This window comes from Bacillus sp. PSXD-155 (assembly GCF_049310765.1).
GTDB classification, from domain to species: domain Bacteria; phylum Bacillota; class Bacilli; order Bacillales; family Bacillaceae_G; genus Bacillus_A; species Bacillus_A cereus.
Genome location: NZ_JBMOWC010000019.1, coordinates 57,239 through 102,393 on the forward strand (window position 1 = coordinate 57,239; position 45,155 = coordinate 102,393).

Here is a 45,155-nt window from a genome sequence, read left to right on the forward strand (position 1 = left end):
AACCATATTTACGTACGACAAATGTGGGGTTACCAGCTTTAGTAGCATCCAGCACTAGTTCAAATGAAAATCTAGAACAATTAAATACAACTTCAAATCAAAATATTTTAGGAGGCGAATTACCACAAAATCAGTGGATAGAGCAAAGTATTTCTGTTGATAAAAAGGCTGAAGGAATAGTTTCTGTACTAACTGCTTCTTCTGATGTAGAAGTACAAATGGTATCTCCAAAAGGAAAAATCTATGCAAACAAAGATAGCGCTATAACTACTGGTGAAGGCGAATCTTTCTTTAATGGGGCGACAATTAGAACATTCAAGTTTGATAAATTGGAAGTAGGCGAATGGAAAATCAAAATGATGGCGAAGCAGTCGAAAGATGCATATTTAGTTGTAAGCGATTACAAGAATGACGCGCCATTTGTTCTTCAAATGCCTACAAAGGTTAAAGTAAATAAACCTGAGTATAAACTGAAAAAATCACCAGTGGCACCTGAAATGAAAGGGGATCTTTCCATAACAGTAAGAGTCGTTAATAAAGAAGGTAAGTTAGTCTCTGAATTTAATGAATTACAAAATGTTAATACGAATACATTTACAGGTGCTTTGAAAGATATAAAACAACCGGGAGTATATAACGTTACGATGGATATAAAAGGGATGAATAAAGAAGGAAAACCATATAATCGTACGATTGTTAAGTCGGTTTATGTAGAGAAATAAGGAAGAATAAATAAGCATAATATAAAAGTGCAGAAATCTTGAGTTAGAAAGAATTCTGCACTTTTTTTGCGTGATGAGAGATAATAAAAGTCGAAGAAAACTGTTATTCAATAAAAAAAGATGCTGAAATAGCATCTGAATGTGAAGAAATAATATTAACTTAGTTTTGTAACTGTTAATTCGACTGAATTTATACCATTGTCACAAGTTACAATACTTTGACGATTAAAGCCACTATTATTTCTAAGTTGAAGAGTTGAATTAGCTGGCACTGTAACAATCGTTTCGCCAACGAGTTGAAGACATTCGTTATTTGATGAAGTATTCATTTGAATAGCGAAGTCACCTTGACTATTAGCAAGTGGATTGTTATTTAAAAATATAGTTATGACTGGGATATGTGGAAATACAGGATTTAAAGTAGTATTAATACTGGAAATGAACGAAACTCTATAATCACCAGCTTGTCTAAATTGTATAGTAGTAGGGTTTAGTAAGGAAACGCCTCCTGATAAAGGTCCAACGTGATTAAATGGAAAAGGGTTGCCAAAAGGAACAGTTATAAATTCAGTTTGCCAAAAAGTTCCGTATGCAGGACAGCTTCGTTTATGTGAATGGTCACATGAACATTTTTTATTTGAACTGGAAGAAGATTTGCATGAGCATTTTTTATACGAGTTTGAAGAATGATAGTATGAACCCAATATATTACCTCCTATTCTTAATAAATGTAAAACACATAATAGTTTATGAAAATGAATCACAATTGGCGTGTATGCTTGTACTATAAAAGGAGATAGATTTGGAATATAAAGTGCTCAAATGATGAAATATAGTATTGGGGTATTACCTGTAACACTTTTTGAAGATGATAAGGTTCATAATTTGATAGAAAAATGAATGGGATTTCTAAATGGATTAAAGTAACGAGGAAACGTTTATCCCGCTATTTTCCGAGCAGTAAGACCCCACCTCAAAATTCAGTGAAAGCAAAGAAGTTAGTTGGGGGATGAACAAAACCCCCACTGAGTAAAGTTTCACTTTACTATATTAATTTCGTCTGACAAACAGCAATATTATCTTTTGCTGTATGGATGTTATCGTTTGGTGAAGTTATGATATTTAATCGTATGTATATTAGATTATTTAGTTTATTTTTTTATTTGTGTAGCTGGGCAGGAAGAAGTCAGAAAATATAGAATAAATGTACATATGAAGCATCGTTTGTTTTTGGTGTGAATAGTAATTAAAGATACGCTAAAATATTTAAAATTGTAACGAAAGAGAGATTAAATAATAGAAGGAGCAACTTACATGGAAAATATATTAAAGGTATCTTCAAAATCAAGCCCAAATTCAGTCGCGGGTGCAATAGCGGGTGTACTAAGAACAAGTGGTAATGTGGAAATTCAAGCGATTGGGGCTGGAGCTATAAATCAAGCGATTAAAGCAATTGCGATTGCAAGAGGGTTCGTCGCTCCAAGTGGTATTGACTTAGCTTTTGTTCCAGCGTTTCAAGAGATTTCTATCAATAATGAAGAAAGAACAGCGATTAAATTAATTGTAGGCCCTAGAAAGAAAAGGTCTTAGTAGAAGAGAGTGTTACTATAAGGGGAAAAGACCAATAGACTTCCCAGGTTAGATACGTTATTTTATGTAATCGATCCTTGGGTATGGACGCGGCATTATACCGGACGCATGTCTGTTAATTTCTCCTTAAATTTAGCAGGTGTTCTAAATACTTAAAAATGCCAAATCCTTTGTGATATAAGGGATTTGGCATTTTGATGTTTTAAAAATAAACACCCTTAAAACTGCTCATTCTTTTCCCAAGATTCAACGAGATAGTATGAGAAACCTTATTGTATCAAGGTTTGTAAGTGGTAGTTTTCCATGATGCTCACATTTTGCTCACATTAAATCTTTTCATTTGTTATCAGGTGTTTTCATTAGATTTTATTATGCTCTCGAAGTTTTCCGCTGCTTGTTGCTGCATGTTCTGTGTGATATGACTATACTTATCTAAAGTCATTTGAATAGAAGAATGCCCTAAGCGATCTTGTACGATTTTAGGATGTTCCCCAGCCTGAAGCATGAGTGTAGCGTGAGTATGTCGTAAGTCGTGTATACGAATTCGAGGAACACCAGCTTTTTTATAGTGATCATTCAAAAAGCGATGAGGAGCATCTATATGTAAGGGCGAATGTATCGTATTGCCGGTGAAAATAAAAGCTTCTTCATTTAAGTGTATACCCCAGCGGAAAAATACTTCTACTTATACTTAATGACTAATAGTAAAACTTCTCAGAGTGGTATCTATGAGCTTCCATTACGAGTGATAGAAATGGATACAGGGTATAACCGTGAAACGGTTGAGAAGCTGCTAGAGCGGTTTGCTGATTATGGGAAAATTTATTACAACAAAAAGACGAAAGAAATTATGTTGATTAATTGGCTTAAATTCAATGCTATTACAAATATGAATATTGAAAAGTGTGTGTTAAAAGAAATCCAGAATATTAAGTGTGAAGATTTTTTAATTGATTTTTATGAAACATGTTTAGATTTAGAACAGCAGCAAGATTTTAAAATTCCTCGTATTAAGGAATACTTCCAAGCTCGTTTTGAGTGGCTTATAAGGGGATTCGAAGACCCTATGAAGGAAAAAGAAGAAACAAAAACAAAAGAAGAAGCAGCAAGCTGCTCAAGAGATAAAAAAGTTGCAGAAGAAAATCCAATAGCATTTTATGAGGAAAACTTTGGAGTTCTTAAACCATTTGTGGCTGAAGGGATTAATGCGTGGATTGAAGATTTGAATGCACAGCTTGTTATCAAAGCAATGAAAATAGCTCTAGAAAAGAATGCACCTAATATGTCTTATGTACAAGGTATTTTAAGAGATTGGCATGCTAAGGGGTATAAGAGTATTACTGATGTTGAAGCTGCACAAGCTCAATTCCGTAAGAAATACCAGTCTCGTGGTGGGAGAAGTAATGCTCGAAAAGAAATTGTTCCTGATTGGTTACATACTCAAGATACGGAAACACATCCTCAGTCAGTAGAGCATAGTGAAATCGAATTAGAAGCTGAACGGAAACGTTTAGAACAAGTGTTATCTAAATATAAAAAAGAGGCTTAGGAGGATTGTAATGCCAAAGCAGTTAACAATATTTGATGTTGAGCCTGTAGTAGCATTCGATACTGAGAAAGCACACATTCATCGATTAAATTCTAAAGTTCGTTTTACGGATGTAGTTGTTCAAGTACCAAAGCAAGTAAGAGCTACTGATGAATTAAAACCAACAACAGCGCCAAATGATCAGTATGAATTATTTGAGGAATATACAATTGGAATTTGGAGATTTAAGCGAGTGGAAGATAAGCAGTTCGATTGGGAAGAAGCGGAGGAGCTTTGCAAGTCTGCGAGAGATAATAAAGAACCGATTTCAATACGACTTTATTTATCATTAGAACAATCATTTATTCCCGATAATGTTGTGGAATATCTATAACAAAATAAAAAAGTCGAGATTGCTCCCGACTTGCTTCGACAAAATAATCATAACATACGGGAGTGGTCTTAATGGGAATTATTAAAGAAAATCTTGTAGAAATGAAAGCTGAAATAGATTTGAAAATAAACGGAATATATGTTGTTAAAAATGGTCAGGTTCAACTAATAGAACCACCCCAAGGTGGATTTGGTGAACAATCATTTGTATATCAAAGTGGGAAAGTAATTCGTATGGAAGAACGAAAAACACAGTTACTTTAATCAAATTTGAATTTTGTTAAGAGATGAAATGTTGAACAAATGTGAATGATTAGATGATACTAAGGTAAAAGAAAAAGAACCCTTTATAAGGATTCTTTTGGGGAGTCAATCTAACATTCACATTCGTAATCATGGTAATATTCATCGCACGAATCATTCCTATCATTGCAGCAGATACAAAATGTCTTTTTAATCAATATTTCAATGAAATTAAGGAAATCGGTATTATTTGTGAGAGTAAGGCTTTGAAAATCTTCTACTTGAAATACTCTTGTTTCATTTGTAGCAAGAGTCACGATAATTGGTGTAGTAGATTTTCTTGTTTGAATAGTGACTTCGATGGGGGAGACATCTTCGGGAACAGATATTTGAAGTAATGTTTTGTTGTGATTATTAGTGAAATCTTCAAAAACTCTTCTTGAAGTGTTAGGGGGTACGATAATAGTTAAAGGTGCATTTTCGGTTGGGGTAGTTTCTGAACCAGCTACAGTATGAGTTTCGATGAAACAGTTATCTTTTTGATAGTGAGAATTTGATTGTTCTTTATAATACTTGTTGCGAGAATCATTTTGATTATTGCAACAGATACAAAATGTTTTTTGAATGAATATACCAATATTGCTATTGATATTAGTATTATTTGTGAGAGTGAGGCTATGGAAATCCTCTACTTGGAATACCCTGGTTTCACCTGCAACTATTGTTACATTAATCGGCAGACGAGAACTTCTTGTTCGGATAGTTACTTCAATTGGTTGGGAAGTACCGGGAATGCGAAGATCAAGTAATGTTTTATTGTGGTTATTGGTGGAATCTTCAAAAGCAGTTCTTGTAGTGTTAGCTGGTACGTTGAAATTTAAAGCTGTATTCGAACCAGTTATTGTATGGGTTTCGATAAAACAGTTATCTTTTTGATGGTGAGTGTACAATTGTTTTTTATAATACTTTTTACCATCTTTATAAAAATAATCAGCCATACTTATGTCGCTCTCCTTTCTTTGAGATATCTATATATTTTATTAAAAAAAGAATAGAGTGCTTGTACACAATAAGAAAATCCGCTCTTGTAATTAATTAATTAAAAACATTATTTGATATGTAAATGTAAGAGCACTTCGGGAAAGTGCTCTGTAAAGACTATTCATTCTAAAAAGAAAAGGATATAAAATATTCTATAAATTTATTTTTGATTTTTGGTGTATTCTTTGTATAAAAATTTCATTGGAAACTTAAAACTAGATGCCATAATAGCACCTAGTTTTAAAGGAGTACTGATACTAGTTTAATTTGATAATGTTTAATTCTAAAGCATTTATTCCATTATCGCATGTACGAATGTCTTTTTCGCCTACAAAGCTATTATTGATAAGTTGAAGTGTTGAGTTGGCTGGGACTGATAAAATAGTGTCCCCAATGAGTTGAGCACAATCTACATCCTCTGGATCTAGTATTGAAAGGCCGAAAGTAGCTTTGAAATTTGGAATCAGACTGTTATTTAATAGTATAGAAATGGTAGGCGAATAAGGGAATGTAAGGGCTACAGTCAAGTTAATCGAGGAAATGAAAGTAATTCGATAATCCCCAGCTTGTGTGATATTAATTGTGGTTGGATTTAACAGAGAAATCCCCCCTACCATAGGGTCAGCCTGATCAAAAGAAAAAGGGGATTCGAAAGGGACTGTAATGATTTCTGTTTGCCAAAAAGTTCCGTAAGCTACTGATAGTAATCCAGTGGGTCCAGTGGGTCCAGTCGGCCCAGTCGGTCCAGTGGGTCCAGTCGGCCCAGTCGGCCCAGTTGGTGCAGTAGGTCCAGTGGGTCCAGTCGGCCCAGTCGGCCCAGTCGGTGCAGTAGGTCCAGTGGGTCCAGTCGGCCCAGTCGGTCCAGTCGGTCCAGTCGGTCCTGTAGGTAGTGTGAATGGTGGAACAGGTGGTAAAGTGGGTCCAACTAAATTAGGGTTTATTGCAGCAGAAGATAAAAACTCGTCCATTATATTTTCACCTCTGAATAGTTAGTATTACTAATAGTAAATGCAGGGATAGAGAAAAGCGAAATGGACAAGTGAGGAATTAGACAATGGAATTTTCATAAAAGCGTTATTTTATTATAGGAAAATAGGTGACTCAGCAAGTGTGCCAGCCGAGTCACCCAGTACTATCGATCCAAATAATGTTCTTTTTCTATATGTATTTATGTTGAGTTCCTAGAGGCTAGCTCAAAAACCACAGTTAAAGGACAAAGAAAATCATTTTAGAGAGTATTAGATTTTATTATGTTAATGCTACAACAGCAAGAGTTAAGCCCAACGTATTTAATGTATTAGAATATGGTCCTACATTAACAGTAAGAGTACTTGTTATACCTGAAGGTGTAGTGAAAATTGCGGGTGCTGATACAGAAGTGAATCCTGCAGTATATCCTAGAGAAGTACCTGAGCCAATGATTGGATTATTATTCAGATACATAGTGATACCTGCCGAATTACCTCCTGGTTGAATAATAACTTGCACTTCATAGATTGCCAAATAGGTTCTTCCACCTTCAAGTAAAACAGTTGTTGGTGGTGCGAATGAGATTGCTGTACCATTAGAATTTACCACGGTATCTAGTGGGATCGCAGAATTTACAGAAACTATTGTTGGGGTAGTTTGAACAACATTTAAACTGTTAGCCGTGGGGGATGGACAAGTGCAAGGTTTGTGAATTTTAGAGTTGTTATCATTTTGGTAATTCACAAATAATCAAACCCCTTTGTGTAAGATAATTTTTTATCTCATATAAAACGTAGCTTTTTTGTGTATCTATGTTATTTTTAATAAGTTTATAAAATTTAGCCGAATAGTATTGGTCAGTCAATTCTTAAAAGTATTTGATACTGTAGGGATTTCAAAGTGCATTCGATAAATATATATGAATGTTTTTCAAGGACATTACTGTAAGTTAGGAAACATAATAAAATAGTTATTGTATAATGACAAAAATTAAAGAACCTGTTAGTAATAACAGGTTCTGTGTACAAGGAGTTCAAGGAATACAAGGAAACCACTCCAGGGAAACCTGTGTATTTCTTGGCTTAATAGTAATGTATTCAAAATAAGCAAAAAAATGAATGAAAGTTAAGTAAAAGTTTTTTATGACCAAAAATAAAATAACCCGCTATTTAAAACGGGTTATTTCAATGAGGTGTACAAGGAATTCAAGGAAACTGGACCAGAGAAACCTATGAAATTCCTTGTGATAATAATGTATGCAAAGGAATCAATAAGGTTGATGAAATTTAAACAGAATTCTTATTTAATAAAAAAACGTGTACAAAAAATGTACACGATTATATAAAAATTATGTCTTGCGTGCTCATTGCATTCTATGTTTATTGTATGTAAAACGTGATACATTGCAATACATTAAAAGAGCACTCTTAAAAGTGCTCTCTGACCAAAACTAATATTGAAAAAGGATTCCCAAGATATTATATGTATGTTTTTTAGCTATGTGTAACTTTAAAACAAAATCTTTCTTTTACACAACAAAGCAGCTAGTTAATAAAACTAACTGCTTGTTGTACAAAAGAAACGCTGCGCTTACAGAAATAGTTTGTAACCTTAAGTTACAAAAATAGTATGAACAGGGTTAAAAATGTTATTCAGAAATGAAAGAAAACAAAATAAAAAAGAGCACCATGCATAAGTGCTCTTTAAGATAGGAGGTAACACTTTGAGCTGAATGTTTAGGTTAAAATTATATGGCGCAGAAAAGAAATAAGACCTAAAACTTATTTTCAACTCAATACAAAAGAGCAGCTAGCAAAAGCTAACTGCTTGTTGAAAAAAGAAATCTACACCAGGTTATTTACTGCCAGAGTTTCAAGAAATAAATGATTAAATTAATTTAATTTTTCAATTACAATCGAAGCATTTATATTTGTTTGTGTTCCACCTGCCAAAGTCTGTAAAGTAACTGCAGCAGCGGAAGTATGATTATTAAGGGTAATAATATCACCTGCAGCTAAAGAGAGAATTGTTTGCCCATTGTTTTGCTGAGTTCCTGCACCTGATCCATAAACTGCGTTGGTAACTGGAGCACCATTTAAAAAGAGCGTAAATTGATTAGGTTCAACTCCTGATACAGAAAAAGAAATCTTATAATCTCCTGCATTAATAACCATAATCTGAGAAGTTCCAGGAGTATGAGTAAAACCAGGTGTCATTAAACCATTCGAATTAAAAAGAATAGGTGCTTCTAAGGCAACAACTTGAGCTGCTGTATTGAAAATATAAGCGTATTGAGATAATCCAGATACTGTAAGACCGGTAGGCCCAGTAGGTCCGGTAGCTCCAGCGGTTCCTGGTAATCCAGTAGGCCCAGGAATGCCTTGGATACCTTGGATACCTTGGATACCTTGAAGCCCAGTTGGGCCAGTCGGGCCGATAGGTCCAATAAGTCCTGGATCACCTTGAATACCTTGGATACCCTGAATTCCAGTCGCCCCAGTTATTCCAGTGGGTCCAATAGGACCAATAGGCCCCGGATTACCTTGAATCCCCTGAATCCCTTGACTTCCTTGAGGTCCAGTGGGGCCAGGAATGCCTTGGATACCTTGGATACCTTGAAGTCCGGTTGGTCCTGGTGATCCAGTAGGTCCAGTGGGGCCAGTCACTCCGGTTGGTCCTGGTGGTCCCCCGGAAGGTCCAGTCGGGCCCGTTGGTCCTGGTGGTCCCCCGGAAGGGCCGGTCGGGCCAACAGCTCCAGAAGGTCCAGTTGGACCTACAGAACCAGGAATGCCAGGAATCCCTTGAGGGCCGGTCGGGCCAGGAATCCCTTGAATGCCTTGAATCCCAGGAATCCCTTGAATGCCTTGAATCCCTTGAATTCCAGTGACCCCCGTTATTCCAGTCGGTCCAATAGGACCTTGAATGCCAGGCTCGCCTTGGATACCTTGGATACCTTGAATTCCAGAAGGTCCAGTTGGACCAATAGATCCAGAAATCCCAGGAATCCCTTGAGGTCCAGAAATCCCTTGAGGACCAGTAGGTCCCAGGTTACCTTGAATTCCAGTAGGTCCGGTAGGTCCGGTAGGCCCGGTAGGTCCCCGAGGTCCACCTGAAGGTCCGGTAGCTCCAGTAGGTCCCGAAGGCCCAGTAGCACCTGTTAATCCAGTAGCCCCGATTTGAGGCAACGGAAGGGCACATGGAAATGGGATGTGACATTTCTTTTTAAATTCACTCATTTTTACACCTCCGTTATAAACTAACTAGCCAATTTATATTTATACTTTAACAACTTATGAGCAAGCAGACATATGGGTGTAAGGAAAAACTATAAAAATTACATGAAAGGTTTTAAGAGCAAGCCTCTATTTTACATTCCATACCAAAAAGAGCACCATATATAAGTGCTCTTCTGACTAAAACTCTTAATGTAAAAGAGTATGTGATACCAAATGTAATTTTTTTATGGACGTGAAGTATTTGAACGAAAACGCTATTTGGCACAACAAAGCAGCTAGCTGAAGTAGCTAACTGCCTGCTGTAAATACTATTCCACATGGATACGCAAATTGTAACTACAAGTTACAGTTATAGTATAAACAGATTTGAAAATGTTATGCATGAAAGAAAACTAAACAAAAATTTCATTTTATAGAAATAAGGAAACTAAAAAGAGCACCATGCATCAGTGCTCTTTAAGATAGGAGGTAACACTTTGAGCTGGATGGTTAGGTTAAAAGTATATGATGTAGAAAAGGAATAAGACCTAAATTTTATTATTAACTCAATATAAAAGAGCAATTAGCTTTTGCTAATTGCTCGGCTCAAGGTAATAGACATAGAGTGGGTATTAGTAAAATTGGCTATTCACGAGCCTGTTTACAGTGTAACCAAGATTTTTAAATGTATTCCCTCTTTAAAAACCTTATTCAAACAGTGTTATTTAAAGAGGGAGTGGAGTAATGAAAAAGAATACTTTCCCTTTATACATGAGATGATTTTTTAATTCTCAATATTATATGAGTGTTAAGACAAAAATGTGTAATTAAAAGAGCAGCTAGCAAAAACTAACTGCTCGCTTCTCCAAGGGGGAAAGGAGAAAAGATTACCGTGTCATCTACATTATTGACGGAATATTGAGTTTTATTCAGGGGAGAAAAATTTATACATTTAAAATTAACATATGCATGTTTGAAATATGTCAGAGTTACTTATAAATAATCATAGCTTTAACGATTTCATAATAGTACTTTTTCCATGTTATTGTTTGTTTGTTTTCAGTAGTTAAAGTTAAAAGAAATTTAATCATTATATCATCACCCTTTCTTAACTTTAATTTTATAAGGAAATATACAAATTTAACATTTTATATGTAATTAATATGAATATTTGTATTTTCATATGAAACTAATAATATCTATTTAGTTATCGAATGGAAATATCCAAAAAAGTTTGTTAACATGGAAATTTTTTCAGATTATTTAACAAAATAATCCTTTTAAAGTGAAAGCAAACAGAATAAAGTCCGGCTAGAAAACTAGAGGACACCAATTCATTAAAGTAGCCATTAAAGCTGTTTTAGGAATAGGTGTCCTTTTTATTTTGAAAAGGGAGATGGGGAAATATGAAGGTACTAAAGGACCAATTACGTGAGTGGAAAAAGCAATCGAATCAAACAAAAAAGAAAACTAAGAAAAAACAGAAAGAGAAATTTAGTATTCGTGAAATTGAAAATTTAATGGGGATGCATAGACCTTGTTATGAACGTAGACGTGGAGCGTTAAGACAAAAGTAATAAAAAATAAAAAGGAGTGGTCTTGAATGACTAAACAATTATCTTTCTTACCAAAAATTGATAGAACATCAACACAGGAAGAATTAGAAGGTGTGCTGGAAAGCGTACGTATACATAGGCAATTTGGAATGATACGCAAAGAAATGAAAGTCACTCCTTCTTATGAAATGCGTGAGCACGGTCCTACACATGCAGTCGGTAAGCCGTTAGAAGATGTTGCTATAGCAAATATCCAACAAAGTAAGCGAGAAGAGTGGCTTGAAGGTATGTCGTTACGTATTGATCAGTTTCTAAATCGATTAGGAAATGGACGTGCAGGAAGTATTCAAAGGGATATTATTTGTAAACGTTATTTAGAAGAAGAGGATATGTGTGATTACATGGTTTATAACGAAATCGGAATGTCAGAGCGTACATATCGCCGTTGGAAGTCTAAAGCGTTTTATAAACTTGCTTTTGCACTTGGATTAGAAGTTTACGAGACAGAAGAAACTGGAGGTAATGAATAATGAATTTTGTTCAACCGATACGTGATCCAGAGCAAATACAACAGCTAAAAGAGTACTTTAAGGAAAAAAGTTTACGTAATTACATTCTCTTCATTATGGGTATTAATACAGGTCTTAGAATCTCAGATATTTTGAAACTAAAAATAGGGGATGTCAAAGGCAGTCATATATCTATGAGGGAAAAGAAAACAGGGAAACAAAAAAGAATACAAATTACTGCAGCACTGAAAAGAGAACTTAAATGGTTTATTGAAGAAAGAGAAGGCAGTGAGTATCTATTGCAAAGTAGACAAGGAAAGAATCGTCCTATTGGTCGTAGCATGGCATATAAGATATTAAGTGGAGCGGCGGCAGAATTCGGATTAGATGAAATAGGCACACATACCTTGAGAAAGACGTATGGATATCACATGTACATGCAAACAAAAAATATAGCATTACTTATGGAGATATTCAATCACTCGTCAGAGAAGGTCACGTTACGTTATATAGGTGTAAACCAAGATGCAATGTATAAAGCAATGACTAGGTTTAAAATCTAAGTATTGCTTATATCTTTTAAATCTAAAGGTATCGTAGTATTTTGAAAAAAAACACGTTAAAAGTATGCAAGATTTTATACAGTTTTTCGGCTAATCCAGTAACAAACAAGAACCCTAAATCCACTTAAGGATAGGAATGTATAAAAAGATTCATAGGGGTATAGAAAAAGGCGGATTTCTTTTGAAAGTAGGGATTCGCCTTTTTCTTGCTACCGATAATGAGACGTTATGTTAACTTTACATGTATATGTTTATACATCAAAACTCCTCAGACAGCGTTTTCCCCACATGGTACAATTAGGAAAAGGAGGAGGACTTCAAAATGATTTTAGAAGCAGTCATGTTGCAAGTAAAAGACGGTATGGAGACGGAGTATGAATGGGCATTTAAGCAAGCATCTTCAATCATCTCTTCCATGCAAGGATACAAAAATCATGAATTACAACGCTGTATAGAGCAGAAAGGAAAATATTTGCTCCTTGTGCAATGGGAAACTTTAGAAGACCACACGATAGGATTTCGTCAATCTGAACAATATCAAGAGTGGAAAGCATTATTGCATCACTTTTATGATCCATTTCCAACAGTTGAACACTTTGAGCGTGTAGAGTTATCACGAAACTGAACTTGACCGTCTATTAATACTTGAAGAGTAACTTCCAATAACGAAAATTATGTAAATAAGCTGTCCATATGGGCGGCTTATTGGATTTTTTACTTAAAGTGTTTTTCTTCAAAAATGCTGGTGGCACCCCTATACAGTTACTCATAAATTTCGTACTGTGTAACTCAAAAGAGAAAGTTTAATTCAGTCAATGATAGCAAGGGATTCAGCGATAGGGTCAGTTACACACAATATAAGATATGGGTAACTGACAAGCATAAAATGATACGGTTTTGTATATTAGTTAATTATACTTGATAAGAGGTGATGATGGATTGGCCTGCGAAGAGCTACTGTGTGAATTGGTTGAGTATAAAATGTTACAGGGCGAAAAGCCGAACCTATTAAGAATAAATCCAAATTATTATAGAATGATATTAGAGGAATTGGCTTATCCAGAGTGGCTAATTAGAAAAAAGAAAAAGGTGAAAAATCATGGTTTACTTGGGATTAGAATAGAAATTACAGATCAAATTGAAAAATTTGAAATGAGAATAGTGAAAGAAGTGGCAGAGTCGTGACCGTTTTTTGGCAGGAAATGTACCGGTTATTTTGGAATTTCCGTGTTATATTTGTATTGTGAGAAGTGGCGGAAAACATAAATCACAAGAATGCCTTTATAATTCGATATCTAAACGACCCATATTGACGGCATACTAAAATCCGAAACCAGCAGATGGTACTGATTGAATGTAACGTTAATATAGAGGAGAGCTTTTGCTCTTCTTCCAGTTACTTAATAGTGTATTAATAGATTGATACTTAATATTAGGTGATTGGAAGAAGGATAAAACTTCATTTACCGTAATTGAAGTACAAATTAATAATTTATATCAAAGCGTCCATTCGTGCGCTTTTTATTATTTGTGTGGGAGGTAGAATTTATATGACGGAAACACATTTAAGTGATGAAATTCCAGGGAAACATTATAGAAGAAGCTAACAAGCTGCATAAGTAACTCGGATTCAATGTAGATTTAGAGTTGCTTATATTAGTGCAGAAAAGATTATTGATCGTCTTGAAGAGAATAGAGTTATTGGTCCGTATGAAGGAAATAAACCAAGAGTAGTATTAATTAAAGAGTAGCATCCAAAACGGGTGCTTTTTTCTTTGTTATATAGAAATTACACATTAAACGTATTTAAATACTGTCTTAGGTATAATGTGAATTGACTCATGGTACAGATAACAGATATTTTTCTATTTAGATTAGATGTTAAATGTACCGTGAAACTCTTGGAAATACAATGCCGGAAAAAGATAATGATATTGGTATATTACGGGAGAAGGCGGAATTGTAGGAGTAAAGGGAATGTGCCCAGGTTGCATAACATATTGACCATATGAAGGATATTGAGGTAAATGTTGCCAAGCAGAAGCTGGAGCTACAACAATCCTCATCGGTAAAGGATTCATAATATAATCACTCCTAAAGTAGTATTCGTGTAATAGGGTATGCGCTCACTGAATATAGATGTGCACAATCTAGGCCTATAAACATAATAATTAACGAACAGAAAATACGGTTACTAATCTTATGATGTGTCCATTATGGATGTTTTATTTTTAGAACAAACATGTGTATAGCAATTAGAGCAGGCGCTGCCGTGATCTGGGTGGCGTCTTGTTTGTTGTTAAGGAAAGATAAGCGCAAACGTGTTGCATTTATTATGAGGTGATACATATGGAATTAGAATTATTAAATGATTTAACAGCAGAGTTAAAGACAAGAGTTTTATCTGATGCAGTTACATGGGAATTAATTAATGTTATTGTATTGGATCATTTAGAGAGAATGACAGATAAAACAAAAATGAATGAAATGGGTATAGGGATGTATGGTGTTAAATGGGAAGATGTTAATTTGAAGCCATATGCAGCGTTAGATAATGTTATTGGTGTTAATGATGCTCATCTTATTAGCGGCCTTTCTCCTGGTCATATAAAGAATCTATGTGCAGCAGGTGCTATTGAATCTAAAAAGATCGGTGGAACCTGGGTGATAAATAGAGAGCGGTTTGAAGAGTGGTTCAAGTGTTCCTGTAAAAACGAAACAAACTCAACACAACCCAAATATTGTAAGAGGTGATAATAGTGCCAAATGTACATTATACTGCTCATGCAAATAACGAAAGTAAAGATGCTACAGAATACGTAAATGCACTAGCTTATATATCTACTTTTTTACTAGCTTATTCAGATCAGAAGGTAATCGGTAAATTATTAGCCCAATCTAACGAAAAGGAATCTGAACTAATTAAAGGGATGACGAGTGGATTGCAACTTATTTTGTCCGAAAACTAGTGTCTCAAAAACAAAACATTATGAGACACTTAATATATGGGCCTTAAAACCTATAAAAATGGTATAACAAATGTCTCAAAACTATGTCTCAATTAATAATTGATTTTGATACAGGAATTTGATACACTTTTTATATCAAATAACAAGGGATGATGGTGCATGATATTCGGATATGCTAGGGTTTCTACTAAAAAACAAAATTTAGATATGCAATTGGATGAATTAAACCGTTATGGTTGTGAGGAAATAGTTACAGAAAAAGAAAGTGGAGCGAAAAAGGATAGAAAAGAGCTTCAATTATTACTTGGAAAACTTCGCAAAGGTGATACATTGGTTGTTTACAAGTTAGATCGTTTAGGAAGAACCATGCACCAGTTAGTTAATTTATTGCAAGAATTTAATGATAAGGAAATTCACTTTGTTTCTATTAAAGATGGTATTGATACATCTACAACAATGGGAAGGTTTTTATTTCATATATTTGGTGCAATGGCTGAAATGGAACGCGAGGTTATTAATGAACGTGTTGTTAGTGGTGTGGCTGCTGCAAAAGAACGAGGAAAACAAGGTGGTCGCAAACGTGCTCATACTCCGGAACGGATAGAGGGTATGCTAAAAATGGTTGAACAAGGATTACCTAAAGTTGATGTCTGTAAGATGTTCAATGTTTCAAGGGCCACTTTATATAGATACATAAATGAAAAAGAAAAAAATACGAAAAATTTAAAGTAGCGAATTCGCTGCTTTTTTATTTTGTAAAGCGTGAGGTGGTGTAAATGGAAGAAGAAACTATAAACGTTCCTACATGCTCTGTTTGTAATGAGCCGTGCATGTGGACATTAAAAATGCCATTAACTATTACTCATTTTGATAAAACATATCTCCGTGAAGCAAATACGGATAATGCTCATATATGCATTGAGTGTTTAGAGAAGGAAGTGCAAACAATTGGATAAGGGGGCAGGTGTTATGTAATTATGGCCAGACAACGAAGTCCAGACCGTAACAAAGCGTATGAAATATTTAAAGAACATAATGGTGATATTACGAATCGTAAAATTGCCGAATTGTTGTCTACATCCGAAAAAACTGTAAGTGAAAAAACGGTTGGCGGATGGAAATCCAAAGATGGATGGATAGACAAATTAAATGGAGTACTCCATAAAAATGAACGGAGTACTCCAAAGAAAGATACGGAGTACTCCAAAAAGAAACCAGGAGCACCCAAGGGTAATAAGAATGCTGTAAACAATCGTGGCGGAGCCAAAAAGGGTAATAAAAATGCTGTTGGTAATTCCGGTGGCGCTGCTCCACTTCGTAATGGTAATGCTGTTAGTCATGGATTGTATAGAAAGTATTTGCCGCAAGAAATATATGATTTAAAAGAAGAATTAAAAGAAGCGGTTAACAACGATTCCTTAACAATCATTTGGGACAGTATTATGCTGCAGTACACTCAAATCATTCATGCTCAACGTATTATGTTTGTTAAAGACAACGAAGACATGACCAAAGAACTGCGGAAAAACAAACTTACGGAAAGTGGCTATGAGGAAGAGTGGGAAATTCAATTTGCTTGGGATAAACAAGCTAGTTTCTTAAATGCTCAATCGAAAGCAATGTCAACGCTAGTAAATCTAATTGAAAAATACGATAGATTAGCTAATACAGAAGAACAAAAACTACGCATTGAGAAACTCAAGAAAGAGATCGCTGCTATTAAAGTTGATGGTGATACGAATCAGAATACAGAAGACTGGAAAGAGTCTCTTATGAAGATAGCAGAGCGCAGACGTAAGCAAAAGGAAGCTGAACAAAATGAGTAACACAGCTTTTAGCGAATTTATGGAGATTATCGATATTTATTGGGATGATCCTGTAGCGTTTGCTGAGGATATGCTAGGTTTTTATCCGGATGAATGGCAGAGAAAAGTTCTTATGGATTTGGCACAAAGTCCAAAGGTTTCTGTGCGTTCTGGCCAAGGTGTTGGTAAAACAGGTCTTGAGTCAGTCGTTGTTATCTGGTTCCTCTGCTGTAGGCCGAATCCAAAAGTTATTTGTACAGCTCCTACAAAGGAACAGTTATTTACTGTGCTCTGGGCTGAAATAGCGAAGTGGTTAGAAGGCAGTGCGGTTAAAAATCTACTTAAATGGACTAAAACACGAGTATATATGATTGGCAGTGAGGAACGTTGGTTTGCTACTGCTAGAACGGCAACAAAGCCGGAGAATATGCAGGGTTTCCACGAAGATTATATGCTATTTGTATGTGATGAAGCTTCTGGTATAGCAGATCCTATTATGGAAGCTATACTTGGTACTTTATCTGGCGCAGAAAATAAATTGTTTTTATGCGGAAACCCAACAAGAACAAGCGGTGTATTTTATGATTCTCATAATCGTGACAGAGATTTATATAAAATACATAAAGTCTCTAGCTTAGATAGCCCTCGAACCAGTAAAGACAATATAGAAGTATTGAAAAAGAAATATGGTGAGGGTTCAGATGTTTGGCGTGTACGTGTACTTGGTGAATTTCCTAAAGCAGAAGCAGATGCATTTATCCCGTTAGAAATTGTAGAGCAAGCAGCATCTTGTAAAGTAGAGCCGACTGGTGAAACACTTGACTTAGGTGTTGACGTTGCGCGATTTGGTGATGATGAAACTGTAATTGCTCCAAGGATAGGAAATAAAGTCTTTAAATTATTAAACCACTATAAACAAGATACTATGGAAACTGCTGGTCATGTATTGAAATTAGCTAAGGAATACATGGCAAATTACAAGCAGTTAAAAAGAGTTGATATAAAAGTCGATGATAGTGGTGTTGGTGGTGGTGTTACGGACAGATTGAAAGAAGTTACTAAATCTGAACGATTACCATTCAAAGTATATCCGGTTGTGAATAACGGGAAACCGCTTGATGATGAGCATTATGATAATGCAGGTGCAGAAGGTTGGGCCGTAGTAAGAGATTTACTTGAAGAGAATATGAAAGCATTTATACAGGGTGAAGAACCTACAATGGAGATTCCAAATGATGAAAAAATGATTTCTCAATTCTCTAGCCGTAAATACAGAATAACAAGTAGAGGTAAGATTGCATTAGAGCGAAAAGAAGAAATGAAGAAACGCGGATTGCAATCACCCGATAGAGCAGATGCTATAGTTCTAGCCTTCTATAAACCGAAAGTAGTTATGGGTGGGAAGGTTAAAAGAGTGTAGTCGAACATTTATTGTTCGGCTATTTCTTTTGCTCTCTATTAATAGAAGAAAGGAGGACACAAACGATATGAGCAATAAGAAAACCATTAAGAATGTAAAAGTATTTGGTATTAATAAAGCAGCAGATGACCCCAAAAATAGGGAAGACAACAGTAAGCAAATGACTGTAGATCCATTCGCGCAAATATATGGCGATAAAGGGTTGGTTAAACCACCTTATGATATGTCAGTGCTGTTGGAAATAAAGGAAAGTAATCCAATCCATTCTGCTTGTATTAGCGCAAAAGTCGATGATATTGCAGGTGTTGGTTTTGACTTTGCTCCTTTTGAAGAAGTGAAAGAAGCGAACCAGGAGCAATATAAAAGGTTAAAAGAATTTATGCGGAATTGTAATCCAGAAATGACGAGTTCAGAAATTCTTAGAGCTGTATGGGATGATTATGAAACTGTTGGCTGGGGGATTATCGAAGTTGTTCGGAATCAAAAAAACGAACCATCGGAACTGTACCATATTCCGGCGCATACGGTTCGTGCTCATAAGGATAAAGTCCGATTTGCTCAAATTGTAAATAACAAAGAACGATGGTTTAAAAAGTTCAATTATCCCGATGATTTCCGTCTTGCTGATGGTAGGGCGATAAATGCAGAGGATGTTGCAGAAAGCGGAACAGAAAAAGCTGGAGAAGTAATTGTTATTCGTAAATTCGGTTCTCGTTCTTCTTATTATGGGATACCTAATTATGTTAGTTCTATCGGCTCGATAGTTGGATCTCAAGCAGTAAGAGATTACAATATTAACTTCTTTACAGGAAAGACAATTCCAGATGCTCTGCTATTTCTTGAGGGCGTTGATGAAATAGATGATGGAACGGAAAATGAACTAAAAGCATTCTTCTCTGCAGAAACAAAAGGAGAACATCATAAATTGGCCGTTGTCCCCGTACCGCCAGGGGCAAAAGCTAGATTAGAAAAAGTTAGTCCAGATGTAAAAGAAGGCAGTTTTCGTTTATATAAGCAGGATAGCGCAATGGAGATATGTGTGGCTCATCGTGTGCCGCCTTATCGTATCGGCTGGGCTATGACAGGCTCATTAGGACAAACAACCGCTAAAGAAATGAACGAGATGTACAAGCGTTCTATTATTGAGCCTGGACAAGGAATATTAGAACATCGATTAAACTATCAATTGTTCCGTGTATTTGCTGAAATACTCGGTGGATTAGATTGGCATTTCAAATTAAACGAAATTGATACAGATGATCGTGAAGCTGATATGCAATATGCGGCAGATGGTTATGAGAAACGTATATTAACACGGAATGAATCTCGTAAAGTAGTAGGTTATGAACCTGTAGCAGATGGAGATACATTCTTTGAAGGTGGTCCATCCGTTTCTCAAATAGAACCAATTGCAAAAGCTGCAGATAATGAGCAAGATAACTTAATTGCTATTAATGCATTTAGGGAAAAGCATGAAGAAGTAGAGAAAGCTATGCAAAAGAAGGTAGCGGATTTTTTTCCGAGCAGGGAAAACGGCTCTTAAACCTGCTTCCCGTAATTCGTATTAATAAAGCAGAGGAAGAGATTGATCTTGTAATTGCAGAAGCAGAAGTTGATGAATTTCTGGATAGTGTTGATTGGGATGAGGAACGACAAATGTTTGTCGATGAAGTCACGGACACACTACAGGATGATGTAACAGAGTTTGTACAGAGTACTATAGCTTCTAACGGTTTAACCTGGATGGTATTAGATCCAATTGGTGACGTTGCTGCAAAATGGGTAGCTACTTACGCTTTTGAATTAGCAAAGGGAATCCATGAAACTACTAAAGATAGATTAAGAGAAGCAATGTTAAAGAATCTTAGTGAGGGAATGGGTGTCGATGCATTAAGTGTTTCTATTGCAGATGTAATGTCAGAAGCAAGTAACTACAGAGCAATGATGATTGCACGTACAGAAACAACATATGCGATGAATTACGGCAATTTAATTGCTTATAAAGGTGCAAATAGAAACAAGAAAACATGGCTTACAGGAAACGATGAGCGTGTTTGTAAAGAATGTGGTGGTTTACATGGCGAAACGGTAGATATTGATGATTTATTTAGCAACGGAAAGATGTGCCCGCCAGCTCATCCACATTGTCGCTGCACTATGATTTCAGAAGAGTAATAAAATACACCTATTTGATTGGGGTTTCATCGTCAAAACGTATGCGGCTTTAAATTGGCTATTATGCGTTTTGACAGTGGAACCCCAATATTTATAGGGAAGGAGGTAAAACGATGGGATACGAACTAAAAAACGCCAATATCAGCTATGTTTCATTAGTTACAAAGGGAGCTAATGGTCGTCAATTCGCCATTATGAAAAGCGAATCTGCTAGACAACCAAATATATCAAAACAAGTTCCAATCCTTAAAACAGAGGAAGAGAAGCAGCTTGTTACAGGTGTGGTATATGAACCAGATGTAGAAGATTCACACGGGGATAAAATGACCGCAGAAGAAATTGAAAAGGCTGCTTATACCTTTATGGAAAATTACCAGCACATCGACAAACAGCATGATGAAATCGCTGGTAAAGGGACAGTTGTTGAAAACTGGATTGCTAAAAGTGATATGACAGTAGGCGAACAGGAAGTAAAAGCAGGAACATGGCTTATGACAGTTCGCGTTGATGATGCAGATACCTGGGAAGAAATTAAAAAAGGTGAAGTTACCGGTTTTTCTATGGGTGGCTTTGGTGAACGTGTGGAAATCGCGAAGGCAGAAGATTTTACTCATGAAGATAAAGGTCTTATTCGAAAAATGCTAGATTTCGTTAAAGGTGAAACTCACAAAATCGCAAAAGGCGAAGTAAAAGACCGCTTTATTGATGAAAAACAAAAGCGTGATTTACGGGCTGTTTTTAATTTGTTTGAAGATGTGTTCTATTGGGAGATTTGGGAAAGTAATCCCGATATCGACCGTATGGCAGCTGCTCTTGACGATATGAAGGACATACTTTCTTCTATTAAAGGTGGTTATACCATTGTGAAATCAGAAAACAGTGTACAAGCAGAAAGCATTGTTTTAGAAAGTATTAAAAAAGCGGGGAAAGTATTATCCCAAAAGAATCATACAAAATTAGATGAAGCATTAGCTTTAATTACTGAAATAAAAGAAGCTGCTTCGCCACAGGAGGAAGAGGAAATGAAAGCAGAAGATATTGCAGAGATTGTTAAACAAGCAGTAGAGCCACTAGCTACTAAGTTAGATAAGATTGAAAAACAAGTGAATGGTGAGGAAGTAGAACCGACACCAGAAGAGCAAACAGAGGAAGAAAAAGCTACAGCAGTTATTCAAAAAGCACTAGAACCAATTACAAAGCGACTTGAAAATATCGAAAATGCCGCTTCTATCCGTAAAGGTTTAGATCCAGATGAAGAAGTTACACCAGGACAACAACAAATTAAAAAATCTAAATGGACAGGATTGAACCTGTAAGGGGAGGATTTATCATTATGACAATGACTAACGCACAATTATTAAAACGTTTAGATCGTATTGAAAAGGCAGCAATGACAACAAGTGGAATGAATGCAGGATTATTAAATCCAGAACAAAGTAAAGAGTTCTTCCGTATGGCATTTGATACAACGCCATTCTCACAATTACACCGTAAAGAAATGCGTAAAGCAAAACAAGGTGAATTAGATAAAATTGCAATTGGTGGCCGTATCTTACGCAAGAAAACAGAAAATAGCGATGATAATTACCGCGCAGGTGTTCAAACTTCTAAAATTGAGTACAATACAAAGGCTATTCGTTTACCTTGGGAAATTACAGAAGAATTACTCCGCGAAAATATTGAAGGTGAAGGGTATGAAGATACTGTAATGGCTCTTATGTCTACACAATTAGGTATCGATTTAGAGGATTTACATTGGAATGGTGATACAGAATCTTCCGACGGAATGTTATCTATCAATGATGGATGGTTGAAAAAAATCAAGAAATCAAAAGAGTCTCATATTGTCGATCATGCTAAATTGGTAACTGGTACAGGTGAAGCTGCTGCGGCAAATGGATTTGGGAAAGGTTCTATCTTTGCTTTATCCGGTGCAATGCCAAATAAATATAAAAACAGCAACCTACGTTGGATTATGTCTCCAAGCCGTAGAGAGAAATGGATTGAGTATTTAACAAATCGTCCTACTGGTGCTGGTGATGCTGCGTTACTTGGAGCAGGAGATCAAGTTAATAAACCAATGGGATACGGAATTGTTACGGTTCCATCTTTAGAAGACGATGTTATTATTCTTGCAGACCCTAAAAACTTTATTGCAGTTAATACATAAGACACTCGTGTTCGTAAAACTACAGAAGGTAAAACTGCAGTAATGGAAGATAAACGATTCTATGTAATTCACTTTGATGATGATGCTGTAATTCAAGAAATGGATGCAGTAGCAATCCTAACAAATATTCCGGATGCGTTTGGAGCTTAATATCCAGGCGTATTTTTTATGGGAATAAACCCTTTGTTATTAGGGTTTTGAATGTATACTTTTTTAATATTTTCTTGTTTTTAATGGAATACGAGATGGAACCAATAAAACCAATAATACGAATGTAAACTTTCATTGATTAGTTTACATTCGTATTTTCAATGAGAAAAAACACAGCAATGACCTAGGCTATATTGTGAATGCTCATAGTACTATATGTTGGATATCAAAAACGTGTTAAAAAGTAAACTTTTAATAATTAGTTTACATTCGTGAAAGGGGTGTTAATTATGAAAGTAGTTACGCTGCGATTAGGTGGTACTTATACCGCTTATGGACAAAAGTTTAAGAATGGCCAAGAAGAAACAATAGCAAATGATAAAGCTGATTATCTTGTAAGTACTGGACATTTTGAACTTGTAAAAGAAGTCGATAAGAAGGAGAAAGAAACATAATGGATATTACCGTGCAGGACATTAAAGACCGTGTAAATGTGCAGAAAATGCCCAATACGGTTATTCAAGAACTAATAGATTACTATGCAGTTATTACTAAGAAGTATTTAAGAGTTAAGCCGGAGAATCCAATGAAAGAAATCATCCAAACAAGTAAATTAGCTTGGCTTTCTTTTCCTGCTGAATCTATAGCAAAAGTAACTCATGTTAGTTCTAAACAAGATATGACCGATTCTATTACTGTAAATGGGCGTATTGTTTACGGTTTATCTGAAAATCAGTTATATGAATTCGAATATAAGATACAAGATTATGATGATCTGCAGGTACTTATGAAGAAATGTATTATTGATTTGGTTGTTTCTGCAGTAGTTCGTGCTAACTTACTACGAAAAGGTATGAAGACATCGGAGAGTATTGGCGATTATTCGTACCAGATTAGCCCAGAAACACTAGATGAACCAGCTACAAACAATAAGATACTCAATGGTTTAAAAGGCTTTAGAGCAAGAGTTAAGCCGGTGATGGCCACATGAACGAAATGTATTTCGATGATGGTGGAATGGATGATTTATATATTCATGAGGTAGTTGTAAAACGAAAAATGAAAAAGAAACAATCCTCTGGTAATTATGCAGAAACAGAAGAAGACATTTATGAGAATATGACTTGTCGTGTAACTACTAATTCTGCTGCTGATAATGAGAGATTTAAGCGCGATAAACAAAATTTTGATACAACCTTTAAGATATATGCACCTGCTTCTTACATAATTAAACCCAATGATCTTATTCATTTCAAAAATGAAGATGTGGGCGTTGATTATACATTTGAAGTAAAAGGAGAGCCGCGTAATCCTGCATTTATGAATCATCACATTGAAATTTATTGCGAAAAGGTATGATTCTATATGGCGAATTCAGTAGAAATTGAGTACTCAAGTAATATGGAGCAAGTAAAGACACATATTAACGCTATGTGTGTTGAAAAGGTCACAACAGCATCTATTCATTTACAAAATCAAGTTAAGAAGAACCTCACAGGCAGCCGTAGCGGTAAGCAATACAAAATACCTCATACGAGTCGTAAATATACTGCTTCTAAACCAGGTGAAGCTCCTGCCGTTCGTACCGGTGATTTATTAAATTCGATTAAGTATAATGTCAAACGATCACAATCGGAAGTGTTAGGCGCAGTAGGAAGTGATTTAAAAAAAGCAATTTGGCTTGAAACTGGTACAAGTCATATGGAAGCCCGTCCATTCCTATTAAAAGCGTTTGAAAAAGAACGTAGAGAACTTAAAAGAATGATGGGAGGGTAATAGATGTCTAACGCTATTGCAGCTATTAGAATACTTGTAGAGAACGATGAAATAATAAAAGCTAATCTATCAGAATATGGTGAAGGCGAGGATAAAGGGCCTGCCCTTTCATTCCAAACTGCACAAGATGATATGGAAATGCCTTATGTAGTTATGAGAATTGAAGCAGATAATCCGGATGATGTTGAAATTATAGATCGTATGATTCTAAATTTCGATGTGTATTGTGATAATGGGGATTATGATAAGGCAAAGTTAATTGCTACGCGTATTGAGAAGTTACTAGATAGAGAAGTTGGTTTAAAAGATGATGGGATACTTTCTATACATCGTGCAGGGAAACTGCCGGTACCGGATGAAGACCCATCTATCATTCATATAAATGCGAAATTTCTTGTCCGAACCATGCGAACGGACTTGTATTAGGGGGTAGGACAAATGAGCTGGAAATTAATTAATGGTGTCCGTGAAGGGACTACAGATAATTTTGTTATCGGTCCTGGTGTCATGTACAAAGGATTTAAAAGTGTAAAAGAATTAGGTGAGCTTGTAGGAGCGACTACAGGCGGAACTAAAGTGGGTTTTGATCGTGAGTATTATGATGCAGATATTGATGGTGTGCTAGGTAAAATGGTGCGTGGTAAGTGGTTATTAAAAGATGAACCGCATGTAGAACTTACATTAGTAGAGTTCACAAAAGAAAACCTGCAGTTAGCTTTACCTGGTATGACGGTAGATAGTACAACTGAAGAAGATTACGATATTATGAAACCTTCAAATGATATTCCAGATTCAAACTATCATGATATTGCACTCATTGGTATGATTTCGGGTAGTGAGCTACCAGTCATTTTTGTAATTCGTAATGCAATGGTAGTTTCATCTATTGAAGTAGATCTAAAAGACGGTAAAGGAACGGTTGGTTTAAAATGTAAATTTATCGGTCATTACAGTGAATCTGCACCAACTACACCACCATACGACATCTACTTACCAAAGAAAAAGAAAACAACAGTACAAAAAGCACCGGCTACCACATAAATGGTAGTCGGTTTTCTATTACATAAAACGAGCTAAATGCTAAAAGGAGAGAACAAAATGAAATCTATTTTAGAAAAAATGATGAATACCGGTACAGAAATCACGATTTTAGGGGAGAAAATATTGATGCGTCGCTTAAATGTAACGGATGTTTGGCGGTTCGCTAAGATTATTTCTAAAGTTGGCCGACATGCAATAGCTGATTTTGCAGATTTCGGTAAAGCTAAAAATGAAATGGATGAACTAACAAAAGCTGCAGAGTCTCTTCCGGAAGAAGAAAAAAACGTTCAGTTAGCTGCACTTAAAGAACAACAAAAACAAAAAGGTTTAGAGTTTGCTTTACGTGTACTAACAATGATCCCGGCTTGTGAGGATGATTTCACAGAGTTCTTTGCAAGTTTACTAAAAGCTAAGAAAGAGGAATTTTGCCAACTCCCTCCCGAAGCAATGGTTTCTGTTATTCAAGGATTACTGGAAAGTGAAGACTTAATGACTTTTTTCAACCAAGTGCAGGGGCTAGTGAAAGTTCAGAGCGAGAAATGGAACCAATCAGCAGCAGCGCCAATCCTAGCGTAAATGAAGACTCAGATGAATATTTAGAAGAAGCAGAACAAAATATGTTACGTGCTTTCGACAAGATACAAAAACGGTATGGATGGACAGATGATTATGTCTTATCAATACCGTATTCGCGTTTAATGGACCTGTTTTCTCTAATTGCACGAGAAGAGCAGCAAGAAGAACTAAATGAGTGGAAAAAGATGGCGTTCATTGGCTTTCAAACTCGTCAACTTGAAGAAGGTACTACTTTTAATGATTATCTTCAAGCTTTTGGACTAACTGACAACCAGGACGATAAAGAATCATCTTATGAAATGGGTGAAGTATGGACGAAAGAAGAGTGTGAAGCGCATGTTGAGCAGATTATGGCTCAATTCCAGGAAGACGACGATGAAGAATAAAATGGTTATCGGCCCCAGAAGGGGGTGCGTAAATGTTAGCTGAAATGTTCCAACTGTTCGGAACGATTGGTATTAAAGCAGAAGGCGCTTATAAAGATTTACAACAGTTTGAAGATCGAGTACAAAAGACTGCAAATGGAATGCATGATAAATTCCAAAAAGCAGGGGAATCAATTAGTCATGTAGGTAACAAAATGAAAGATGTTGGTACAAACATGACAACGGGCGTTTCCTTACCTTTAGCTGGTATCGGTGCTGCCGCTGTAAAAGTGGCTTCTGATTTCGATACTTCTCAAAGAAACATCCAATCTTCTTTAGGTCTTACTGAAAAAGGTGCTGAAAACCTTGGTAAAATCGCAAAAGAAACTTGGAAAGATGGATTTGGCCAAAGTATTGAAGAAGTAGATCAGTCTCTTATAAAAGTGTATCAGAATATGAAAGACGTTCCTCACGAAGAATTAGATGAAGCTACAAAAAGCGCTATGACATTGGGTAAAACATTTGATTCTGATATCAATGAAGTAACTCGTGGTGCAGGGCAGTTAATGAATCAGTTTGGTATTTCTTCAAAGGAAGCATTCGATTTATTTGCTGCTGGTGGACAAGAAGGTTTGAACTATTCAAATGAAATGTTTGATAATGTGGCCGAATATGCGCCATTGTACAAACAAGCCGGCTTCTCTGCTAACGAGATGTTTACCATTATGGCAAACGGAACTCGTGACGGCAGTTATAATCTCGATTACATTAACGATCTCGTAAAAGAGTTCGGTATTCGTGTGCAAGATGGTTCTAAAGGCGTAGCTGATGCCTTTGCAGAAATGAGTCCAGCAACTCAAAAGGTTTGGGACAATTTCAATAAAGGTAAAGGAACTTCTGCGGATGTATTTAATGCCGTTTTAGGTGATTTAGGTAAGATGGACGATAAAGTAAAAGCAAACCAACTTGGTGTTGCTGTATTCGGTAGATGATAAATTGTGCCGAAATAAAATCGCGGTATAAAGCAAAGAGGGTGCGAATCCTAATTTGAACCGAAGGATATACAAAGTATAGCCAGGGGCAGAGCATAGAAGGTGAAAAGATATAATCCTTCCACGAGACCGCGACACTTATTAGTGAAAACGTATGCCGAACTTACAGGAAATGAACTGTAAGAAGTAGAGGATAAAAAGCCTTTACGATAACACAATTGACAAAGTGGGAAGACATGGGTGCTCAAGCTGTCTTAGGTCTTAATAATGCAAATGGTGCGTTAGGCGATGTCGAGGGCACAATGGGAAAAATGCAGAAGACGCAGCAAGAAGCTTTTGGTGTTCGTTGGCAAAAGTTAATGCGTACTACAATGGCATCTTTAGAACCATTAGGACAAGCTATTTTAGATATTGCAGAAGTAGCACTTCCTCCAATTATTAAAACAGTAGAAGTTGTTGCAAAGGCATTTAGTTCTATGCCTAAGCCAATTCAAATTGGTATTGTAGCAATTTTAGGTATGGTCGCTGTATTAGGTCCATTAGTCGCCATGATGGGCTTTATGACAAGTGGAGTTGGAGCATTTGTTGGTTCATTAAGATTCCTAGTACCAATACTTACTAAAGTACCAATGCTATTTACAGGCATTCTTAAAGTCGGCCCTAAACTTATCGGTATGTTTGGTGGAATTGGGAAAGCTCTAGCGCTGTTGGGCAGATCCATGATGACCTTACTGATGAATCCCTGGACGATTGCCATACTAGCAATTGTAGGATTAGTATATCTAATTTATAAAAACTGGGATGACATCGTAAAATACACCAAGAAAGCAGTTAAATGGATTGGCGATGTCTGTTCTAAAGCTTGGGATGGTTATGTAAAAATAGTTAAATGGTATTTTAACTTGTTGAAAAATATAATCGAATTCGGTTGGAATGCTATTAAATTCATCTTCAAATTTGCATTAGATGGATTGAAAAAAATTGTAGATGGCACATGGAAATTCATTAAGAATAGTGCCCAAAAGGCAGTTAACACCTGGAAGAAAATTTTCACTACTGGATGGAATGCTGTTAAAAGAATTTTCTCTATGGCTTTAGCAATAATAAAGCAGTACGTAAAAACCGAATTCGAAAAAATGAAAAATACAATATCCAGTGTTTTTAACACGATTAAGGAAATTGTAAAAAAAGCCTGGGACGCAATTAAATCAACCTTTACTACAGTATTAAAATTCTTAAAAGATTTTGTGAAATCTTCTTGGGAATCTATTAAAGATACAATTTCTAGCGTTATGAACACAATTAAAAATGTGATTCAAACAGCTTGGAATTTTATAAAGTTTACAATCATTAATGCAGTTCGTGAATTTGTTGGGTTTGTAATTACTAATTTCAACAAATTATATAACACAATAACCGATGTTGTTGGCGGTATAAAAGAATTTATTGTTAGTAATTTTAAAACTATAAAGAAAGCAATCACTGGTGCATTTACAGGGGTTGTAGATACAGTAAAAGATGTATTCAGTAAAGTTGGTTCTATAGTAAAAAATGTAGCAAAAGATGCAGTTAGCTGGGGAAAAGATATTATTGCCGGTATTGGTGAAGGTATGTCAGGAATGGCAGATTGGCTTATAAAAAAAGCTAAAGGAGTTGTTTCGGGAATACCTAAAGCCGTATTAAAGTTCTTTGGTATTCGAAGCCCATCCCGGTTAATGATGGAATACGGGGGCTATATTACAGAAGGTCTTGGTGTAGGGATGGAAAAAATGATTCCTGCAGTAGACAAAGCTTCTGAACTATTAAATAAAGCTGTCGTACCACCTAAACCAATGAAACTAGTAACCGATGTATCTAATCAAATTGGACAAATGGGCGCACGTTCTGCTGATCTAATCGGTAAAACTGCACATCCATTTGCTGGACAAACCCACGTTGAGAAGAAAACGGATAATGGCGTAACAATTCAAAATGCTACTTTTAAAGTCTCTGTTGAAAAACTACAATCTGCAGACGACTTTGTAAAAATGAGAAAGCTGCTACAAAACGTAGTTGCTGATGATCTAATGGGAATGGCGGTGCGAAATGTATGAGTATATTAAAAACATTGCATAGAAGAGGTGGTTCATACCATCTCTTAGGAAAGGCTGCAGAGTTAAAAGACACAATACGATATACCATTGATTTCTCATGGCCAGGGACATATAACTTTTCGTTTTTGTCCCAGGTTCCTATTGGTTCTGATGGCATGTTACCAGATAAGTACTTTATTGTTCGGGTAAATGGTATTGAGAGATTTAGAGCAAGAGGACCTTATGACTGGGAAGCAAGAGAAATCTTTGTAGGTGCAGGACCACAAACAATTGAATTTACAACAATCGGTTATGGTTCCTCTGACATAGCATATATACGCGACGTACATTACTATGCATTTGGGCATGTACCTAATATCGAAAAGATTGAACAAACAAAATTACCAAAATCACTAGATGGCTTAAAATTGCATAATGTCATGCATGGATACCCGCGTTCTCAAAGTGCAGGTAGCAAAGGTTGTGAAGTAGAATTCACTGTACTATTTAAAGATATCAGTTATTGGCGTGATTTCATGAGGGAAATATACCGTCCTCATATTATTACTGGTGATTACGGTACCTATGGGGGTATAATTCCGCCGAATGAAGTAGATGCAATACGAAAAGGAACGTTAGTCATAGCAAAATGTAAATTAATGTCCATGTCACAAGCAGGAGTAGGAGTTGATGGAATGTGAGAGAAGGATCTATTTCTTTAATTAGAATGTTGGGGAGCTATTTCCAAGTTGGGAATAACTCCCCTAATTTAATTGTTTATATGAAAAGAAGAGACTCTTCTTCTTACGTACAAATACAACATCGTGTAATAGGCTTAGAAGTGCAGGAGAACGCAGATCAGTTTGCTAGTACATTTACTATTACCTTTGCGAATGAATACGGTCAAATGGCTCCTGATAACTGGTATGGTAAGTTCTCTTCTATTTCAGAATGGTTTTATAACAGTGAGGTAACAAATACAAACCAGCTATATCCGCAGACTGAATTTAAAGTGTCTATTGGTTACGGTGAGGAAGCATTACCTTATATACATGGTTTTGTATCTGATGTGAAGGTAAATGCCGAAAGCGGCACGATTTCAGTTACCTGCACTACATCTTATAAGAAGGTTTTACATAAATCAGTAATCCCAACACCTGGATCAGATGAAATTGTTGCACCTACCGGTAATGTTTATGATGTTGTGAAGTTCTTCTTTGAAAAAGCAGGAGTTACATTGCACGGTAACAGAGTAAATATTCCTGGAACCAATCAGAGCTGGATTGTAGAAGGAGCAACCGGTAAGAGATTTCAAAAATGGGATGAAATTGTTCGCGATATTATAGATACCACATTCCACTATATTAAACACGAACCAGACGGAAGTTGTACATTTATGAAAATGCCAGACTATGCAATTAATGAACCTGCAAAGTTTAGTTTTAGAGAAGGGGAAAACCTTATCTCTTTAGATATGCAGCTAACTGATCAGGATATAAGTAATAGTATTGTTGTTAAATGTGGCGATTACGCAAACGGATTTCTTAATTCGTTTCTATTAAAAAATGTATCGCAGGGTGATTTACGAGAGGAAATGATAGAAGTGCCCTGGGCAACAACATTCTTTGCAAGAAGAGCGGTTGCTGCAGCTTATCATTTAAAAGCAATTCAGAAGTTCAGAACATTAACAGTAGCAGTAGTTGGTGATCCAAGGATTCAATTATTTGATGTTATTTCTGTTTACAATAGAGATTCTGGTCAACAGTGGAATTACTTTGTTAAAGGGATTAATACAATGATTTCTGCAGATGATGGATTCTATCAAACTTTAGATTTAACTGTTAACTATGGGTATGAACCTGCTCCCTATACAGATATAACCGGTATTACAGTAAATGTAGATACATTACGTTTAAAACTTTGGGATTGGGATTTAGAGGATGGCGATTTATTAAATATTTACTGTAATGATAAATTAATCGAAGAAAATTATTTCATCCGGAACAATCCAACGTATGTAGATATTCCGCTTGAATACGGCGTGAATATTATCGTATTTGAAGCAGTACGAAACCCAAAAGGGATTCTTACAGGACGTTTGCAAGTACTGGATACGCAAAATAATATCTTATTTGATTATGGTTCTCTACCAGATTTATCATTTCCTCGGGTAAATCAAGACAAAGATCACTATTATATCCAACGACCAGCAAAAACCTGGTCTGTTACGAGGGTGAACTAGGGGTGATTCTATGATAATGCAAAAAAACTTATATGATCCAATCATGTATTTGATGAAAGGATTAATCGATAGGCAAATATATACCGGTGGTAAGCCAATGCCTGGGAATGACCCGAATGACGTATTTAAAGAAGGTATGACCGAAGGATATACACTTATTCGTGACGGTGCTCGTTTATCTGCAGTTGATGGAGATAAATATCTGCACTATGACTTGGCCTTTAATGCACACGGTATGCTAGAAAAGGTTCTTGTCTCTCATAAAGTAACCGGAAAAGAGATGGAGATACAATTAATATACAATGCACAAAAACAATTAGAGCGTGTGCAGCCGAAACTTCTTAATAAAGGTAACGGTATACTTTCTGATTTACCAATTCCCGATGTGTCGTAATGATGCACGGGAATTTTTTAATACAAGAAAAAGGGTGATTACTCTTGTTTGAAACAACCTATTTAGCCGGTGGACGATTAGATCCACCCTTTCATCCAACTAAAACAGAACCATTCATACCTGGTTTCATTATGGATTCCACATCATTTAAAACGGATGAAGTGAAATATACATTGCTTGCAGATATGGAGATTTACGCAATTAGTGTTAGTTCTTCCATTTACGAATTAGATGATAAATGGGATTTAATCGTGAACGGGCAAACCGTTTGCCAAGATATTTATACAAAGCGGCTTCCGGAAGGGATGCACTTTATGGTTTATACAGCAGTTAAAGCAGGAGACACAATTGTATTTCGATTCCATAACCAAGGAATTCTTGATAAAACAGTTTGGTTTGAATTGCACTTTTTAAGATAAGGGGGCGTATTGATGAGCTTTGCTGTTACCTATATGGCTGGTGGAAGATTCGATGCACCTTACTTCCCAACAAAAACAGAGCCATTTATACAAGGGCGAAGAGTTGGTATACATGATGAAATTCATGTAGATAAGTTTTCATTACCATTCGAAACAGAAATGATTGCTTTTTCTGTTGCTGCTTCACATTACAGTGACTCGGACTACTGGAATTTATTTATTAATGGCCAACAAGTATTTAAAGAGGTTTATGTAAAAGATGTGCCGGAGGGATTTAATTTCTCCATTGTAAAACCTATACCTGCTAATGCAGAACTAAAATTTGAATACCACAATGCATCTGCAGAGAAAAAAGCCATATGGCTTAATTACCAACTATTAAGAGATTAGGAGCGTGAAATAGATGGCATACGTTGAAAAAATGTATACAGAAGGCGAATTCCAAGACGAAATTGTTAAATTGGTAATCGCTAACGGATGGAAGAAAGTAAAATCGTTTTTCAGAGCCGTTTATCCGGATTTAGACATAAAATCCGAAGATGATTCAAAGTTTGAGTTCGGCATGAGTAAGCACATGCTAGTGAAGAACAATAGCGGTTCTATTTATGGAATTGCTCAAATTTCAAAATGGTCACTTAAAAAGTCAGAGATTAAATACAACTTCACAAATGAAGAAGGTAAGAAATCTTTTGCCGAAGATGGTAAAAAACGTTTAGAAAGCGGCAGGGATCGTTCTTGTTTTTATGTTTATATGATTGAAAAAGAACCCAGCGTTGCAGATGAGGGTGTTCTTGTTCTTCCTTATGAATTTAATAAATTTGAAAAAATATTATTAGATGTGGAATTAACTAAGATAGGAATTACTCTAAAGACAAATCCAAGTGGTGTCGGTACATATAAAGTTTACTCCTATGACGAAGCAGAGACACAAGTCATGATGTCTCCTTGGGTGAAAGTAACATTACGAAATACGAATTTACAAGGTATCAATGCTCAAACAAACTGGTGGCCTGATTCATTGGTTCGAATTAATGGCCAAGTTGATGAAAGCCGTGTTGTTTTATTAATACAAGCTGATAATACACCAGCCTTTGAAAACAACGTAGTTCCAGTTACACCGCTTTATATGGGCCAATTAGAAAGTTACGCTAATGATGATACATTAGGTGATGCATTATGGGCGGGAACAGCTTTTGATACAGGTAATGAAGAAGCATCACATAAATTCGATTTTAACGACACGAAACCATATAGAAATGTAGAAAACTACATGCCTGTCATGAAGTCTTATCCACGTTCCCCTGGTAATGGTATTGATAACGTAATTATTAAACGTTCAAGATTAGGAGCAAGATACCAGGCTCATTTTATTGCTTGGAATGTAGCGCCTAATGCAATGCCACCAGATCGCGTTGGTAAAGATGGTGGCCAGTATTCACTAGCATGGCAATCGCAGGATAATGACGAATACAAATATCAATTTAACCCGTCTGTTTATAGCAATAAAGTACATACTTCTCGTGCTTATATTGTTCATCCAGATGAAGGTGTACGTGGATATTTACCTTATATGATCCTATTGTCTCCGTTAGGTCTATTAAATGGCGATAGATTAAAAGTTAGAAAGAATACTTGTCCGGATTCACACGACATTTACAAATTCTTTAATGTAGATGCTATTTCACCAATTACAAAAAGACCTGCTACGGCGTATCGTCCTGCTGGATTAGGTATTTTTGAGAAAACAGTATAAAGGAGTGTACATATATGTGGTTTGATAAAGTCGTATATTTACAAACATTACCGCAAGAATTAGAAAAACTATTTGCTGATAACGGTTGGAAACGAACGCTATTTTTCCAAATCAAGAGCGGCATTTCAAAATTTATTGATGTAAGGTTGTTTGAATCGTTAGGAAGCGATGGAGAACGTAGAAGATTCGGCATAGCAAATGCGTATGACACTGCTGATTCTGATTTCACTGATAGCCGCTTTATTTCTGCAGATTCTCCACTAGGTAAATTAGGGATGGGGGATGGAGTAAAGAAAGACTTCTCCATCCCTGTTTCTCCTGTTCTTGGCCCTTCTGTCATTGTATATGTAAATGGGTTTGAACAAGAAAAGAGTAAATATAAGGTGGATGCAACTACAGGAAAAGTAACATTTACTACCGCTATTGCAAAAGGTGATAAAGTAACATGCGAATACAGATTGGCTACCAACACATATGAGCCAAACAATGACATGCTGCTATTTACTTTCAATCGATACTTTATTGAAAAAGAGATCCTTTCCGGTGATAAATTAGGGGAATTAGGAAAAGGAAATGGAACGAAAAAGAACTTCGCATTGCCATTCCCTAACTTTGACGAAAGTAGGACCGTAGTTTACAAAGATAATACTATTGTTGATCCTAGCGAGTATTCGTTTACTGAAACAGAAATTGTATTTAAAACCGCACCTGCAGCAGATACAACAATTAAGATTAGTGGTATTTATTTCTTATTACCAAAAGAAGACGGGACACTGGATACATTAACGGCAAAAACAAGTTTCGATGTACAAAAGATGGAAAGTATTATGGGCGAAGTATATTCTACGATTAATTTTGTGAACCCATCCCCTTATACATCAATTAGTTTTACACCGGAGCAGCGTTTCTCTAAAGAATTAAATCGCGACTCTGTTGTTTATCTGTATGGGAACGCAAACAAGGACCGCTTAGTTATGTTTATGCGTGTAGATCCAACACCAAATCCAGTTCGTGCATTATTTGTTCCGTTGTATATCGGGAAATTATATACATTCGATGTTGCACCAAGAAAAAACATGATTATTTTAAGTGGCTGCAGACCAGGCGACCAATTTGTATATTCGTCAAATAAGAAAATCGGTAATGCGCCACTTGATTACGGTTCTGATACATCAAACGGAAACGAAACGGTTCAATTATCACAATCAAGCACAGGAGCCATGTACCAACATCATTATCTAGCTTTCATTACTCATGATATGTCAGTAGATAGTGGACAAGGACGCTTTAATCCATCGGTTTATAGTGGTAAATATCATTTATCTCAAATTTATATTGTTCATCCAAACGATGGATATGTTGGAAAACTAGATGATGTTTATGCAGTTCATCCAAAGAATATCCAGCAAGCTGATGAATTAGAAATTGAAAAAACAGTTGTAGATGAAGTACTTGGTCAAGGCGATGGCCATCGTAAAGTATTTCATTTAGAACATAAGCCAAAGGGCGAAACGTTAAGATTATTCATTTCATGTAAAGAAGTAGAAAAAACAGATTATGTATACAATGCAGAGGATAAGACCGTTACATTTAACGAAGCACCGGTTATTGGTTCTGAAATCACAGGCGCTTATGAAATGGCTCAATTATATCGTTATACATTACCGACAACGCCAGTTTGTCCTATGACGCAAGCGAAAGCAACACCATTTAATCCAATTGGTTTAGCGATCTACAAAGAAGATATTTAAGCATAAGGGGGTAGCAGAAGAATGAGTGAAAAAGTTTATTCTATTGCTTCCCCTTCTATATGTACCAAAGAAAAAAGTCATGTTGTTGTCGTTGGTTCTGGACCAGATCAGAATGAAAAAGTTTATTCTTTTTCTATTACACCAGCAAATACAGAAAACAAAAATGATGTTGATTATCCAATTTGCATTGCTCCTTATGCGAGATATAAGGCTGTTAAAGAAGATAACGCAGGAATAACCGCCACAAAAGTAAGAGCAAAAGGGATTTTAACAGATGTTGTAGAGAATGCATTGCGACAAATAGAGGTAGAAGCCTACATTTCAAATACAACTGATTCTGATTTAAATCGAAATATAAATGTGGCCAACATTGAAATGCAGCATTCGCAACGAATGGACAGGATTTCTGTTCAACTAATTTCTGCAGAAGAATCACCACAACACAGACGAATTTTCGATATAAACCATATCGAAGGGGTAGAGAGCGAAAAACCAAGCGAGATAGAAGCAATGGTACACGCTTCTGATGAAACAAATCTTATAACGAATGAGTATGAAGCTGCACCGATCATAAAGCAGGATTTACTAAAAGGTAAGTTACGTGAATTCGCTGCAGGTGTAGAAGTATTATCGGAATGGGTAAATGTTGCGCGTATTGTATATGGTGAAGGTTTTTATAATGAACTTATGGCCGAAAGAGTTGCAACGGATTATGAAGCTGTATCCATGCATAATGAAACGGGCGAGATTGTTACCAGGGAGCTACAAGCTACACATGCAGAGGTTACTTTATCTACTGCAGTTCCAAATATATTACCTGTATCTATTGCCGAAAATGAAACTGGTGATATACAGCAAAAAGAAATACTTCTTCATGCTCCGGCACAATTCGAATTTGGTACAAAAGAACGAGAAGTTAAAGGGATTATAGAAGAATTTGATTTGTTCAATGGTATGGGTATACCGGTTTATCTTCCGGATTATGATTTATTTGCTCGTATGCAAAGAGACATTGAAACGTCTATCGCTAAACAATATGAGTTGAATCGTGTAGAAGAAATTGAAAATGTGGACCTGCTTCCTTATGAAGATATTGAAAGTGCGTATTTAATTCGTGACATAGATGTAGCTCAAATTAACCTTGATCACTCTATTCGAGCAAAGGAACTTGCTGCAGATGTTATCGCAAGTAACGACGTAAGCAAGAAAATAAATATATTTGATTCTGAAAGAAATGAATCCGCATCATTTACAAGAACAAAAGAACAGTATATGAATGTAGATACAACACACACATTTGAACGTATCGTAGAAACACTTGATTCTGTTTACGCTGATCAACAAGAATTCGCAAATAAAGAAAATGTATTTACTGCAGCTATAGAGGTAGGACAAGAAGTTGAAAATACTTCACGGATATTATCTGTTAAAGACATTTCCGAAACTGACGATGCGAATAAATCGCAAAACATATTCGAGATACAGACAATTGTCACAGAAGAAGCAGAAAGGTTACATGAAATAAATGCCGGCATTACTGATACAGATTATTCTCATCGTATCTTCAAAGAATTACAAGGCGTATCGCCAGACGTTACATTTGCAGAAGTGAAAAATGAGTTGCAAGCAACTGTAGTTGAACTGGAACAAGCTGATAAAGAAGATACTGCAGTACTTACACATGTTGATGACATCTCTTCATTCGGATTAAAAGAACGCGTACTTATTACTGATGTAAATACTGATGAAGTTGCCAATAAAACCGAAAAAGAATTACAAGCTACCATAGAAGAGTTTGATTTATTTGAGGGCCTTGGTATTCCCGTATATCTTCCAGAATTCGATTTGTTTGGCCGTGTTCAAAAAGAACTAGAAACATGTATTGCCTTATTTAATGATTCATCTAAATCATTAAATGTGATGCAAATTAAGCTAGATAAAACAATTGAATCTGAAAAAGCAATGAAAGAACATACAACTGCAGTAATTGAAGAAGTAGCTTCGGACACTGTTCCAGTTATCTTAGATGCTGAACATATAACTTTAGACATTTCTTACAAACAAAATTCACAACAAGCTCTTATTACAGATCAAGAAGCTTTTACCGGTATACGTGAATTTGAAGGCGGAATTATCTCCGATATAACACCGGCTGATAAAGAAGTTATAACAGCCGATACAAATGTAATTGAAACAGTAGATGCAGCAAGGGAATCTGAACAATATGCAATCGTTAGTGAACATGAATTATTAGAGCGACAGACTAGCATAGAAGCTACAACTAACAAAGCAGATACATTTTATAGGGAACATGAATTAGAAAGCGTTACAGAGAAATATGAACGGTTTGAACGTACACCAGAAAGAGAATCAGTTCTAGAAGATAATGAGCTATTCAAAATGGAGAGAGTACTAGATACAGAAAAACCAGATGAATTAATAGTTATCGAAAAAGAAAATGATGATCCTAAGTTATGGCTGCGGCATAGTCGTCAATCTTGGTGGACAAATTCAAATTGGAAGAAAACAAGATAAAGAGAGGGTGATGGTATGGCGTATATAGGACAAGTACTCAAAAATCCAGAAACCGGTTGGAGACGTTATGATGATAACAATAACGTTATTACGTATGAAGGTGATTGGAGAATAGCTGAATCGTCTTACGCCGCTTATGGTAAATACCATCTTTGTAGTGGCAAATCAAAAATACGATTTTCATTTATAGGTAGTAAACTTCGGATAATAGGTGGTACTCATAGGGGTTGGACTGGTACTGTTTATGTTGAGATAGATGGTGAAAATTGTGGTACTTATACTAACTATAACCCTGCTTCATATGGGGAATATTCTATTCTCTTATACGAAAAGAACGATCTAGAGTACGCAATCCATAACGTTGTTTTGCATACAGATGCGATAAGTACTTTAGACGCTTTGGATTTTGGAGAACCAGGAGGGCTTGTCACTCCTATTAAAGTTAGTGATACTCTAAAAGAACCTCAACTTGGTTGGTCACGATTTGATGATACGGATAGTAATTTTCATTATTCTGGAGCATGGGACATATCTAAATCAGTTGAACACTATGGAGGTTCTATACACTTTTGTCCAGAAAATAACAAGCCAGCAACTGTACAATTCAAATTCTATGGGAAAGCTTTACGAATTATAGGTTTATTATCTTCTTCGTATGATGTAGGTCAAATTTCAATTGATGACATGCCATCCGAAAACATTATTTATACGTATAACCCTTTAAAACCTCAGGCACTAGTTTATGAGAAAATGGATTTAAAAGAAGATTTTCATACAGTTAAACTATCTGGTCTTAATATAAATTTTGATGCAATTGACATTCTAAAAGGAAAGCTAGTTCCTTTTAAACAAGAAAAAATAAAAGTATCCTTATACGAAAAAGAAAGCGGAAAAATATTTGTAGATGATTTTGATTCCGTAAATCCAAAATGGCTTATGTCACCATCAAATTCATTTAACAATGCTATCAAAAAAGGATTCTTACGTATGAATCATTCTGCAGATAAAGACGTTGTGCTTTTAATCGATAAACCACAAAGTGACTTTGCAATCCAGGTTATTGCGGATTATGCTCCTACAAAAGAAGGAGATGAGGGCGGCTTACTGATTTATCAAAATGAAAAGAATAAAGTCGAGTTTCTTGAATCCTATTCTGCTAATGGTTCACAAAGCAATAAAGAGTGGATGGCAATATGCAAGGAGGATCAATGGGACTTTTATACAAAGACAGATACATTTTTTGATTATGCGGATAACGATTCATTGGCAGCAAAAAGAATTGGTGTTGTTTTAAAAAGAGGAACTGCAGAGGAATTTGTACCGCTAGACATCAATAAAATTATTATGACAACAAGCAATATGTTACGTCTGCGCCAACTATATGAAAATTATAAGGTTGTATTAAAAGATACTGCAGATAATATCCTGTCTACTAACATCGTAGCTGCAGCTCATACCGGCATTGATATTCTACTTCCTTCTTTAGAGTTTGAGGGAATCATAGAAATATATGACGAGGAAAACGAACTGATAGCAAAGAAACAAGCTACCTTCTATGGTGGGGATATGTATTGTATGGGTTCATCCCTACAAATCAAAATGAATAGCGCAGAATTAAATACAACGGATCCAACGAATTTAGGTTACATGGTGAATAATGAACGTATTGTAAAAATGACAATCGTAAATGACAACATCGGTGCTGCTACAAATATAAAACTATCCATTCAACAGTACATGGAGAAAGTCGGTTACACCTGGGCGCTTATTTCGTTAGATGGGACAAGCTTTTTAAATGAAATACAGATTGATTCAGTAGCCGCACAAAGCACACGTGATTTTTGGGTAAAAGTTGTGAAGGATACAAATTTCCTAGCATTCGAACCAATTTATTTTAATATTCATCTAAAACATAATTGAGGTGAATACAATATGGGAACTGTAATGAAATTATATAGATATACATCCGAAAGTGAGATTACACCGTCAATCCTTATTGAGAGGAATGTGCAAATAACAATTGAACCAGGAAAAACTCTATATACTCCATTGGATGTAGGCTGTAACAAATACGATATTCGCACGATTCAAGTTACAAATGATTCAAATGTTGAAGCAATGCTATTTATGTACGACCAAAAAGAGAATGGGAATCAAATCTATAAAAGCTTATCCGAAAAAAGAACGTATGATATTTTATCCATTCCTTGCGAGGATAAAGATCATACAAACAAGGTCCATCTTTATATAGAAAATAGGGGCGTAGCAAACTCCACTTTTAATATTTCTATGAAAGCGATACGTTTAAGTTAAGGAGGAACATACAGAATGACAAATAAAATTTGTAAGTTACACAGACTAGAGCGAAGAGAAGTCTTTATGAAGATTATCGATGAAATGAAAAAGGCTGGGTGGCAGCAATTAAATGCTGATGCGCCATCAAAAGATAAAATTTACGTCATGTACTCAAGCGGTAACGACGGTATGAAGAACCATTCTATAGAATTGCGCCCATTCGATCACGTCACTGCAAGTAGCCAAGATATTATAGCAGGAGTATATAGGGACTATGATATAAGAGATCCTGGTAAGTCTGCTACTGATGCAAGCTTTAGATTAATTGAACGATATGATAAAGAGAAGGATATTACTTTTGGAGGACCTGGTTCGTTCTACCCATTATGTTTTCATCAAGGGAAAACAACTAACAACGCTAGTATTACTACTACTATTAGTAAACCAATTGCTATGGTGGACCTATATTTATACGTTGATAAAGACATTGTTATCTATTGTGTTTATGAAAATGATGATAATCTTCCAGAACGAAAAGGGAAGACTGTAATAGGATTATTTGGTATTCCAGATGAACTATATCAACAAGAACAATTCACACCTATATCTTCTCCTTTTAGTGTATTGGTGAGCGTTTGTCCAAAATGGGACCCTTATGCAGCACTGGTGGCTGCTAGAAGTAAACTTATATATGAGGGATTAAAAAATGTTTCTGTTCCTATTTTCATTTGGGATAAGGTATTTTTAAAGGCACCATCTTTAGAAGGAAATATAATATTTACATCATTTTTTATAGGAGATAACGTAGATGGATTAAGAGCAAAATTTGATGGCCTTTACACATATAGAGGTTCAAATTTTGTAATTGGCGATATCGTTGAAATTTCTCAAGATGGAGAAGTCCAGAAATATAAATTATTTAACACCTACTACTCAAATGTATGGAGTTCATTTTCGGAGTTCAACATTGCATTAAGAGTAGAATAAGGCTGGTGATTTTATGACAATAAAAGGCATAATATTTCAACCGAAAACACTGTATCCAACCGTACAACGTAAACCACAAATACGCAAAGGTTCAAAATTAGAAATCAGTAACATGTATATTACAGGAGTTAGAGCAACTGCTATACGCAAAGGAGTTATGTTTGATTTCTCCCGAAACGAAAGTAAAACTACTGAAAAAGCAGTGATGAAACCACCACGTACTGAACCACTAGAATACGCGTGGAAGAAAATGAACATATAACTTTATTAAAACCAAGCGTGCTGCAGCAGGCTTTTTTATTTTGGTCAAAATTTGAAAGGAGGTGAGAACTTGGAAAGAATTCACGAACTCATCAAGGCATTGAATATAAGCGATGTTATTACAAGTACTCAATTTAAAGTAGGTGGTGCTATAGGTGGTGGATTAGGAACAATAATCAATTTGTTATACGGTAAAGCGAACTTAATTTGGATATCAATTTACTGCTGGATTATCATGCTCGACTGGATTACTGGTAGTAAGGCTTCAAAATTAGATGGAACATACTCATCGCAATATGGCATTGAGGGCATCACGAGAACCGTGGTGCTTTTATCATTACCAGCTCTTGCACATTTATTTGATATTGCTCTTAAACTACCTGATTTCTTTTTCTTCATGGTAGTCGGTGGATTGAGTTACCACATCTTTAATAGTTTCGCAGCAAACTGTGCACGAATTGGCTGGGAAAAATGGATTCCTGCATGGTTATTAGAAAGTGTAGCATCCGAAATACAAGCAAAAATCCAAAGAAGTGATGCACGAAAAGAAAAACATAATACCAAATAAAAAAATACACGCCTTACATAAGGAGAGCAATGTCAAAAGACGGTGCTCTTTTTGTTTGGCAAAAAGGGGAAAATACACAATGAAAAAACCAATTAAACTATTTAGCTCGTTATTTATGACTCTATTACTCTTATTTTCGTTTGCTACGGCTTCTTTTGCCGATAGAGTACTGATTATCCAAGACTTACCGAAACAAGCATATCGCTACGGTGTGGGTTCTTATGAGGGCGTTGTTGCACATAGTACTGCAACACCAGAAGCACCAGCAATTAACATTCGAAATTATGAAGCTAGAACATGGAGAAATGCATTTGTACATTATGCTGTAGATTGGAACGAAACAGTCCAAATTGCTGATACAAAATATGTTGCTTATGGTGCTGGACCAGCTGCAAATAAAAGATTTGTTCACGTAGAACTTTCTGAAACTAGCAACCCAGATAAATTTAAATCTTCTTATGAGCGTTATGTAAAACTATTAGCTAAGATTTTAAAATATAGAGGGATTCATCCAAGCAAAGGTTTATGGACACATAAAGATATTACTTACAAATTAGGTGGAACTGACCACGAAGATCCGATTGATTACCTTCGCAATCACGGTGTATCAGAATCACAATTCAGAGTAGACGTACAAAAGGCGTATGAAGGCGAAATAGTTACAGTTAAACCAAAACCACAAGAACTATCTCAAAACGTTGTAGGCGAAACAGGAGTAGCTTATATTGATGGATTTAACATAAACCTAAGAAGTGGACCATCAACAAATTATGGTGTTATCCGTCAATTAAATAACGGAGAAGCATATCAAGTATGGGGAAAACAAGGTGATTGGTTAAATCTTGGCGGTAATCAATGGATTTATAACAACCCATCTTACATTAAATATCAAGGGGAACAAACTACTACTTCAAGTTCTGTAATAGGAAAACGTGTTGTTTCTAAAGTGGATGACCTTCGTTTCTATGACTCTGCTTCTTGGTCTGATAAAGATGTAGCAGGAACGGTAGATGAAGGACTTGGATTTACTATTGATGCTAAAGTATCCGTTAATGGTTCACCACAATACAAAGTACACAACAGTAAAGGCACAACATACTATGTAACTGCAAATGAAGCCTATGTGTATGTAAAGTAGAGAAAAGAACTTTTTTTCTATAATTCTTAGTTAAACATTAAATAGAGAATTTCAAGCTTCAAAACCAAATGAGAAATGGGTAACGGATATAATCTACTTGATTTTCAATGGGCAACGCCTGTACTTATAAGCTATTTAGGATTTGTACAACAATGAAATTGTTGCCTATGAAACCAGTCGTAGAAACGACTTAAAGCTTGCGTTAGATACACTTAAAAAGGTAAAGAAAAAAGAAATGTAACGGGAATCCTCTTACATAGTGATCAAGGGTCTCAATATACATCTCTTCAATATAATCAATTACTTAAAAAAAATCAGCTGAAGGCAAGTATGTCTCGACGAGGTAACTGTTGGGATAAAGCTTGGATGGAAAACTTCTTCAGTCACTTTAAGGCAGAATGCTTTCATTTATATTCCTTCCGCAAAGCAGATGAGGTTAAATTTGCCGTGCGCAACTAAGCAACCTGAGTCCATATAAATATAGAACTCAGGTTGCTTAGTTGCGCTTTTTAAATCCTGTCTACTTGACAGGGATCACTACATTATATGGTACTCTTATATGAATCAGTACACCATTCATATATTGTTAATGTTTGTGAGTCATGAACAATTAAATGGTTTAACAAGTAAGGATTCAAGATAATGTATGTAAGATGAGTATAAATCGTTATAAAAAAATAAAGAAGAGCACCATTATATAGTACTCTTCTATGAATCAGTACACCATTTATATATTGTTGATGTTTGTGAGTCATGAACAATTAAATGGTTTAACAAGTAAGGATTCAAGATAATATATGTAAGATGAGTGTAAGTTGTTACAAAAAATAAAAAAGAGCACCATTATGAAGTGACCCCTAAAAGTTAGACACGGTTATTTCATTAGGCAGCTTGATAAAAGTGAGTCCGGTATTGTACTGGGCTCATTTTTAATTTTGCCTTAATCCGTTTCGTATTATAATAATCTATATA

The 45,155-nt window shown here is 35.8% G+C and carries 51 protein-coding genes and 3 pseudogenes (1 of these 54 cut by a window edge); 46 read left to right on the forward strand and 8 right to left on the reverse strand.

What is annotated here, in order from left to right:
• A protein-coding gene (locus ACO6VI_RS20405) for an esterase/lipase family protein (RefSeq protein WP_001238730.1) crosses the window boundary here: on the forward strand, positions 1 to 722 show its final stretch. Its footprint begins 880 nt before the window's first position; only the last 722 of its 1,602 coding nucleotides appear in the window; its start codon lies off the left edge, out of view; the stop codon is at positions 720 to 722.
• A gap of 155 nt (positions 723 to 877) precedes the next feature.
• On the opposite strand, the gene ACO6VI_RS20410 is transcribed toward ACO6VI_RS20405, so the two are convergent.
• Positions 878 to 1,426: a preprotein translocase gene (locus tag ACO6VI_RS20410; RefSeq protein ID WP_140157111.1), complete on the reverse strand. Its 549-nt coding sequence runs from the start codon at positions 1,424 to 1,426 to the stop codon at positions 878 to 880.
• A 610-nt stretch (positions 1,427 to 2,036) separates the two neighbouring features.
• Between ACO6VI_RS20410 and ACO6VI_RS20415 the strand changes: the two genes are divergently transcribed.
• The gene (locus tag ACO6VI_RS20415; protein ID WP_000427801.1) at positions 2,037 to 2,312 is read left to right on the forward strand and encodes a stage V sporulation protein S; all 276 of its coding nucleotides are present in this window, start codon (positions 2,037 to 2,039) and stop codon (positions 2,310 to 2,312) included.
• 346 nt (positions 2,313 to 2,658) lie between these two features.
• Here the strand turns inward: ACO6VI_RS20415 and ACO6VI_RS20420 are convergent.
• Positions 2,659 to 2,988, reverse strand: a pseudogene (locus tag ACO6VI_RS20420) (site-specific integrase); the annotation flags it as partial.
• Here ACO6VI_RS20420 and ACO6VI_RS20425 point away from each other — a divergent pair.
• From ACO6VI_RS20425 to ACO6VI_RS20435, 3 genes are all read left to right on the forward strand, one after another.
• A complete protein-coding gene (locus ACO6VI_RS20425; RefSeq protein WP_422423944.1) occupies positions 2,968 to 3,861 on the forward strand; it encodes a DnaD domain-containing protein in 894 nt (297 codons plus the stop codon). The pseudogene ACO6VI_RS20420 and the gene ACO6VI_RS20425 sit on opposite strands and share 21 nt — an antisense overlap.
• 10 nt (positions 3,862 to 3,871) lie before the next feature.
• Positions 3,872 to 4,234: a hypothetical protein gene (locus ACO6VI_RS20430; RefSeq protein ID WP_001125986.1), complete on the forward strand. Its 363-nt coding sequence runs from the start codon at positions 3,872 to 3,874 to the stop codon at positions 4,232 to 4,234.
• Between the two features lie 71 nt (positions 4,235 to 4,305).
• Entirely contained in the window at positions 4,306 to 4,497 is a 192-nt protein-coding gene (locus ACO6VI_RS20435) for a DUF3954 domain-containing protein (protein WP_000511363.1), read from the forward strand.
• Positions 4,498 to 4,607: 110 nt separating this feature from the next.
• Here ACO6VI_RS20435 and ACO6VI_RS20440 read toward each other — a convergent pair whose 3' ends face one another.
• The 4 genes from ACO6VI_RS20440 to ACO6VI_RS20455 all read right to left on the reverse strand — a co-directional run bounded on the left by ACO6VI_RS20440 (position 4,608) and on the right by ACO6VI_RS20455 (position 9,722).
• Entirely contained in the window at positions 4,608 to 5,474 is an 867-nt protein-coding gene (locus tag ACO6VI_RS20440; RefSeq protein ID WP_422423946.1) for an exosporium protein D, read from the reverse strand.
• A gap of 300 nt (positions 5,475 to 5,774) precedes the next feature.
• Positions 5,775 to 6,485, reverse strand: a complete 711-nt coding sequence (locus ACO6VI_RS20445; protein WP_422423947.1) for an exosporium leader peptide-containing protein — start codon at positions 6,483 to 6,485, stop codon at positions 5,775 to 5,777.
• 280 nt (positions 6,486 to 6,765) lie between these two features.
• Positions 6,766 to 7,230 carry a hypothetical protein gene (locus tag ACO6VI_RS20450; protein ID WP_001109241.1) on the reverse strand — a complete coding sequence of 155 codons (465 nt, stop codon included), beginning with the start codon at positions 7,228 to 7,230 and terminating at the stop codon, positions 6,766 to 6,768.
• A gap of 1,148 nt (positions 7,231 to 8,378) precedes the next feature.
• Positions 8,379 to 9,722, reverse strand: a complete 1,344-nt coding sequence (locus tag ACO6VI_RS20455; protein WP_422423949.1) for a BclA C-terminal domain-containing protein — start codon at positions 9,720 to 9,722, stop codon at positions 8,379 to 8,381.
• Between the two features lie 1,385 nt (positions 9,723 to 11,107).
• Between ACO6VI_RS20455 and ACO6VI_RS20460 the strand changes: the two genes are divergently transcribed.
• The 6 genes from ACO6VI_RS20460 to ACO6VI_RS20485 all read left to right on the forward strand — a co-directional run bounded on the left by ACO6VI_RS20460 (position 11,108) and on the right by ACO6VI_RS20485 (position 14,080).
• Positions 11,108 to 11,278, forward strand: coding sequence for a hypothetical protein (locus tag ACO6VI_RS20460; RefSeq protein ID WP_000866160.1), 171 nt, complete (start codon positions 11,108 to 11,110; stop codon positions 11,276 to 11,278).
• A 26-nt stretch (positions 11,279 to 11,304) separates the two neighbouring features.
• Complete coding sequence (locus ACO6VI_RS20465) at positions 11,305 to 11,787, forward strand: ArpU family phage packaging/lysis transcriptional regulator (protein WP_000166197.1); 483 nt, start codon at positions 11,305 to 11,307, stop codon at positions 11,785 to 11,787.
• Positions 11,787 to 12,329, forward strand: coding sequence for a site-specific integrase (locus tag ACO6VI_RS20470; RefSeq protein ID WP_422423951.1), 543 nt, complete (start codon positions 11,787 to 11,789; stop codon positions 12,327 to 12,329). Before ACO6VI_RS20465 ends, ACO6VI_RS20470 begins: the two co-directional genes overlap by 1 nt.
• 322 nt (positions 12,330 to 12,651) lie before the next feature.
• On the forward strand, positions 12,652 to 12,954 hold the full coding sequence (locus ACO6VI_RS20475; protein WP_000599698.1) for an antibiotic biosynthesis monooxygenase family protein: 303 nt from the start codon (positions 12,652 to 12,654) through the stop codon (positions 12,952 to 12,954).
• A gap of 314 nt (positions 12,955 to 13,268) precedes the next feature.
• Positions 13,269 to 13,514 (forward strand): hypothetical protein, encoded by a 246-nt coding sequence (locus tag ACO6VI_RS20480; protein WP_000742052.1) that lies wholly within the window; start codon positions 13,269 to 13,271, stop codon positions 13,512 to 13,514.
• Positions 13,515 to 13,957: 443 nt separating this feature from the next.
• The gene (locus ACO6VI_RS20485; protein WP_223285812.1) at positions 13,958 to 14,080 is read left to right on the forward strand and encodes a DNA translocase FtsK; all 123 of its coding nucleotides are present in this window, start codon (positions 13,958 to 13,960) and stop codon (positions 14,078 to 14,080) included.
• Positions 14,081 to 14,203: 123 nt separating this feature from the next.
• On the opposite strand, the gene ACO6VI_RS20490 is transcribed toward ACO6VI_RS20485, so the two are convergent.
• Positions 14,204 to 14,410: a hypothetical protein gene (locus tag ACO6VI_RS20490; protein ID WP_001068929.1), complete on the reverse strand. Its 207-nt coding sequence runs from the start codon at positions 14,408 to 14,410 to the stop codon at positions 14,204 to 14,206.
• Between the two features lie 268 nt (positions 14,411 to 14,678).
• Between ACO6VI_RS20490 and ACO6VI_RS20495 the strand changes: the two genes are divergently transcribed.
• The 35 genes and pseudogenes from ACO6VI_RS20495 (at position 14,679) to ACO6VI_RS20665 (ending at position 44,642) form a co-directional block, all read left to right on the forward strand.
• Entirely contained in the window at positions 14,679 to 15,083 is a 405-nt protein-coding gene (locus ACO6VI_RS20495; protein ID WP_000418199.1) for a helix-turn-helix domain-containing protein, read from the forward strand.
• Positions 15,084 to 15,088: 5 nt separating this feature from the next.
• Positions 15,089 to 15,298, forward strand: coding sequence for a hypothetical protein (locus tag ACO6VI_RS20500; RefSeq protein WP_001134184.1), 210 nt, complete (start codon positions 15,089 to 15,091; stop codon positions 15,296 to 15,298).
• A gap of 159 nt (positions 15,299 to 15,457) precedes the next feature.
• Positions 15,458 to 16,030: a recombinase family protein gene (locus ACO6VI_RS20505; RefSeq protein WP_000576170.1), complete on the forward strand. Its 573-nt coding sequence runs from the start codon at positions 15,458 to 15,460 to the stop codon at positions 16,028 to 16,030.
• 44 nt (positions 16,031 to 16,074) lie between these two features.
• Entirely contained in the window at positions 16,075 to 16,254 is a 180-nt protein-coding gene (locus tag ACO6VI_RS20510) for a hypothetical protein (RefSeq protein ID WP_000390790.1), read from the forward strand.
• Between the two features lie 21 nt (positions 16,255 to 16,275).
• Positions 16,276 to 17,124: a phage terminase small subunit gene (gene terS / locus ACO6VI_RS20515; protein WP_422423954.1), complete on the forward strand. Its 849-nt coding sequence runs from the start codon at positions 16,276 to 16,278 to the stop codon at positions 17,122 to 17,124.
• Positions 17,117 to 18,523, forward strand: a complete 1,407-nt coding sequence (locus tag ACO6VI_RS20520) for a DEAD/DEAH box helicase family protein (protein ID WP_422423956.1) — start codon at positions 17,117 to 17,119, stop codon at positions 18,521 to 18,523. Before terS ends, ACO6VI_RS20520 begins: the two co-directional genes overlap by 8 nt.
• 67 nt (positions 18,524 to 18,590) lie before the next feature.
• Positions 18,591 to 20,066, forward strand: coding sequence for a phage portal protein (locus ACO6VI_RS20525; RefSeq protein ID WP_000066337.1), 1,476 nt, complete (start codon positions 18,591 to 18,593; stop codon positions 20,064 to 20,066).
• A gap of 113 nt (positions 20,067 to 20,179) precedes the next feature.
• Positions 20,180 to 20,698 carry a phage minor head protein gene (locus ACO6VI_RS20530; protein WP_000496053.1) on the forward strand — a complete coding sequence of 173 codons (519 nt, stop codon included), beginning with the start codon at positions 20,180 to 20,182 and terminating at the stop codon, positions 20,696 to 20,698.
• Positions 20,699 to 20,811: 113 nt separating this feature from the next.
• Positions 20,812 to 22,014, forward strand: a complete 1,203-nt coding sequence (locus ACO6VI_RS20535) for an XkdF-like putative serine protease domain-containing protein (protein WP_000540230.1) — start codon at positions 20,812 to 20,814, stop codon at positions 22,012 to 22,014.
• Positions 22,015 to 22,031: 17 nt separating this feature from the next.
• A pseudogene (locus ACO6VI_RS20540) lies at positions 22,032 to 23,018 on the forward strand (phage major capsid protein).
• 290 nt (positions 23,019 to 23,308) lie between these two features.
• The gene (locus tag ACO6VI_RS20545; protein ID WP_000869884.1) at positions 23,309 to 23,473 is read left to right on the forward strand and encodes a YqbF domain-containing protein; all 165 of its coding nucleotides are present in this window, start codon (positions 23,309 to 23,311) and stop codon (positions 23,471 to 23,473) included.
• Entirely contained in the window at positions 23,473 to 24,009 is a 537-nt protein-coding gene (locus tag ACO6VI_RS20550) for a hypothetical protein (protein ID WP_000355717.1), read from the forward strand. The genes ACO6VI_RS20545 and ACO6VI_RS20550 overlap by 1 nt, the downstream gene beginning before the upstream one ends.
• Entirely contained in the window at positions 24,006 to 24,377 is a 372-nt protein-coding gene (locus tag ACO6VI_RS20555; RefSeq protein ID WP_001004651.1) for a hypothetical protein, read from the forward strand. The genes ACO6VI_RS20550 and ACO6VI_RS20555 overlap by 4 nt, the downstream gene beginning before the upstream one ends.
• Before the next feature lie 6 nt (positions 24,378 to 24,383).
• A complete protein-coding gene (locus ACO6VI_RS20560) occupies positions 24,384 to 24,794 on the forward strand; it encodes an HK97-gp10 family putative phage morphogenesis protein (RefSeq protein WP_000024038.1) in 411 nt (136 codons plus the stop codon).
• Between the two features lie 3 nt (positions 24,795 to 24,797).
• Positions 24,798 to 25,220 (forward strand): hypothetical protein, encoded by a 423-nt coding sequence (locus tag ACO6VI_RS20565; protein WP_000063387.1) that lies wholly within the window; start codon positions 24,798 to 24,800, stop codon positions 25,218 to 25,220.
• 12 nt (positions 25,221 to 25,232) lie between these two features.
• The gene (locus ACO6VI_RS20570; RefSeq protein WP_000118569.1) at positions 25,233 to 25,835 is read left to right on the forward strand and encodes a hypothetical protein; all 603 of its coding nucleotides are present in this window, start codon (positions 25,233 to 25,235) and stop codon (positions 25,833 to 25,835) included.
• Positions 25,836 to 25,892: 57 nt separating this feature from the next.
• Positions 25,893 to 26,411 carry a hypothetical protein gene (locus tag ACO6VI_RS20575; RefSeq protein WP_000836019.1) on the forward strand — a complete coding sequence of 173 codons (519 nt, stop codon included), beginning with the start codon at positions 25,893 to 25,895 and terminating at the stop codon, positions 26,409 to 26,411.
• A complete protein-coding gene (locus ACO6VI_RS20580) occupies positions 26,375 to 26,797 on the forward strand; it encodes a hypothetical protein (protein WP_000433386.1) in 423 nt (140 codons plus the stop codon). The genes ACO6VI_RS20575 and ACO6VI_RS20580 overlap by 37 nt, the downstream gene beginning before the upstream one ends.
• A 32-nt stretch (positions 26,798 to 26,829) precedes the next feature.
• Positions 26,830 to 27,762: pseudogene (locus ACO6VI_RS20585) on the forward strand (phage tail tape measure protein); the annotation flags it as partial.
• A 224-nt stretch (positions 27,763 to 27,986) separates the two neighbouring features.
• A complete protein-coding gene (locus tag ACO6VI_RS20590; protein ID WP_422423961.1) occupies positions 27,987 to 29,861 on the forward strand; it encodes a phage tail protein in 1,875 nt (624 codons plus the stop codon).
• Entirely contained in the window at positions 29,858 to 30,541 is a 684-nt protein-coding gene (locus tag ACO6VI_RS20595; RefSeq protein WP_000025605.1) for a hypothetical protein, read from the forward strand. The genes ACO6VI_RS20590 and ACO6VI_RS20595 overlap by 4 nt, the downstream gene beginning before the upstream one ends.
• Entirely contained in the window at positions 30,538 to 32,082 is a 1,545-nt protein-coding gene (locus tag ACO6VI_RS20600; protein ID WP_001206676.1) for a hypothetical protein, read from the forward strand. The genes ACO6VI_RS20595 and ACO6VI_RS20600 overlap by 4 nt, the downstream gene beginning before the upstream one ends.
• 10 nt (positions 32,083 to 32,092) lie before the next feature.
• Entirely contained in the window at positions 32,093 to 32,476 is a 384-nt protein-coding gene (locus ACO6VI_RS20605) for a hypothetical protein (RefSeq protein WP_000605843.1), read from the forward strand.
• A 44-nt stretch (positions 32,477 to 32,520) separates the two neighbouring features.
• Positions 32,521 to 32,895, forward strand: coding sequence for a Low copy number virion structural protein (locus ACO6VI_RS20610; protein ID WP_088338742.1), 375 nt, complete (start codon positions 32,521 to 32,523; stop codon positions 32,893 to 32,895).
• 12 nt (positions 32,896 to 32,907) lie between these two features.
• Positions 32,908 to 33,285, forward strand: coding sequence for a hypothetical protein (locus ACO6VI_RS20615; protein WP_000006649.1), 378 nt, complete (start codon positions 32,908 to 32,910; stop codon positions 33,283 to 33,285).
• 13 nt (positions 33,286 to 33,298) lie between these two features.
• Positions 33,299 to 34,648: a hypothetical protein gene (locus tag ACO6VI_RS20620; RefSeq protein ID WP_088338743.1), complete on the forward strand. Its 1,350-nt coding sequence runs from the start codon at positions 33,299 to 33,301 to the stop codon at positions 34,646 to 34,648.
• A gap of 14 nt (positions 34,649 to 34,662) precedes the next feature.
• On the forward strand, positions 34,663 to 36,399 hold the full coding sequence (locus ACO6VI_RS20625) for a hypothetical protein (protein ID WP_088338744.1): 1,737 nt from the start codon (positions 34,663 to 34,665) through the stop codon (positions 36,397 to 36,399).
• Positions 36,400 to 36,420: 21 nt separating this feature from the next.
• Positions 36,421 to 38,934, forward strand: coding sequence for a hypothetical protein (locus ACO6VI_RS20630; RefSeq protein WP_201145313.1), 2,514 nt, complete (start codon positions 36,421 to 36,423; stop codon positions 38,932 to 38,934).
• A gap of 15 nt (positions 38,935 to 38,949) precedes the next feature.
• A complete protein-coding gene (locus ACO6VI_RS20635; protein WP_000323411.1) occupies positions 38,950 to 40,854 on the forward strand; it encodes a hypothetical protein in 1,905 nt (634 codons plus the stop codon).
• A 12-nt stretch (positions 40,855 to 40,866) separates the two neighbouring features.
• Positions 40,867 to 41,247: a DUF1998 domain-containing protein gene (locus ACO6VI_RS20640; RefSeq protein ID WP_161508161.1), complete on the forward strand. Its 381-nt coding sequence runs from the start codon at positions 40,867 to 40,869 to the stop codon at positions 41,245 to 41,247.
• Positions 41,248 to 41,262: 15 nt separating this feature from the next.
• Complete coding sequence (locus ACO6VI_RS20645) at positions 41,263 to 42,216, forward strand: hypothetical protein (RefSeq protein ID WP_161508162.1); 954 nt, start codon at positions 41,263 to 41,265, stop codon at positions 42,214 to 42,216.
• A 13-nt stretch (positions 42,217 to 42,229) separates the two neighbouring features.
• The gene (locus tag ACO6VI_RS20650) at positions 42,230 to 42,478 is read left to right on the forward strand and encodes a hypothetical protein (RefSeq protein ID WP_161508163.1); all 249 of its coding nucleotides are present in this window, start codon (positions 42,230 to 42,232) and stop codon (positions 42,476 to 42,478) included.
• 69 nt (positions 42,479 to 42,547) lie between these two features.
• Positions 42,548 to 43,045 carry a phage holin family protein gene (locus ACO6VI_RS20655; protein ID WP_000439586.1) on the forward strand — a complete coding sequence of 166 codons (498 nt, stop codon included), beginning with the start codon at positions 42,548 to 42,550 and terminating at the stop codon, positions 43,043 to 43,045.
• A 79-nt stretch (positions 43,046 to 43,124) separates the two neighbouring features.
• A complete protein-coding gene (locus ACO6VI_RS20660; protein ID WP_161508164.1) occupies positions 43,125 to 44,183 on the forward strand; it encodes an N-acetylmuramoyl-L-alanine amidase in 1,059 nt (352 codons plus the stop codon).
• Positions 44,184 to 44,429: 246 nt separating this feature from the next.
• Positions 44,430 to 44,642 (forward strand): DDE-type integrase/transposase/recombinase, encoded by a 213-nt coding sequence (locus ACO6VI_RS20665; protein ID WP_080545931.1) that lies wholly within the window; start codon positions 44,430 to 44,432, stop codon positions 44,640 to 44,642.
• Between the two features lie 423 nt (positions 44,643 to 45,065).
• On the opposite strand, the gene ACO6VI_RS20670 is transcribed toward ACO6VI_RS20665, so the two are convergent.
• Positions 45,066 to 45,155: IS3 family transposase (locus tag ACO6VI_RS20670; RefSeq protein ID WP_130953558.1), on the reverse strand; the 90-nt coding region annotated here is incomplete at its 5' end.

Coding starts and splice junctions, on each gene's coding strand:
- ACO6VI_RS20510 (WP_000390790.1), top strand. CDS start 16,075: ATGGAAGAAGAAACTATAAACGTTCCTACATGCTCTGTTTGTAATGAG.
- ACO6VI_RS20460 (WP_000866160.1), top strand. CDS start 11,108: ATGAAGGTACTAAAGGACCAATTACGTGAGTGGAAAAAGCAATCGAAT.
- ACO6VI_RS20625 (WP_088338744.1), top strand. CDS start 34,663: ATGTGGTTTGATAAAGTCGTATATTTACAAACATTACCGCAAGAATTA.
- ACO6VI_RS20575 (WP_000836019.1), top strand. CDS start 25,893: ATGAAATCTATTTTAGAAAAAATGATGAATACCGGTACAGAAATCACG.
- ACO6VI_RS20470 (WP_422423951.1), top strand. CDS start 11,787: ATGAATTTTGTTCAACCGATACGTGATCCAGAGCAAATACAACAGCTA.
- ACO6VI_RS20605 (WP_000605843.1), top strand. CDS start 32,093: ATGATAATGCAAAAAAACTTATATGATCCAATCATGTATTTGATGAAA.
- ACO6VI_RS20525 (WP_000066337.1), top strand. CDS start 18,591: ATGAGCAATAAGAAAACCATTAAGAATGTAAAAGTATTTGGTATTAAT.
- ACO6VI_RS20620 (WP_088338743.1), top strand. CDS start 33,299: ATGGCATACGTTGAAAAAATGTATACAGAAGGCGAATTCCAAGACGAA.
- ACO6VI_RS20455 (WP_422423949.1), bottom strand. CDS start 9,722: ATGAGTGAATTTAAAAAGAAATGTCACATCCCATTTCCATGTGCCCTT.
- ACO6VI_RS20650 (WP_161508163.1), top strand. CDS start 42,230: ATGACAATAAAAGGCATAATATTTCAACCGAAAACACTGTATCCAACC.
- ACO6VI_RS20505 (WP_000576170.1), top strand. CDS start 15,458: ATGATATTCGGATATGCTAGGGTTTCTACTAAAAAACAAAATTTAGAT.
- ACO6VI_RS20580 (WP_000433386.1), top strand. CDS start 26,375: ATGGAACCAATCAGCAGCAGCGCCAATCCTAGCGTAAATGAAGACTCA.
- ACO6VI_RS20570 (WP_000118569.1), top strand. CDS start 25,233: ATGAGCTGGAAATTAATTAATGGTGTCCGTGAAGGGACTACAGATAAT.
- ACO6VI_RS20550 (WP_000355717.1), top strand. CDS start 23,473: ATGGATATTACCGTGCAGGACATTAAAGACCGTGTAAATGTGCAGAAA.
- ACO6VI_RS20530 (WP_000496053.1), top strand. CDS start 20,180: ATGTTTGTCGATGAAGTCACGGACACACTACAGGATGATGTAACAGAG.
- ACO6VI_RS20435 (WP_000511363.1), top strand. CDS start 4,306: ATGGGAATTATTAAAGAAAATCTTGTAGAAATGAAAGCTGAAATAGAT.
- ACO6VI_RS20545 (WP_000869884.1), top strand. CDS start 23,309: ATGAAAGTAGTTACGCTGCGATTAGGTGGTACTTATACCGCTTATGGA.
- ACO6VI_RS20475 (WP_000599698.1), top strand. CDS start 12,652: ATGATTTTAGAAGCAGTCATGTTGCAAGTAAAAGACGGTATGGAGACG.
- ACO6VI_RS20415 (WP_000427801.1), top strand. CDS start 2,037: ATGGAAAATATATTAAAGGTATCTTCAAAATCAAGCCCAAATTCAGTC.
- ACO6VI_RS20645 (WP_161508162.1), top strand. CDS start 41,263: ATGACAAATAAAATTTGTAAGTTACACAGACTAGAGCGAAGAGAAGTC.
- ACO6VI_RS20595 (WP_000025605.1), top strand. CDS start 29,858: ATGAGTATATTAAAAACATTGCATAGAAGAGGTGGTTCATACCATCTC.
- terS (WP_422423954.1), top strand. CDS start 16,276: ATGGCCAGACAACGAAGTCCAGACCGTAACAAAGCGTATGAAATATTT.
- ACO6VI_RS20535 (WP_000540230.1), top strand. CDS start 20,812: ATGGGATACGAACTAAAAAACGCCAATATCAGCTATGTTTCATTAGTT.
- ACO6VI_RS20615 (WP_000006649.1), top strand. CDS start 32,908: ATGAGCTTTGCTGTTACCTATATGGCTGGTGGAAGATTCGATGCACCT.
- ACO6VI_RS20520 (WP_422423956.1), top strand. CDS start 17,117: ATGAGTAACACAGCTTTTAGCGAATTTATGGAGATTATCGATATTTAT.
- ACO6VI_RS20630 (WP_201145313.1), top strand. CDS start 36,421: ATGAGTGAAAAAGTTTATTCTATTGCTTCCCCTTCTATATGTACCAAA.
- ACO6VI_RS20430 (WP_001125986.1), top strand. CDS start 3,872: ATGCCAAAGCAGTTAACAATATTTGATGTTGAGCCTGTAGTAGCATTC.
- ACO6VI_RS20440 (WP_422423946.1), bottom strand. CDS start 5,474: ATGGCTGATTATTTTTATAAAGATGGTAAAAAGTATTATAAAAAACAA.
- ACO6VI_RS20445 (WP_422423947.1), bottom strand. CDS start 6,485: ATGGACGAGTTTTTATCTTCTGCTGCAATAAACCCTAATTTAGTTGGA.
- ACO6VI_RS20560 (WP_000024038.1), top strand. CDS start 24,384: ATGGCGAATTCAGTAGAAATTGAGTACTCAAGTAATATGGAGCAAGTA.
- ACO6VI_RS20495 (WP_000418199.1), top strand. CDS start 14,679: ATGGAATTAGAATTATTAAATGATTTAACAGCAGAGTTAAAGACAAGA.
- ACO6VI_RS20465 (WP_000166197.1), top strand. CDS start 11,305: ATGACTAAACAATTATCTTTCTTACCAAAAATTGATAGAACATCAACA.
- ACO6VI_RS20635 (WP_000323411.1), top strand. CDS start 38,950: ATGGCGTATATAGGACAAGTACTCAAAAATCCAGAAACCGGTTGGAGA.
- ACO6VI_RS20660 (WP_161508164.1), top strand. CDS start 43,125: ATGAAAAAACCAATTAAACTATTTAGCTCGTTATTTATGACTCTATTA.
- ACO6VI_RS20565 (WP_000063387.1), top strand. CDS start 24,798: ATGTCTAACGCTATTGCAGCTATTAGAATACTTGTAGAGAACGATGAA.
- ACO6VI_RS20555 (WP_001004651.1), top strand. CDS start 24,006: ATGAACGAAATGTATTTCGATGATGGTGGAATGGATGATTTATATATT.
- ACO6VI_RS20490 (WP_001068929.1), bottom strand. CDS start 14,410: ATGAATCCTTTACCGATGAGGATTGTTGTAGCTCCAGCTTCTGCTTGG.
- ACO6VI_RS20640 (WP_161508161.1), top strand. CDS start 40,867: ATGGGAACTGTAATGAAATTATATAGATATACATCCGAAAGTGAGATT.